Source organism: Exiguobacterium sp. UBA5002 (assembly GCF_002396765.1).
GTDB lineage: Bacteria > Bacillota > Bacilli > Exiguobacteriales > Exiguobacteriaceae > Exiguobacterium_A.
Window position 1 is genome coordinate 1 of record NZ_DGYQ01000028.1, and the last position, 56,959, is coordinate 56,959.

64 protein-coding genes and 2 tRNA genes (1 of these 66 cut by a window edge) are annotated in these 56,959 nt (G+C 46.7%); 56 read left to right on the top strand and 10 right to left on the bottom strand.

The features are described 5' to 3' along the window. Nucleotides 1–21: 21 nt before the first annotated feature. The 3 genes from B4C70_RS08815 to B4C70_RS08825 form a co-directional block, all read right to left on the bottom strand. Entirely contained in the window at nt 22–591 is a 570-nt protein-coding gene (locus B4C70_RS08815) for a 5' nucleotidase, NT5C type (protein ID WP_251137900.1), read from the bottom strand. 98 nt (nt 592–689) lie between these two features. Further along, nucleotides 690–1,799 (bottom strand): flavodoxin-dependent (E)-4-hydroxy-3-methylbut-2-enyl-diphosphate synthase, encoded by a 1,110-nt coding sequence (gene ispG, locus B4C70_RS08820; RefSeq protein ID WP_035409173.1) that lies wholly within the window; start codon nt 1,797–1,799, stop codon nt 690–692. A 167-nt stretch (nt 1,800–1,966) separates the two neighbouring features. Next, complete coding sequence (locus B4C70_RS08825) at nt 1,967–2,452, bottom strand: hypothetical protein (protein ID WP_290778556.1); 486 nt, start codon at nt 2,450–2,452, stop codon at nt 1,967–1,969. 207 nt (nt 2,453–2,659) lie between these two features. Between B4C70_RS08825 and B4C70_RS08830 the strand changes: the two genes are divergently transcribed. The 22 genes from B4C70_RS08830 (at nt 2,660) to B4C70_RS08935 (ending at nt 24,869) form a co-directional block, all read left to right on the top strand. After that, nucleotides 2,660–4,303, top strand: coding sequence for a Na/Pi cotransporter family protein (locus B4C70_RS08830; RefSeq protein WP_290778559.1), 1,644 nt, complete (start codon nt 2,660–2,662; stop codon nt 4,301–4,303). A gap of 126 nt (nt 4,304–4,429) precedes the next feature. Continuing rightward, nucleotides 4,430–4,503, top strand: a tRNA-Met gene (locus B4C70_RS08835). Nucleotides 4,504–4,514: 11 nt separating this feature from the next. Further along, nucleotides 4,515–4,588 (top strand) — tRNA-Ile (locus B4C70_RS08840). Between the two features lie 115 nt (nt 4,589–4,703). Beyond that, nucleotides 4,704–6,164 carry an alpha-amylase gene (locus tag B4C70_RS08845; protein WP_290778562.1) on the top strand — a complete coding sequence of 487 codons (1,461 nt, stop codon included), beginning with the start codon at nt 4,704–4,706 and terminating at the stop codon, nt 6,162–6,164. Between the two features lie 93 nt (nt 6,165–6,257). After that, nucleotides 6,258–6,866, top strand: coding sequence for a superoxide dismutase (locus B4C70_RS08850; RefSeq protein ID WP_035409166.1), 609 nt, complete (start codon nt 6,258–6,260; stop codon nt 6,864–6,866). A 133-nt stretch (nt 6,867–6,999) separates the two neighbouring features. Then, the gene (locus B4C70_RS08855; protein WP_056060174.1) at nt 7,000–9,072 is read left to right on the top strand and encodes a peptidoglycan D,D-transpeptidase FtsI family protein; all 2,073 of its coding nucleotides are present in this window, start codon (nt 7,000–7,002) and stop codon (nt 9,070–9,072) included. 226 nt (nt 9,073–9,298) lie between these two features. Next, complete coding sequence (locus B4C70_RS08860; protein ID WP_290754778.1) at nt 9,299–10,243, top strand: PstS family phosphate ABC transporter substrate-binding protein; 945 nt, start codon at nt 9,299–9,301, stop codon at nt 10,241–10,243. 89 nt (nt 10,244–10,332) lie between these two features. Further along, a complete protein-coding gene (gene pstC, locus B4C70_RS08865; RefSeq protein WP_035409160.1) occupies nt 10,333–11,274 on the top strand; it encodes a phosphate ABC transporter permease subunit PstC in 942 nt (313 codons plus the stop codon). Nucleotide 11,275: 1 nt separating this feature from the next. After that, nucleotides 11,276–12,184, top strand: a complete 909-nt coding sequence (gene pstA / locus B4C70_RS08870) for a phosphate ABC transporter permease PstA (protein ID WP_035409158.1) — start codon at nt 11,276–11,278, stop codon at nt 12,182–12,184. A gap of 95 nt (nt 12,185–12,279) precedes the next feature. After that, nucleotides 12,280–13,056: a phosphate ABC transporter ATP-binding protein PstB gene (gene pstB, locus B4C70_RS08875; RefSeq protein WP_052019099.1), complete on the top strand. Its 777-nt coding sequence runs from the start codon at nt 12,280–12,282 to the stop codon at nt 13,054–13,056. A gap of 18 nt (nt 13,057–13,074) precedes the next feature. After that, on the top strand, nt 13,075–13,737 hold the full coding sequence (gene phoU, locus B4C70_RS08880; RefSeq protein WP_035409154.1) for a phosphate signaling complex protein PhoU: 663 nt from the start codon (nt 13,075–13,077) through the stop codon (nt 13,735–13,737). Between the two features lie 107 nt (nt 13,738–13,844). Next, nucleotides 13,845–14,576 carry a DUF4912 domain-containing protein gene (locus B4C70_RS08885; protein WP_290778564.1) on the top strand — a complete coding sequence of 244 codons (732 nt, stop codon included), beginning with the start codon at nt 13,845–13,847 and terminating at the stop codon, nt 14,574–14,576. 32 nt (nt 14,577–14,608) lie between these two features. Then, the gene (locus tag B4C70_RS08890) at nt 14,609–16,792 is read left to right on the top strand and encodes a 1,4-alpha-glucan branching protein domain-containing protein (protein WP_290778566.1); all 2,184 of its coding nucleotides are present in this window, start codon (nt 14,609–14,611) and stop codon (nt 16,790–16,792) included. Nucleotides 16,793–16,896: 104 nt separating this feature from the next. Then, nucleotides 16,897–17,046: a 50S ribosomal protein L33 gene (rpmG, locus tag B4C70_RS08895; protein WP_012369771.1), complete on the top strand. Its 150-nt coding sequence runs from the start codon at nt 16,897–16,899 to the stop codon at nt 17,044–17,046. Nucleotides 17,047–17,103: 57 nt separating this feature from the next. Further along, nucleotides 17,104–17,649 (top strand): 5-formyltetrahydrofolate cyclo-ligase, encoded by a 546-nt coding sequence (locus B4C70_RS08900; protein WP_029341067.1) that lies wholly within the window; start codon nt 17,104–17,106, stop codon nt 17,647–17,649. Next, a complete protein-coding gene (locus tag B4C70_RS08905; RefSeq protein ID WP_290778569.1) occupies nt 17,643–18,422 on the top strand; it encodes a DUF92 domain-containing protein in 780 nt (259 codons plus the stop codon). The genes B4C70_RS08900 and B4C70_RS08905 overlap by 7 nt, the downstream gene beginning before the upstream one ends. A 165-nt stretch (nt 18,423–18,587) precedes the next feature. Further along, nucleotides 18,588–19,544, top strand: a complete 957-nt coding sequence (locus B4C70_RS08910) for an L-lactate dehydrogenase (protein WP_029341069.1) — start codon at nt 18,588–18,590, stop codon at nt 19,542–19,544. Between the two features lie 255 nt (nt 19,545–19,799). Further along, nucleotides 19,800–20,309: a GNAT family N-acetyltransferase gene (locus B4C70_RS08915; RefSeq protein WP_023467548.1), complete on the top strand. Its 510-nt coding sequence runs from the start codon at nt 19,800–19,802 to the stop codon at nt 20,307–20,309. Between the two features lie 159 nt (nt 20,310–20,468). Continuing rightward, nucleotides 20,469–21,506: a M42 family metallopeptidase gene (locus B4C70_RS08920; RefSeq protein WP_029341070.1), complete on the top strand. Its 1,038-nt coding sequence runs from the start codon at nt 20,469–20,471 to the stop codon at nt 21,504–21,506. Beyond that, the gene (locus B4C70_RS08925; protein WP_238239173.1) at nt 21,490–21,693 is read left to right on the top strand and encodes a YqgQ family protein; all 204 of its coding nucleotides are present in this window, start codon (nt 21,490–21,492) and stop codon (nt 21,691–21,693) included. Before B4C70_RS08920 ends, B4C70_RS08925 begins: the two co-directional genes overlap by 17 nt. An 83-nt stretch (nt 21,694–21,776) precedes the next feature. After that, the gene (locus B4C70_RS08930; protein ID WP_290778578.1) at nt 21,777–22,727 is read left to right on the top strand and encodes an ROK family glucokinase; all 951 of its coding nucleotides are present in this window, start codon (nt 21,777–21,779) and stop codon (nt 22,725–22,727) included. 216 nt (nt 22,728–22,943) lie between these two features. After that, on the top strand, nt 22,944–24,869 hold the full coding sequence (locus B4C70_RS08935) for an LTA synthase family protein (RefSeq protein ID WP_290778581.1): 1,926 nt from the start codon (nt 22,944–22,946) through the stop codon (nt 24,867–24,869). A gap of 104 nt (nt 24,870–24,973) precedes the next feature. Here the strand turns inward: B4C70_RS08935 and B4C70_RS08940 are convergent, their stop codons facing one another. Beyond that, nucleotides 24,974–25,153: a DUF2759 domain-containing protein gene (locus tag B4C70_RS08940; protein WP_023467553.1), complete on the bottom strand. Its 180-nt coding sequence runs from the start codon at nt 25,151–25,153 to the stop codon at nt 24,974–24,976. A gap of 168 nt (nt 25,154–25,321) precedes the next feature. Between B4C70_RS08940 and B4C70_RS08945 the strand changes: the two genes are divergently transcribed. Then, nucleotides 25,322–25,939 (top strand): MBL fold metallo-hydrolase, encoded by a 618-nt coding sequence (locus B4C70_RS08945; RefSeq protein WP_290778584.1) that lies wholly within the window; start codon nt 25,322–25,324, stop codon nt 25,937–25,939. 41 nt (nt 25,940–25,980) lie between these two features. Here B4C70_RS08945 and B4C70_RS08950 read toward each other — a convergent pair whose 3' ends face one another. Further along, on the bottom strand, nt 25,981–26,244 hold the full coding sequence (locus B4C70_RS08950; RefSeq protein WP_023467555.1) for a DUF2626 family protein: 264 nt from the start codon (nt 26,242–26,244) through the stop codon (nt 25,981–25,983). Between the two features lie 224 nt (nt 26,245–26,468). Here B4C70_RS08950 and B4C70_RS08955 point away from each other — a divergent pair, with 224 nt between their 5' ends. From B4C70_RS08955 to gcvPB, 13 genes are all read left to right on the top strand, one after another. Continuing rightward, nucleotides 26,469–26,855 carry a Spx/MgsR family RNA polymerase-binding regulatory protein gene (locus tag B4C70_RS08955; RefSeq protein WP_023467556.1) on the top strand — a complete coding sequence of 129 codons (387 nt, stop codon included), beginning with the start codon at nt 26,469–26,471 and terminating at the stop codon, nt 26,853–26,855. 62 nt (nt 26,856–26,917) lie between these two features. Continuing rightward, complete coding sequence (locus B4C70_RS08960; RefSeq protein WP_149426967.1) at nt 26,918–27,760, top strand: ATPase, T2SS/T4P/T4SS family; 843 nt, start codon at nt 26,918–26,920, stop codon at nt 27,758–27,760. Nucleotides 27,761–27,774: 14 nt separating this feature from the next. Continuing rightward, on the top strand, nt 27,775–28,716 hold the full coding sequence (locus B4C70_RS08965) for a type II secretion system F family protein (RefSeq protein ID WP_290778589.1): 942 nt from the start codon (nt 27,775–27,777) through the stop codon (nt 28,714–28,716). A gap of 17 nt (nt 28,717–28,733) precedes the next feature. Beyond that, a complete protein-coding gene (locus B4C70_RS08970) occupies nt 28,734–29,045 on the top strand; it encodes a competence type IV pilus major pilin ComGC (RefSeq protein ID WP_023467559.1) in 312 nt (103 codons plus the stop codon). After that, complete coding sequence (locus tag B4C70_RS08975; RefSeq protein WP_035398319.1) at nt 29,014–29,475, top strand: prepilin-type N-terminal cleavage/methylation domain-containing protein; 462 nt, start codon at nt 29,014–29,016, stop codon at nt 29,473–29,475. The genes B4C70_RS08970 and B4C70_RS08975 overlap by 32 nt, the downstream gene beginning before the upstream one ends. Nucleotides 29,476–29,480: 5 nt before the next feature. After that, nucleotides 29,481–29,840 carry a type II secretion system protein gene (locus B4C70_RS08980; protein WP_051656225.1) on the top strand — a complete coding sequence of 120 codons (360 nt, stop codon included), beginning with the start codon at nt 29,481–29,483 and terminating at the stop codon, nt 29,838–29,840. After that, the gene (locus tag B4C70_RS08985) at nt 29,833–30,126 is read left to right on the top strand and encodes a hypothetical protein (RefSeq protein WP_029341079.1); all 294 of its coding nucleotides are present in this window, start codon (nt 29,833–29,835) and stop codon (nt 30,124–30,126) included. The genes B4C70_RS08980 and B4C70_RS08985 overlap by 8 nt, the downstream gene beginning before the upstream one ends. Further along, nucleotides 30,123–30,395 (top strand): hypothetical protein, encoded by a 273-nt coding sequence (locus B4C70_RS08990; RefSeq protein ID WP_231925701.1) that lies wholly within the window; start codon nt 30,123–30,125, stop codon nt 30,393–30,395. The genes B4C70_RS08985 and B4C70_RS08990 overlap by 4 nt, the downstream gene beginning before the upstream one ends. Then, nucleotides 30,388–30,873 carry a shikimate kinase gene (locus B4C70_RS08995; protein ID WP_290778599.1) on the top strand — a complete coding sequence of 162 codons (486 nt, stop codon included), beginning with the start codon at nt 30,388–30,390 and terminating at the stop codon, nt 30,871–30,873. Before B4C70_RS08990 ends, B4C70_RS08995 begins: the two co-directional genes overlap by 8 nt. Next, the gene (locus tag B4C70_RS09000; RefSeq protein ID WP_023467565.1) at nt 30,870–31,184 is read left to right on the top strand and encodes a hypothetical protein; all 315 of its coding nucleotides are present in this window, start codon (nt 30,870–30,872) and stop codon (nt 31,182–31,184) included. Before B4C70_RS08995 ends, B4C70_RS09000 begins: the two co-directional genes overlap by 4 nt. 184 nt (nt 31,185–31,368) lie before the next feature. Then, nucleotides 31,369–32,451, top strand: coding sequence for a glycine cleavage system aminomethyltransferase GcvT (gcvT, locus tag B4C70_RS09005; protein WP_290778602.1), 1,083 nt, complete (start codon nt 31,369–31,371; stop codon nt 32,449–32,451). Nucleotides 32,452–32,464: 13 nt separating this feature from the next. After that, on the top strand, nt 32,465–33,811 hold the full coding sequence (gene gcvPA, locus B4C70_RS09010; RefSeq protein WP_290778604.1) for an aminomethyl-transferring glycine dehydrogenase subunit GcvPA: 1,347 nt from the start codon (nt 32,465–32,467) through the stop codon (nt 33,809–33,811). Next, nucleotides 33,804–35,273 carry an aminomethyl-transferring glycine dehydrogenase subunit GcvPB gene (gene gcvPB, locus B4C70_RS09015; RefSeq protein WP_290778607.1) on the top strand — a complete coding sequence of 490 codons (1,470 nt, stop codon included), beginning with the start codon at nt 33,804–33,806 and terminating at the stop codon, nt 35,271–35,273. Before gcvPA ends, gcvPB begins: the two co-directional genes overlap by 8 nt. Before the next feature lie 66 nt (nt 35,274–35,339). On the opposite strand, the gene B4C70_RS09020 is transcribed toward gcvPB, so the two are convergent. Next, nucleotides 35,340–35,720, bottom strand: coding sequence for a rhodanese-like domain-containing protein (locus B4C70_RS09020; protein ID WP_023467569.1), 381 nt, complete (start codon nt 35,718–35,720; stop codon nt 35,340–35,342). Between the two features lie 138 nt (nt 35,721–35,858). Between B4C70_RS09020 and B4C70_RS09025 the strand changes: the two genes are divergently transcribed. The 3 genes from B4C70_RS09025 to hpt all read left to right on the top strand — a co-directional run bounded on the left by B4C70_RS09025 (nt 35,859) and on the right by hpt (nt 37,813). After that, a complete protein-coding gene (locus tag B4C70_RS09025; protein WP_074668436.1) occupies nt 35,859–36,689 on the top strand; it encodes a lipoate--protein ligase family protein in 831 nt (276 codons plus the stop codon). 24 nt (nt 36,690–36,713) lie between these two features. After that, nucleotides 36,714–37,136, top strand: coding sequence for a transcriptional regulator MntR (gene mntR, locus B4C70_RS09030; RefSeq protein ID WP_035398709.1), 423 nt, complete (start codon nt 36,714–36,716; stop codon nt 37,134–37,136). Nucleotides 37,137–37,285: 149 nt separating this feature from the next. Further along, the gene (hpt, locus tag B4C70_RS09035) at nt 37,286–37,813 is read left to right on the top strand and encodes a hypoxanthine phosphoribosyltransferase (RefSeq protein ID WP_029341088.1); all 528 of its coding nucleotides are present in this window, start codon (nt 37,286–37,288) and stop codon (nt 37,811–37,813) included. Between the two features lie 58 nt (nt 37,814–37,871). Here hpt and B4C70_RS09040 read toward each other — a convergent pair whose 3' ends face one another. Both B4C70_RS09040 and B4C70_RS09045 read right to left on the bottom strand, forming a co-directional pair. Then, nucleotides 37,872–38,273, bottom strand: a complete 402-nt coding sequence (locus B4C70_RS09040) for an SA1362 family protein (protein WP_069940386.1) — start codon at nt 38,271–38,273, stop codon at nt 37,872–37,874. 20 nt (nt 38,274–38,293) lie between these two features. Beyond that, a complete protein-coding gene (locus B4C70_RS09045) occupies nt 38,294–39,226 on the bottom strand; it encodes a DUF1385 domain-containing protein (RefSeq protein ID WP_290778615.1) in 933 nt (310 codons plus the stop codon). Nucleotides 39,227–39,354: 128 nt separating this feature from the next. Between B4C70_RS09045 and aroQ the strand changes: the two genes are divergently transcribed. The 15 genes from aroQ (at nt 39,355) to spo0A (ending at nt 53,184) form a co-directional block, all read left to right on the top strand. Then, nucleotides 39,355–39,831 carry a type II 3-dehydroquinate dehydratase gene (gene aroQ, locus B4C70_RS09050; protein WP_290778618.1) on the top strand — a complete coding sequence of 159 codons (477 nt, stop codon included), beginning with the start codon at nt 39,355–39,357 and terminating at the stop codon, nt 39,829–39,831. Continuing rightward, nucleotides 39,828–40,892, top strand: a complete 1,065-nt coding sequence (locus B4C70_RS09055) for a M24 family metallopeptidase (RefSeq protein ID WP_029341091.1) — start codon at nt 39,828–39,830, stop codon at nt 40,890–40,892. Before aroQ ends, B4C70_RS09055 begins: the two co-directional genes overlap by 4 nt. A gap of 35 nt (nt 40,893–40,927) precedes the next feature. Next, complete coding sequence (gene efp / locus B4C70_RS09060; RefSeq protein WP_023467577.1) at nt 40,928–41,494, top strand: elongation factor P; 567 nt, start codon at nt 40,928–40,930, stop codon at nt 41,492–41,494. Between the two features lie 169 nt (nt 41,495–41,663). Beyond that, nucleotides 41,664–42,113: an acetyl-CoA carboxylase biotin carboxyl carrier protein gene (gene accB, locus B4C70_RS09065; protein ID WP_290778621.1), complete on the top strand. Its 450-nt coding sequence runs from the start codon at nt 41,664–41,666 to the stop codon at nt 42,111–42,113. Between the two features lie 15 nt (nt 42,114–42,128). Next, nucleotides 42,129–43,481 (top strand): acetyl-CoA carboxylase biotin carboxylase subunit, encoded by a 1,353-nt coding sequence (gene accC, locus B4C70_RS09070; protein ID WP_035409099.1) that lies wholly within the window; start codon nt 42,129–42,131, stop codon nt 43,479–43,481. 120 nt (nt 43,482–43,601) lie between these two features. Continuing rightward, nucleotides 43,602–44,006 (top strand): transcription antitermination factor NusB, encoded by a 405-nt coding sequence (nusB, locus tag B4C70_RS09075; protein WP_023467580.1) that lies wholly within the window; start codon nt 43,602–43,604, stop codon nt 44,004–44,006. A gap of 69 nt (nt 44,007–44,075) precedes the next feature. Next, nucleotides 44,076–44,909 (top strand): bifunctional methylenetetrahydrofolate dehydrogenase/methenyltetrahydrofolate cyclohydrolase FolD, encoded by an 834-nt coding sequence (gene folD / locus B4C70_RS09080; RefSeq protein ID WP_290778624.1) that lies wholly within the window; start codon nt 44,076–44,078, stop codon nt 44,907–44,909. Beyond that, nucleotides 44,906–46,228, top strand: a complete 1,323-nt coding sequence (gene xseA / locus B4C70_RS09085) for an exodeoxyribonuclease VII large subunit (RefSeq protein WP_290778627.1) — start codon at nt 44,906–44,908, stop codon at nt 46,226–46,228. The genes folD and xseA overlap by 4 nt, the downstream gene beginning before the upstream one ends. A gap of 2 nt (nt 46,229–46,230) precedes the next feature. After that, the gene (gene xseB, locus B4C70_RS09090; RefSeq protein ID WP_023467583.1) at nt 46,231–46,452 is read left to right on the top strand and encodes an exodeoxyribonuclease VII small subunit; all 222 of its coding nucleotides are present in this window, start codon (nt 46,231–46,233) and stop codon (nt 46,450–46,452) included. Next, complete coding sequence (locus tag B4C70_RS09095) at nt 46,449–47,318, top strand: polyprenyl synthetase family protein (protein WP_064300285.1); 870 nt, start codon at nt 46,449–46,451, stop codon at nt 47,316–47,318. Before xseB ends, B4C70_RS09095 begins: the two co-directional genes overlap by 4 nt. Before the next feature lie 117 nt (nt 47,319–47,435). Then, nucleotides 47,436–49,322 (top strand): 1-deoxy-D-xylulose-5-phosphate synthase, encoded by a 1,887-nt coding sequence (dxs, locus tag B4C70_RS09100; protein ID WP_290778630.1) that lies wholly within the window; start codon nt 47,436–47,438, stop codon nt 49,320–49,322. A 6-nt stretch (nt 49,323–49,328) separates the two neighbouring features. Next, on the top strand, nt 49,329–50,135 hold the full coding sequence (locus B4C70_RS09105) for a TlyA family RNA methyltransferase (protein WP_290778633.1): 807 nt from the start codon (nt 49,329–49,331) through the stop codon (nt 50,133–50,135). 154 nt (nt 50,136–50,289) lie between these two features. Next, complete coding sequence (gene ahrC, locus B4C70_RS09110) at nt 50,290–50,739, top strand: transcriptional regulator AhrC/ArgR (RefSeq protein WP_023467586.1); 450 nt, start codon at nt 50,290–50,292, stop codon at nt 50,737–50,739. Between the two features lie 12 nt (nt 50,740–50,751). Next, nucleotides 50,752–52,458 carry a DNA repair protein RecN gene (gene recN, locus B4C70_RS09115; protein WP_064300282.1) on the top strand — a complete coding sequence of 569 codons (1,707 nt, stop codon included), beginning with the start codon at nt 50,752–50,754 and terminating at the stop codon, nt 52,456–52,458. A gap of 3 nt (nt 52,459–52,461) precedes the next feature. Beyond that, nucleotides 52,462–53,184, top strand: a complete 723-nt coding sequence (gene spo0A, locus B4C70_RS09120) for a sporulation transcription factor Spo0A (RefSeq protein WP_074668437.1) — start codon at nt 52,462–52,464, stop codon at nt 53,182–53,184. 36 nt (nt 53,185–53,220) lie between these two features. On the opposite strand, the gene B4C70_RS09125 is transcribed toward spo0A, so the two are convergent. Together B4C70_RS09125 and B4C70_RS09130 are read right to left on the bottom strand one after the other, a co-directional pair. Beyond that, entirely contained in the window at nt 53,221–53,799 is a 579-nt protein-coding gene (locus B4C70_RS09125) for a dihydrofolate reductase family protein (protein ID WP_290778638.1), read from the bottom strand. A gap of 675 nt (nt 53,800–54,474) precedes the next feature. Beyond that, complete coding sequence (locus B4C70_RS09130; RefSeq protein ID WP_290778641.1) at nt 54,475–54,729, bottom strand: DUF2627 family protein; 255 nt, start codon at nt 54,727–54,729, stop codon at nt 54,475–54,477. 122 nt (nt 54,730–54,851) lie between these two features. Here B4C70_RS09130 and B4C70_RS09135 point away from each other — a divergent pair, with 122 nt between their 5' ends. Together B4C70_RS09135 and yqiS are read left to right on the top strand one after the other, a co-directional pair. Next, entirely contained in the window at nt 54,852–56,507 is a 1,656-nt protein-coding gene (locus tag B4C70_RS09135; protein ID WP_058704307.1) for a sigma 54-interacting transcriptional regulator, read from the top strand. A 144-nt stretch (nt 56,508–56,651) separates the two neighbouring features. Further along, on the top strand, nt 56,652–56,959 hold the 5' portion of the coding sequence (gene yqiS, locus B4C70_RS09140; RefSeq protein ID WP_041255026.1) for a phosphate butyryltransferase. Its footprint extends 613 nt past the window's final position; the window shows 308 of its 921 coding nt (coding positions 1–308); the start codon lies at nt 56,652–56,654; its stop codon lies off the right edge, out of view.

The window sequence follows — 56,959 nt, forward strand, 5'->3', positions numbered from 1 at the left end:
ACTTTTTGGGGAGCATATCATTTAACGAATCGGTGCAAATTTTTGAATCTCTTGAACGGCCTCATTCCATGAAGCGACACGAATAACATTATTCGGTACGGCTTTACGGTTATAAGGTGCGTCGAACAAAATCACAGGGATGAATGTATCTTCTGCGATCTGCACAGCATTCTCTAATCGATCTTCCATAAACAAATCGAGTGATAAATCACGGACGACTTGTACTTTGTCGTGTGATCCCGTCATGATTAAGGAATCAAGAGGAAGTTCATGTTGTTTGATCCACTCTTCAGTTACAGGACGAACGAGTTCCGATCGTGCTGTCACGTAATGGAGATCATATTGCTTCCGCAAATTCCATAAGTGGTGGCGAACATGTTCTTGAGGGATGGACTCACGATAAATTCCTGTCTCGTGACCGGAGTTCACCATGTAGTCCCAAAATTCGATTTGATTCATATCCGTATACGTATGCAATTCATATTCAGACGCCTGATTGAAGTCAATCGACGTTCCGAGATGTTTATTCATATAAGTGAAGCAAGAGGATGGATGTGTGATCGTTCCATCGATGTCGATTCCAATTTTCATTTACAGTCACCCACGTTCTAAGAATTTTTCTTCACTTAGTATAACATAGTCGAAATCGAGATACGAAAAAAGACTCCTCATCAAAGAGGAGCCCTATCTTATACGTGATTTGCTTTTTCGGCTTCTTTTTCAGCCTGTTTTTCGAGGACGATGGCATCGATCTCTTTTTTCAATTCTTCGACCATTGTTGCTTCTGGTACTTTACGAATGATTTCTCCGTGACGGAACAACAATCCTTCGTTGCGAGCGCCGGCGATACCGATATCGGCTTCACGTGCTTCACCAGGACCGTTGACTGCACAACCAAGAACAGCAACTTTGATGTTCGCTTGGATATTTTCGATGTAGTCTTCGATTTCTGCAGCGATCGACATCAAATCGATTTCGATCCGACCACATGTTGGACATGAGATCAATGTCGCCGCGTTGGCTGCGAGACCAAATGATTTCAAGACTTCTTTTGCGACTTTTACTTCTTCGACAGGGTCTGCTGAAAGAGATACACGAACCGTGTTTCCGATTCCGCGTGAGAGGATCGCTCCAAGTCCTGCTGCTGATTTTAATGAACCAGAACGAAGTGGACCCGATTCCGTAATCCCGACGTGAAGTGGATAGTCAAACGATTCAGAAGCAAGTTGATATGCTTCAAGCGCCAACTGAACGTCTGATGCTTTCAATGAAACGATGATGTCATGGAAGTCGAGATCTTCAAGGATCTTGATGTGGTGCAAGGCACTCTCGACCATACCACGTGCTGTTGGATAACCGTATTTTTCGAGAATGTGCTTTTCGAGTGAACCAGCGTTTACCCCAATCCGGATTGGGATGTTTTTCGCTTTTGCTGCTGTCACGACGGCTTCGACTTTTTCGCGGCGACCGATATTACCTGGGTTGATCCGGATTTTATCGACGCCAGCTTCGATCGCCATGAGCGCGAGTTTATAGTTGAAATGGATGTCTACGACAAGCGGAATGTTGATTCGGCTTTTGATTTCTGCAAGTGCGAGCGCATCACGTTCTTCTGGACAAGCGACGCGGACGATTTGGCAACCAGCTTCTTCAAGACGTAGGATTTCAGCGACTGTCGCTTCGACGTCGTGTGTTTTAGTTGTCGTCATACTTTGGATGATGACTTCATTATTTCCACCAATGACAAGGTCCCCTACACGAACGGGACGAGTCTTAGAGCGATGGACCATTTTCGGCATATCGAAAATCTCCTTTTGTGGCATACCGCCATATTGTTTATGTTTACCTTTTCTATCATATCGAACTATTCCCTAAAAATCGAGAAACAAGAACGAAAATCGAACATTTACAATTGTTTAATGAAAGTAAGGCGTCCGTCAATCCGTCGGACGCCTGATTTTGATACTCATCGAGATTTACGTGACGCGCGAGGTTTCGGGGAACGGGCGATCCATAATGGCGCCAACGTGTAAACGAAGTGCCCGAGGATAAGTAAAGCGACTCCTATTTGATGATGCCCCAATTGGTAAAGAAGCATGCCAAGGGGGAAGGTCCATAGATTCGTTGCAACTGTGTAAGGGAACGTCTGACGATATGCCCATGGGCGGGGGAGTAACAGACGAACGAATCCTTTCGTCAGATATGCCATCAAGAGCAAATACAGTAAGACCGCAATAGCGATGAAGATGAAGTGGAGAACGAACCAAATCACGATTGGAATATCTTTTTGTAAAAAGAAGGAATCGATAATCGTCGTCCATAGTGAAATCCAAGCCAATCCACAGAAATACAAAGAAACATCTGATAGACGAAGTCGTAAAAACGAGCGGTTTGGAATTAATGAAGTTTGTAAGTAATTAATGAGTTGACGTAAAAAAGACAAGAGTATCACTCTTTTCATTGTTTTATAACAGAATTTTAAATTTTATTAAATGCTTAAAAATAAAGGTTTTTTTGTAATAGTACAGATTAATAAAACCTTAACAATCGGATGTCGTAAAAACTATTTACAAGTTCATTAGACCTTTACATAATAGGGGAGTCGAAAAAATAAACTTTACAAACACATCAATCCACATCAAATAAAGGAGCTGGCAAGATGAACTATGATTTGCAGGAAATGATTTTCACCTTCATCGGTGGACTTGGGATTTTCCTTTTCGGTATTAAGTATATGGGAGATGGTCTCCAAAAAACAGCGGGAGACCGATTACGTTATATCCTCGATAAGTATACGACGAATCCACTATTAGGTATCTTAGCAGGTATCGTAGTCACGATACTGATTCAGTCGTCCTCCGGGACGACCGTTATCGTCGTTGGACTCGTTAGTGCGGGTCTGATGAATTTACGACAAGCGATCGGTGTCGTCATGGGAGCGAACATCGGTACGACGATCACGGCCTTCATCATTGGCTTCAATGTTAAAGAAGCGGCACTTCCCGCTATCGCCATTGGTGCTTTTTTGATCTTTTTCTTCAATAAAGAACGTGTTCAGTATATCGGACAGGTTTTCTTTGGTTTCGGTGCGTTGTTCTACGGTCTCACATTGATGGGGGACGGGATGGCTCCACTTGAATCAAGTGCTTGGTTCCGTGAATTGACTGTCTCGATGTCGGATAATCCATTACTTGGTGTCTTCGTCGGAACGATCTTTACTGTTCTTGTCCAGTCGTCGTCAGCAACGATTGGTATCTTACAGGAGTTGTACGCTGGTGGCATGATCGATATCAAAGCGGCACTACCGGTCTTGTTCGGGGATAACATTGGAACGACGATTACGGCAGTACTTGCAGCACTTGGTGCGTCGATTGCAGCTAAACGGACAGCAGCGGCACACGTCATCTTCAACATTATCGGGACGATTTTGTTCTTGATCGCATTACCAGTGTTCTCTAGCTTCATTGCGTGGATCACAGGTGCGCTTGGTTTAGAACCAAAAATGCAAATCGCCTTTGCACATGGAACGTTCAATGTCGTCAATACGTTGATTCAATGTTGGTTCATCGCGCAAATCGCATGGTTTGTACAAAAAATCGTACCGGGTACGGATACGACGATCGATTCAAAACCGCGTCATCTCGATCAAAACATCTTGAACCAATCTTCGGCACTCGCATTAAATCAAGCAAAGCTCGAAGTATTGCGAATGGGAGAATTCTCGAAAGACGCACTTGCGAAAGCGCACCGTTACACGCAATCGCATGATAAGAAGGATGTATCGGAATCAGAGCAGATTGAATACGCGATCAACCACTTAAATACAGAAGTCACGAGTTATCTTGTCAAAGTAGCCGCACATGATTTATCAGAGCGTGAATCAAATGATCATTCGCTACTGATGCATGCTGTCAATGACTTCGAGCGGATCGGTGATCATGTCGAGAATATCGTTGAATTAATCGACTTCCAGATCGTCAACCGGATTCAGTTCACCACATCTGCGAAGCGAGAGCTTGATGAGATGTATGTCCTGACACAAGAAATCGTCGCTTGTGCGATTCGCGCCGTCGAAGAAGACGATGTCACACGGGCTCGAAAAGTTCTTGAACTTGAAGGGAAACTTGATGCACTCGAACGTTCATTCCGTAAGCATCATGTACTTCGCGTGAATGCTGGTGAATGTACAGGACAAGCGGGAATGATCTTCGTCGACTTACTTTCAAACCTTGAACGAATCGGCGATCACGCTGTGAACATCACGGATCTCGTCCTTGAACAGCGGACAGCATTAATGAACTAAGCGTAGACTTATTTTAAAACAGCTGATTTCGAAAAAAATGAAATCAGCTGTTTATTTTTTTGAAATAGCATATTGACAAGTTTCGTCACATCTCGTAATCTAATAAGAGTAAGAAACATACATCATGGCGGTGTAGCTCAGCTGGCTAGAGCGTACGGTTCATACCCGTGAGGTCGTGGGTTCGACTCCCTCCGCCGCTACTATTACTTAAGGACCCTTAGCTCAGCTGGTTAGAGCTGACGGCTCATAACCGTCCGGTCGCAGGTTCGAGTCCTGCAGGGTCCATTTGGTTGAACGCTTCTCGTTGCAAACGGGAAGCGTTTATTTTTGTTCGCTCGGGGAATAGTAAAGGTATTGTAATAATATTCATACTATAGTAACTAAGGGAGAGCGAAGAGAGATGGAACGTAACCATACGATGATGCAGTTTTTCGAGTGGCATGTAGAGAATGATGGAAAGCACTGGCAACGTTTGAAAGAACGAGCGCCTGAATTGCGTGCTGCTGGCATCACGTCCGTGTGGATTCCACCAGCATCGAAAGGTCAGTCGGATGAAGATACAGGATACGGCATCTATGATGTCTATGACTTAGGCGAGTTCGATCAAAAAGGAACGGTCCGGACGAAATATGGCACAAAGGATGAGCTAGTCGAAGCAATCGAAGTTGCTCATGAAAACGATATCGCTGTTTATGCGGATGTTGTCATGAACCATAAAGCTGCAGCAGACGAACTCGAGACGATTAAAGTAGTGGAAGTCAATCCAGAAGATCGATCGAAAGAAATTTCAGAAGAGTTTGAAATCGATGCGTGGACGAAGTTTACTTTCCCGGGTCGTAATGGAAAGTATTCGGATTTTGTCTGGACGCACGAATTCTTCAATGGAACGGATTTTGACGCACGCGAAGAAAAAACAGGGATCTTTAAGATTTCCGGAAAAAATAAGGATTGGAACAACCAAGTAGATGATGAGTTCGGCAATTATGACTATCTCATGTTTGCAAACATCGACTACAATCATCCGACGGTACGGGAAGAAATGATTCGTTGGGGACACTGGTTCAAGGACACGATCGATTGCCAAGGTTTCCGTCTTGATGCGATCAAGCATATCAACTATGAGTTTGTCCGTGAATTCGCGAAATCGATGATGGAAAGCAGCGAAGGCGATTTTTACATGGTCGGCGAGTTTTGGAAGTCAGATCTCGACGATTGCCGTCATTTCCTGGACAGTGTCGACTACACGATCGATTTGTTTGATGTTCCGCTTCATTATAAGTTCCATGAAGCTTCTAAGCAGGGAGAAAAATTTGATTTAACGACATTGTTTGCGGATACGCTCGTCGAGTCGCATCCGACGAATGCCGTGACGTTCGTCGACAATCACGATTCACAGCCTGGCGAGTCGCTAGAATCATGGGTGGATGACTGGTTCAAGCAACATGCCTATGCAGCGATCTTGTTACGTAAGGACGGATATCCATGTGTCTTTTACGGGGATTACTATGGCGTCCAAGGACCGACCCCTGTCGAAGGAAAAAAAGAGATGATCAATGCCCTGCTCTATACGCGCTATCATAAAGCATACGGAGAACAACAAGATTATCTTGATGACCCGCACTGTGTAGGCTGGGTTCGTCTTGGTGTCGATGAAATCGAGAACTCAGGTTGTGCCGTGTTGCTTTCGAACGCCGACATGTGCGAGAAACGCATGTTCGTCGGTGAAGAGCGAGCGGGTCAAGAATGGTTCGACTATACAAACCATCAAGATCATCCAGTCGTGATCGACGAAGAAGGATTTGGTGTCTTCCCGGTACCGGGCGGAGGCGTCTCTGTTTTTGCTCCGCGAGAAGTCGAGTAAATCCGAGGGTCTTGACTTGCGTCAACACAGGTACTTTTGCTAGTCTTAAAGGGTATTGAAGTTTTCGAAAATAGCACAAAGGGGGACATGAACATGTCAAAATTTGAATTACCAGAACTCGGCTACGCTTATGATGCGCTTGAGCCACATATCGATGCTCGTACGATGGAGATTCACCACACGAAACACCACAACACGTATGTCACGAACGTGAATACGGCGCTTGAGGGTACAGAACATGAAGGAAAGTCACTTGAAGAACTTCTTCAAAACTTGGATGCTCTCCCAGCAAACATTCAAACTGCAGTCCGTAACAACGGTGGCGGTCACTGGAACCACTCATTCTTCTGGAAATTGCTGAAGAAGAACGATGGCGCAGCTCCGACAGGAGAACTCGCAACAGCAATCGACGAAGCATTCGGATCATTTGATGCATTCAAAGATGCGTTCGCAAAAGCAGCAACAACTCGTTTCGGTTCTGGTTGGGCTTGGTTGATCGTTGACGGTGGGAAATTGGCAGTCGTTTCGACTCCAAACCAAGATACACCAGTCATGGAAGGCAAAACGCCAATCCTTGGTCTTGATGTTTGGGAACATGCATACTATCTCAACTATCAAAACCGTCGTCCGGATTACATCAATGCATTCTTCAACGTCGTTGATTGGGACCACGTAGCGAAGCTTTACGCTGACGCGAAGTAATGGAAAGAAGCGTATCGTTCAATTGTGAACGATACGCTTTTTTTAATGCGGAAAATCATGGGATAGGTTGTTATGGAAAGTTTCCTTCTATATAATGAAACAAGATGACTTTTGAACGATAGGGGAGTACGCCATGGCTAAACGAATCACCGTACGAGGAAGACGGCGTAATCATCTGCCGCTTCGTCTGAATTTAATGTTCTTCGTCGTTTTTTTATTGTTTGCGATTTTGATTTTCCGTCTAGGAGTCGTTCAAATCGTCAATGGTGAAAAAATTTCGCGGGAAGTCCAAAAAACGGAGATGACTGCATCAAAGTATGAAGTACCACGTGGTAAGATTTATGACCGGGATGGTCGTCTACTTGTCGATACAATTTCTAAATACTCCATTGTATATCGTCGCGCACAATCGACGAAAGTAGATGAACGTATTGAAATCGCGCAGCGTCTCGCAGCAATCATTGATCTACCTAAAAAAGACTGGAAAGTCACGGAACGTGACATCAAGGATTTTTGGGTCGCGACGAACACGGAAGAATCGGATCGTCGTTACCAAGCAGCAGTGAAAAAGAAGTATCCTTCGACGGAAGCGCAAAGTAAGCTTTCGATTGCGGAACAAGATCAAATCCGCCTGGATGCGATCACGAAAAAAGATATCGATTATGATGACAAGACAATGGAAGTCATTGCGATCAAACATAACATGGAAGTCGGTTATGCACTTGATCCACAACTCGTCAAGCTCGGTGCGTCTGCAAAAGAGATGGCAATCATCGATGAAAATTTAGAAGATTTGAAAGGTGTATCGGTTGAACCGTTTTACGAACGCTCTTATCCGTATGAAGGAACACTTCGCAATATCTTCGGAAAGTACTCGAAGATTCCGGCAGAACAACAAGCGGAGTTCAAAGCAAAAGGATATAGTTTGAATGATCGTGTCGGGACTTCGTTCCTTGAGCAACAGTACGAAGATCTTCTGCGCGGGAAACCGGCATACGATGTGTACGAAACGTTTAATGGAGAACCGGTCGGTGATCCAAAACGTGAAGAAGGCGAGTCCGGGAAGGACCTCGTTCTAACCGTTGATGCGGAATACAATAAAAAAGTAGATCAAATCATGCAACAAGCGATCAAAATGGGTCGTGGCATGGGTAGTCGTTATTTAAAAGAAGGATATGCCGTCGTCATGAATCCACAAACTGGTGAGATTTTAGCGATGTCAGGTCAAAAGCTTGATCCTTCGACTGGGAAGTTCACGGATGTAGCGATTAATAATGTCTTGACGTCTCTTCAAATCGGTTCAACGATCAAGGGTGCGACAGTTGCGATGGGACTACAGGAAGGTGTCATTCGTCAAAACGAAGTCATCAACGATGCGCCGATCACAATCGGAGGTACAAAAAAAGGATCATATGTTAACATGGGACCGATTACGGATTTAACGGCGCTTGAGCGCTCGTCGAACGTCTATATGTTTAACATTGCGATGCGGATGGCGAAATATCCGAGCAATGGGATTGCTGGTGCGAGCGTGGATGGAGCAGCTGCCATCATGCAGAATTACTATAGTCAGTTCGGTCTTGGGGTGACGACAGGTGTTGATTTGCCTTACGAAGCAAAAGGTGTTCAAGGGACGCCAGACCGTGTCACGTTGTTGATGGACCGAGTCATTGGTCAGTACGATGCCTTTACGCCGCTTCAAGTCGCGCAGTACATTTCAACACTTGCGAACGGTGGTTATCGAGTTCAGCCTCACTTCTTAAAAGAAGTATTGGCGTCGAACTCGATTGAAAAGGGTACGAAAAAAGTCGATTACAGCTTTAAAACGAATTATCTGAACCGGATTGAAGTCAGTCAAGATAATATTGATCATGTCCGGGAAGGGTTGCACCGTGTTGTAAAAGGTGAGCGTGGTACAGCCAAAGTCATCGCACAAACTGGAATCGATGCTGCAGCAAAAACAGGTACTGCACAGGTCAGCGTCTATGGGGATGACGGAATCGCCTTACGTGACGGAAGCGGGCAACCGGTTCGTTCGTTGAACTCGAATCTTGTCGGTTGGGCACCGTATGACAATCCAGAGATGGCTTGGGCCGTGTTCCTTCCTTACATGGAGCAAGAGACTGTTAACTCGAAAATCGGTCATGATCTTGTCAAAGCGTACTTCAACGTTAAGGACGTACCGTGGCAAACTAAACCAAATTAACTAGAAACTAAGCGAGAGTGAGCAATCACTCTCGTTTTTTTTGTTTGTATTGACCTTTTTTTGTAATGGATTTCGAATTGTAAACACTAAAAAACACGCCTTTACAATTCTTTTACGTTGGATTCATTTCGTTTTAATAGTTCATCCGTAGTATAAGTCTTGTAAGGAAAACGGATAAAAAGTCGTAGCATCGTCAGCGACATACTTTCGAGGAGGAAAATTAATCATGTCTTGGATGAAAAAAACAGCACTCATTACAACGGTAGCATCAATCGCAGTAGTGGGGGCAGCATGTGGTAACGATAAAGGCGGTTCTGCTAGTTCATCTGATTTAAAAGGGAAAATCGCAATCGACGGTTCTTCTACAGTCTTCCCGATCATGGAAGCTGTCGGTGAAGAATATTCAACGGAACAACCTGACGTAAATGTCACAGTCGGTGTCTCTGGTACGGGTGGCGGATTCAAACGCTTCGTCGTCGGTGAAACGGATCTCTCGAACGCATCGCGTGAAATTAAAGAAGAAGAAGCAGCTGAAGCTAAGAAAAACAACATCGAATATACAAAACTTTCACTTGCATATGATGGTCTAACTGTTGCAGTCAGCAAAGATAATACATGGGTAAAAGAACTCTCGCTTGATCAACTCGAAAAGATTTGGCTCGACCCAAACGTTAAGACTTGGAAAGATGTTGATTCTTCTTATCCGGCTGAACCACTGAAGTTCTTCAGCCCAGGGAAAGATTCAGGAACATTCGACTTCTTCTCTGAGAAAGTACTTGAGAAGAAAGACATGCGTAAAGACGTTCAACTGTCTGAGGACGATAACGTACTCGTCAAAGGGGTTGAAGGAACGAAAGGTGCGATCGGTTACTTCGGTTATGCCTACTACGCTGAAAATAAAGATAAGTTAAAAGAAGTACCACTTTCAGCTGAAGGAAAAGATGCTGTCGATCCAACACCAGAAACAATCAAAGATCTATCTTACCCGTTGTCACGTGAAATCTACACGTACGTCAACAACAAATCACTGAACGATAAAAAACAGGTGGCAGACTTCGTGAAATTCGCGAACGAAAACGCTGGAGATTTAGCTGAAGAAGTCGGTTATATCAAAATGCCACAAGATCGTTACGATGAAAACACAAAAGCAATCGAAGATGCAATGAAATAATCATCGAGTCATGAGGATGGCCCAACCGGGGAAGTCTGTACCGGTTGGGTCCCGTTCTCATGTCAAGAAGGAGTAGGGAGCGAAGAAGGATGAATTCAACACCCAATAAATCGGTTCGCGAGCTGATTCAACAGAACCGACAGCAAAAATTCAGTGTGAAAAACGTCATGGAACGCATCATGCCGATCGTTTTATTTCTGTGTGCGTTCGTCTCGGTCGTTACGACCATCGGCATCATTCTCACGTTAGTCATTGAAACCGAGCATTTCTTTGAAGTCGTTCCGTTCAAGGAATTTTTCGGCAGTACGAGCTGGTATCCACTGAACTCTCAACCAGAGTATGGGATTTGGCCGCTTGTCGTCGGTACACTTGAGATTACCGTGATTGCGATGCTAGTGGCCGTGCCGATCGGCCTCACGTCTGCGATTTATTTAAGTGAGTATGCGTCAGACCGTGCACGCCGCATCTTAAAACCGATTTTAGAAGTCTTAGCTGGTGTTCCGACGATCGTTTTCGGATTCTTCGCGTTGACGTTCGTCACACCACTACTCGTTAAATTAATTCCAGGCATTCAAATCTACAATGCGCTCAGTCCGGGGATCGTCGTCGGGATCATGATCATTCCAATGATCGCCTCGATTTCTGAGGATGCGATGAGCTCTGTCCCGAAAAAAATTCGTGACGGTGCGCTCGCTCTTGGTTCGACACGTCTTGAAGTCGCATTAAAAGTCGTTGTTCCCGCTGCCTTGTCCGGAATCATTGCTTCAATCGTACTCGGAATGTCTCGGGCAATTGGTGAGACGATGATCGTGACGATCGCTGGTGGTTCGAATCCGACAGCTGCTGTTAATCCACTCGAGCCGGTCCAGACGATGACTGCGTATATCGTTCAGGTCGCTTTAGGCGATGCTGGATTTGGAACAGTTGAATATTACAGTATCTATGCGGTTGGTACGCTCTTGTTCGTCTTTACGTTATTGATGAACTTACTCGCGAACTGGATCACACGCCGCTTCAGAGAGGAGTATTAAGATGGCCTTACCAGAAAAGCAACCTGTCACAAAAAAATTCATCGACCCGGTCGCAGTTAAGAAATCCATTAGCCAACGCCTCGTCGTCAACAATGTAACGAAAGTCATTTTCCTCGTCGGTCTGTTTTTCGGTCTCGTCGTCTTAGGTATTCTCCTATTCGGCGTCATCCGTGACGGTGCTTCGTGGTTATCACTTGAATTTCTACAAAACGCACCATCTCGTCGTGCGGAACGTGCCGGAATCTATCCAGCGTTAATGGGATCGATCTTCTTGATGCTCCTGATCATCCCGATGATTTTCATCATTGGTGTTGGAGCAGCAATTTATTTAGAAGAATATGCAAAAAAGAGTCGGATGACATCGTTCATCGAGGTCAATATCTCGAACCTCGCAGGTGTTCCGTCGATCGTCTTCGGATTACTCGGATTAACGTTCTTCGTCCGTAATATGGGCTTTGGTTCGACGTTGATTGCTGGAGCTTTGACACTCGCATTGATGAGTCTTCCGGTCGTCATCGTTTCTTCTCAAGAAGCAATTCGCGCCGTGCCACAAGCGATGCGCCATGCATCACTCGCACTCGGTGCATCGAAATGGCAAACGACGTTCAAAGTCGTTCTTCCGGCATCACTTCCGGGAGTCATTACAGGAATCATCTTAGCTGTATCCCGAGCAATCGGTGAGACAGCACCGTTGATCATGGTCGGAGCTGCCATTTTCATCGCCCGTGCGCCAGAAGGGATCTTCTCAGAGTTCACGGCATTACCGATTCAAATCTACAACTGGACAAGTCGTCCACAAGCGGACTTCCAAGGTCTTGCAGCAGCAGGAATCATCATCTTGATGGTCATTCTCTTGACGATGAACTCGCTTGCGATCTGGATCCGGAACCGATTTTCTAAACGCTATTAATCGAACGAGATAGAAGGGATTTCTTTTAAGGAGGAAGACAGATGATGGATACGAAGCTGAATACGAAATCAGTCGTCACAGAAGGGGCAGAGCGTATGAACCAACCAGTAGTAGCACGCGAGAGCGTCTATAACGTTAAAAATTTAAATTTATGGTACGGTGACGATCACGCGCTTAAAGATGTCAATCTTGATATCAAAAAAAATGAAGTTACGGCAATTATTGGACCGTCAGGATGCGGTAAATCGACATTCATCAAAACATTGAACCGGATGGTCGAACTCGTTCCGATCGTGCGGACGAATGGTGTCATTGAGTATCACGGACGTAATATCTTTGAAAAAGAGTATGGTGTTGAAGAATTACGGACGTCTGTCGGAATGGTCTTTCAGCAACCGAATCCATTCCCAAAATCAATTTACGATAACATCGCATATGGTCCACGTGTCCATGGCGTTAAAAACAAAAAAATCCTTGATGAGATCGTGGAACGTAGTTTACGCCGAGCAGCGATTTGGGATGAAGTCAAAGATCGCTTAAATGAAAATGCCTATGGTCTTTCGGGTGGTCAACAACAACGTCTCTGTATCGCGCGTTGCCTCGCGATCGAGCCGGATGTCATTTTGATGGATGAGCCGACATCGGCACTGGACCCGATTTCTACATTAAAAGTAGAAGAACTCGTCCAAGAGTTGAAATCGGACTACTCAATTATCATCGTCACGCACAACATGCAGCAAGCTGCACGTGTATCTGACAAAACAGCATTCTTCTTGAATGGTGAAGTCGTCGAGTTCGATCAAACAGACCGGATCTTTGGAAATCCGACCGACAAACGGACGGAAGATTACATTTCAGGACGATTCGGATAAGAAGGGGAGACGAGACGAATGGCAGCGAACCGTACAATTTTTGGAGAAAACCTTGCAATACTCGATCAAAAAGTCTTTTTACTAGCACGAAAAACGATGCAACAAATCGCAACGACAGCAGAGGCGCTCGAAAAATATGATCAAGATATCGCTCGTGGTGTCATTGCGAACGACAATGAACTCGATGATCTTGAACTCGAAATCAACGATGATGCGATCCTCTTAATCGCGAAGCAACAACCAGTTGCGACGGATTTACGACGGATCATCACGGCGATGAAGATTTCATCGGATCTTGAACGGATTGCAGATTATGCGGGGAATATTTCAAAAGCGGTTCTACGTGTCGAAACATTCCCGTATGTCATCGATATCTCGTTGTTGAAGGAAGCGTTCGAGACATTACTGGATATGACGGAAACTGCAATCGTCGCCTATCGTGATGGAGATGTCGAAAAAGCAAAAGCACTGTCTGATCTCGATAACGTCATTGATGAGACGACATATAAGGCACTTCGCCAGTACATGCGTCATATGTCACTTCAGCCGATCGTCGTCGATGAAGTCATGCAATTCACGAATATTTGCCGCTACATCGAGCGGATGGGTGATCATTTGACGAACGTCGGAGAGCATCTGATCTATCTCGAAAAAGGAAAACATTATGATTTAAACGGATGAATCAAGTAGGCAGGAGGAATTTCCTCTGCCTACTTTTTTTGTAAAGGGATTCGAAACACGTTTGTAGAATAGGAAAGAAGTGAATAATGACAGAGAGGTGATTGGGAATGGGAATGCTTGAGCAAATCATTAAAATGAAGGAACAAGGGCTGACAACAAAACAAATCGCAGCTCAATTGGATACGACTGAAGGAAAAATCAAATATGCTTGGACCAAATATCGTAAATCGTTAACAGAACAACCTTCTGTAGCAGCGCCGAAAGTAAAATCAAAAACGGTCAAGCAGACGAAAAAGTCGACTGCACCGGTATTAGACGTCGTACCGTCTGTGCAAGTGGTACCTTCGCTCGAACGCGACGCGTTTGGAATGGCGACACATTACGAGGATGATATCCTCCATGTCATCGTTCAGTCACCGACAGCGTTATACGTCTACTGGGAATTATCTGAACTGTCGAAACAGTTGCTAGAGACGCACTATCACACGACGTTTGATTCGTTTCGTAAAGAATTACGCATCATTGATGTCACGCTTGTTGAATACGAACAAGGACAGGCAAATCGGACGTATCAATTCGAGCTACCGGAAATGACGAATGCTTGGTTCGTTCGACCAGTCGCCCCGAATACTACATACATCATTGAATGGGGCATTCAAACGATCGACGGGGACTTTGTTCCAGTACTGCGTTCAAAACCAGTCGAGACGCCACGCGACGAACCGGTCACGGATGGACGGTTCGCGGAAGTCGTGCATCATTGGCAATACGGAGAGGTCGAACAACCGGAATGGGTCGAGGTATTACGTCCTTATTCCTATTTCGATCGCGTCCGGTAATGGAATTAGAGAGAGGGAAAGGAAGAGATGCTATGCGAAAAGGATATTTTTCACTCGTCTTACATGCACATTTACCATATATCCGTCATGAAGAGGCGCATCGTCTAGAAGAACGGTGGATGTATGAAGCGATTTCAGAAACCTACATCCCATTATTGTGGGAGGTCGATCGCTTGTCACGTCCGCTCGGCTGGACGGTCAGCATTTCGCCACCCGTCATCGAGATGCTTGCCGATCCATTGATTCAAGAGCGGTATATCGAGCATATCGAGGATACGTTACGTTTGATTCGCCAGGAACTAAAACGAGAGCTTGCTCAAAAGGAACGAGATGCGCTTCTTTTCTATCAAGACCGTTATCAAGACTTATTGAATACGTTCCTTCACTGGGAAAAAGATTTGAACCGCGCATTCCGTCATTACAAGGAGCAAGGTTATCTTGATTTGATTACCTGTACGGCGACGCACGGATTCAGTCCGCACATGTTGTCCGAACAAGCGGCACGTTCTGAAATTCAGACAGGATTGAACTGTTTTGAACGTCATTACGGATTCCGTCCAACTGGTCTTTGGATGCCAGAGTGTGGGTATACGCCAGGACTTGACCGTATTTTGTACGAAGAGGGCATTCGTTATACATTCGTTGACGAACATTCAATCTTAAACGCGGATCCGTCACCGAAACACGGAATCGGAGCACCCGTCTATTCGCCGCACGGTGTGGCACTTTTCCCGCGTGATCAAATCATTTCCGGAAAAATCTGGAGCTCTGTCATCGGATACCCGGGTCATCCGGATTACCGCGAGTTTTATCGTGACCTTGCGTACGATCGAGAGTGGGATCAAATCGCTGAGTTCATGCACCCAGAGGGACTACGTTATGATACAGGGTTGAAATTACATCGCGTAACAGGAGAAACGGATCAAAAAGACTATTACGTCCGTGATTGGGCATGGCAACGGACAAGTGAGCACGCAGCAGACTTCGCACAAGCACTCGGTGAACATTTAGATGCGCATCAAGGACAAAACTTCCCACCATTCCTTGTCACAGCACCATTTGATGCCGAATTGTTCGGTCACTGGTGGTTTGAAGGTCCCGACTTCCTCGGTAAAGCGATGGAACGTTTAGAAGATCAAGGAATTGAGTCGATTTCACCGGCGATCTTCCTCGAACGTCACTTCCAAGACATCGACACGGCACATGTCGCGATGGGAACGTGGGGACGAAAAGGCTACGCGGAAGTCTGGATCAATGAACGGAATGACTGGATGATTCGTCATCTCCATCAACTTGAGAAGAGACTAGCAGGTGTCGTAGCCCGAAATCGTCATCAAGATGCGTTGACTGTCAAAGCAAAGCGTCAACTCATTCGAGAATACCTCCTCGCTGTCTCGAGCGACTGGCCGTTCATCCTCGATGGACAGACGACAGCTCAATATGCTGCGAATCGTTTCCGGGAGCACATCCTACGTTTTGAAGAAACGGAGCGTCGCCTGGATGCTGAGGAGCTGACGGTGGAATGGTTGGATGATCGATATCGCGAATATCCTTTCCTTCAAGATTCAGATATTGAACCGGATGTCTTCTTGACAGCACATGATTACTACGTGGCAGTGAAGCGTGAGAAATCTTGGAATACAGACGCCATCTTATTGTTCGTCCGACAATATGATGCGTCAGACCGACCAGCCTCGGAGCTCGCTCGACGGCTCGCTGCTGCTGGTGAGAATGTCTATGTCGTCACGGAACATCCAGAGGCGTATCGATTTGAAGAGGGCGTTCATGTTTACGGAGTGCAAGTGACGGGTCTACCGCTCGTTCAGACTTATAACCAATTGGCGGCTCTAAACTTAGCCTTCTTACGTCAAGCGCAAGCCTTGAGTAAGATCGTTGATTTCGCAGTCATCCACAATTTCAACATGGAGACCGCATCAGCTGCCCAAGCCATCGCTAAGATCAAAGAGTTGCCACTCGTCAGTAACGTCTACGATGTCGAAAGTGAGCGTTCGCCTGATCGTTCAGGCGGTCTAGTCGTTGCTTTAAAACGACTTGAAGGAGACGCGTTGCGCCAATCAGCAATCGTTTATCTAGAACGAGAAGAGTCACGTCACGGGGTGGAACAAGAGTATCACGTCGAAAAGAAGCCGTTGCGTTTTGAAGAGAACCTTGAAAAACCATATCAACACGTGACGAATCCGAAAAAGAACGGATGAACAGTTGCAATTCCTTTTCTTTCTTGGTACGATACTTGAGTATGCTTAACCTTATGTAAAGCAAAATCACTTGATACATCGAGAGCTAGATAGGAGGGAATCCCATGCGCGTTAAAATCACATTAGCTTGCACTGAAACTGGTGACCGTACTTATATCACTAAAAAGAACAAGCGTAACAACCCAGAGCGTCTTGAGTTGAAGAAATACAACCCACGTCTCCGTAAGCACACACTTCACCGTGAAGTGAAATAATTGAGATGGAAGCCGTCACTTCGTGTGATGGCTTTTTTTGTAGAAAGGAAGACAACTATGAACAAACAAGAAGTACGCCGTCTGATCAAAGAACGACTAGATGTGATGGAGAACCGTGCGGAAAAGGAACGATTGATTCACGAACATGTCTTGTTACTACCTGAATGGCAACAAGCGACCTGTGTCGCGATCACGTTAGCTTTTCGAAATGAATGTGATACAAGAATGCTGATTGAACAAGCGTGGCAAGAGGGCAAGACGGTCTTGATACCAAAAGTAGTCGGAGACGAGATGGTCTTTTATGAACATGGACCAGAAGATCAACTGCAAGCAAATCAGATGGGGATTGCTGAACCGATCGCTTCAGCACGTCGCGCCTCACTTGATCAAGCAGAGCTTTGCCTCGTTCCGGGTCGCGCCTATCGTCGGGACGGCTATCGTTTAGGATGGGGAGGAGGCTATTACGATCGTGCACTCGTGCCATATACAGGATGTAAAGTATCGATTGCCTTTTCTGAACAACTTCTTCCAGATTTCGAAGTGGAAGCCTTTGATATCCCCGTTGACTTGATCGTCACTGAATTAGAGGTCATCCGATGTTGAGCGCGACCATTTTGTTTTGTCTATTGCTTGCTTGGACCGGACGATCTTTTCGTTTATTGACGACAAGTGGTGCTATCATGACCCTGCTCGTCGGTAGTGGTGTCTCATTCGGATTCGGTTGGCAAGGATTAGTAGTACTCTTACTCTTCTTTGGTAGCTCGAGTCTGTTATCGAAGGTCGGACGATCTAGAAAACAATCGGTCGACTCCATCGTTGAGAAAGACGGCGCGCGTGACGGATGGCAAGTCCTTGCGAATGGAGGGGTAGCGTTCGTTGCTGCCTTAGCGTATGCCATGACGATGGATTTTGCGTATCTCTTGTTATTTCTATTCGTCATCGCAGCATCGAATGCTGATACGTGGGCATCTGAAATCGGACCGCTCTCAAGACGTGATCCGTGGTCTCTCAAAACGTTACGACGGGTACCAGCAGGAACGAGTGGAGCGATGTCGCTGATTGGAACGATCGGTACGATCGCAGGAGCTGCGTTCATCGCTGTAGCAGCGCATTGGATATTTTCTCTTTCTTTAAGACACGTCTTACTCGTAACAAGCATCGGTGTACTCGGGAGCCTACTGGATACACTATTTGGAGCGGTAGGGCAACGCGTTTACCGATGTACGGTTTGTGGGGAATACACGGAAAAGCGAGAGCACCATGGTCAACCGACAGCTTACGTTTCAGGCATTCGATTTTTAGGGAATGATGTTGTCAATGTCTTAACGAGTGGTTTGGCAAGCGGAATCGGGTTTATCATCGTTCGATTTTGGTAACTGGAAAGTATGTGAGCATGTAATTCCTTATGTTAGGATATCAATGACACAAAATGGACAAATGTGATTAATTTCACATGATACAAATAATGTGAAAGATGTTACAATTTACTTGTGAGATAGTTAACAAACTTTTAGGACGAATGGAAGGGTGGACATAACGATATGGAATTACATGCGAAAGTGACACGAGTAGCCCTCATTGGAGCTGGTGCAGTCGGTTCAAGCTTTGCCTATCAGATGTCAACAGCTGGACTTTGTGAAGAACTTGTCATCATTGATGTCAACAAAGCCAAAGCAGAGGGCGAGGCAATGGACTTAAACCACGGAACACCATTTAGCTCTTCACCGATGCGAATATGGGCTGGAGACTACGCGGACTGCCGCGAAGCGGAAGTCGTCGTCATCACGGCAGGCGCTCCACAAAAACCAGGTGAGACAAGACTCGATCTCGTTGCAAAGAATGCGTTGATCATGAAAGAAATGATTCGTCAAATCATGGATTCCGGTTTTGATGGTATCATCGTCGTGGCTTCTAATCCGGTTGATATCATGGCGCATCTTGCCTGGAAATATTCTGGTCTTCCGAAATCCCGCGTATTTGGATCAGGAACGGTGCTTGATACAGCGCGCCTGCGTCAAATGCTCGGAGAATACTTTCACATTGATTCCCGAAATGCCCATGCCTATATTCTTGGCGAACATGGTGATACGGAATTCGCTGCCTGGAGTAACAGCCGCATTTATGGAAAAACGATTGATGAACTACTTGCTGAAGACGATCGTTATTCTCAAGCAGATCTTGATCAAATCTACATCAACGTCCGAGATGCTGCTTATCATATTATCGAGCGCAAAGGGGCAACCTATTATGCGATTGGGCTTGGGCTCGTTCGGATCGTTCGTGCCATCCTCGGAAATGAGAACTGTCTGTTGACGGTCGGTGCGCATGTCGATGGTCAGTATGGAATTTCCGGTATCCATATTGGAGTTCCTGCCATCATCAATCGTCAAGGTGTGCGTGAAATCATTGAAGTCTCATTGACGGATGAAGAGTTGAAGAAATTCCATCATTCTGCTGATGTATTGCGTCAGACGCTTGAACCCGTCTTACAAGGATAATCGTACGAATCATGATGAAGGTGTTACGAAATAAAGTAGCAAAAAACTCAAGTGTCGGACCTGCTTCATATTGTCCACACTTGAGTTTTTTTGATGTGGAGAACAAACACGTTAATAATTACATCTATTCGTCCGGTAGTAAAAAGAGAAAAATCTAGGTTTTATTTTACTAGAAAAGGGTTAAGTAAGAGATAGAAGGGTTTTTACGTCATTTTTTGTACGTCATGATACCCAAAAAGGAGAGAACCGACAGTCATGTATACTTTTCGAAAACTAACTAAAGAGGATGCAGAACAATACTGGAATCTACGCCTTGAGGGATTAAAAAATCATCCAGATGCATTCGGTCATTCGTTTGATGATGAACAGCAAACCCCGCTCCGCGAAGTACAAGAAGGACTTGAGGGAGAACCCGACTCCGATGAGGTTTGGCTTGGTATGTTCGACGGTGATACATTGTTTGGGTTTGGTCAGGTCAAACCATATGAATTGTCACGTGAATCGCATAAAGCGATGATTTCCGGAGTATACGTATCACCTGAATATCGTGGGGGTACTGGTCGCGCTCTGATGGAAGCCTTAATCGAGGAAGCGAAGAAGTTACCGGACGTCGAGCAAGTCATTCTTGCCGTTTTATCAGGGAACGAAGCCGCACAAAATCTTTATGAGTCGCTCGGTTTTGAAGTATATGCCGAAGATCCAGATTCCGTAAAATTAGAAGACGGCACATATCGTGATGATATTTGGATGAAGAAGTACGTCTAAGTTCTTGAGATGGTGTGGAAAGAAGCTGTAGCAAAAAAGCGCTACAGCTTTTTCGCATGGTATCCGTAGGATATCAGTATCGGCAAAGAATGAATATTTGTTATCATGAGAACAAAGCGGATGTCACGTCGTAGTCCGATTGAAAGGGAGCGAATGAACATGAAAGAAGTCATACGTACGATTGAAGAGCTTGTCTCGATTCCGAGTCCAACAGGTTCGACAAAAGAAGCTATTACATATGTAGAAAAACGATTGGTAGCAGAAGGGATCACGTATCGAAAGCTTGAAAAAGGAGCGATTTTAGCGACACTACCTGGTGCTTCAACGCGCACGCGGTTACTGACGGCACACGTCGACACACTAGGAGCGATGGTGAAAGAAATTTTACCAACAGGACGACTTCGTTTATCACAACTGGGGGGATATGCTTGGACAGCGATCGAAGGTGAGAACTGTCTCATTCACAAGATGGACGGTCAAACGATTTCAGGTACGATCGTGTTCCACCATTCGAGTGTTCATACGTCGCGCGAGACGAACAAAACGGAACGATCCGCTGATAATATCGAAGTACGGCTCGATATCCGTTCGACGACAGCAGAAGAGACGCGCGTCGCGGGGATTGAAGTAGGAGACATCGTAACGTTTGATCCGCGATTCCTCTATACGGAAACAGGATTCGTGAAGTCGCGCCATCTCGATGATAAAGCATCTGTTGCTTTGTTGCTTGAATTGATCAAGGAATGGAAAACAATCGAGCTACCACACACGGTCCAAATCCTGATTTCAAATTACGAAGAAGTCGGATTCGGTGGAAATGCTGGATTCACGGAAGAAGTCGCAGAATACATCGCGGTCGACATGGGAGCACTAGGAGAGGGGCAACACTCCGATGAATTCACAGTCTCTATTTGTGCCAAAGATGGTTCTGGTCCGTATGACTTAGCTTTACGCCACCAGTTAACACGCTTAGCACAACGTAATAGCATTCCATATAAAGTTGATATCTATCCGTTCTATAGCTCGGATGCCTCGGCAGCAGTAAGTGCGGGCCACGACGTCCGGCACGGATTGTTCGGTCCGGGAATCGAATCGAGTCATTCGTACGAACGTACGCATGAGACGTCGTTACAAGCGACGTATGATTTGCTACATGCCTATGTAAAGGAGCCGATGGTCGATGAAGACACTGTATGACGTACAGCAGTTACTCAAGACATACGGGACATTCATCTATCTTGGGGATCGAGCGTCCGATATCGCGATGATGATGCTTGAACTCGATGAACTACAAGAAGCAGGCGTTTTGGAACAACGACAGTACGATTCAGCAAAACTAATCTTGCGACATGAATTAAAGCGTTCACAATCCGATGACATTTAAGATTGTGCAACCCTTTGCGCAAACGGGTTATGTCCGGTAAAATGAGGAAGCAGACATTATATGAGTATAGGGGAGACGAAGCAATGAAATGGTTACTCGGCATTGATATCGGCGGAACGACAGTCAAGATGGCAATTTTGGATTTGCAAGGGATCATCGTAGAAAAGTGGGAAATCGAGACGGTCATTTTGAATGATGGCGTACAAATTCCTGGAGATATCGCAAAATCCTTCTTTGAGAAGTGTCAAGAGAGCAATAAACGACCAGAAGATTTCGTCGGAGCGGGCATCGGTGCGCCGGGATTCATTGATTTCAATACAGGTGTCGTTGAGAAAGCGGTCAATATCGGTTGGAATAACTTTGAACTCATCGGTGAATTCGAACGTTTGACGGGTTTACCGGCTGTTATTGAAAATGATGCGAACGCAGCGGCAATCGGTGAGATGTGGAAAGGTGCCGGTAGTGGGGCAACCGAACTCCTTGCGGTCACGCTCGGTACGGGTGTCGGTGGTGGTCTGATCACGAACGGACAAATCGTGCATGGTACAGTCGGAATGGCTGGAGAAATCGGTCATATCACGATGTTGCCTGAAGGTGGCGTCCTATGTGGATGTGGTCGCAAAGGATGTCTTGAGACGATCGCGTCAGCAACAGGGATTGCCCGTCTTGGTCTTGAGAAGCGCAAAGGGAAGGAAACATTACTCAACGACATCAAGGCAGTGACGGCGAAAGACGTATTCGAAGCGTATGAGAAAGGAGACCGGATCGCCACGGAAGTCGTAGAAGAAGTGACGTTCTACCTCGGTCTTGCCATCTCCAACTTAGCAAACAGTATCAACCCGGAAATCATCGTCATCGGTGGTGGTGTCTCAAAAGCGGGCGAGACATTGCTTGCACCACTCCGTCAACAGTTCGAACGCTTCGCTTTACCACGGGTTTTCGGATCGACGACGTTCAAGATTGCCGAGCTTGGAAACGATGCCGGAGTCATCGGCTGTGCATGGCTTGCGAAGCAGATGTTTCTCAAAAAATAATAATATTCAATTTCAGTAAAAGGTTCGCTTCGGCGAATCTTTTTTTTGTTTACAAACGTACAGTAATTATGTGATTGTTAAGTATCTTCCGGATTCCAGTTGCATTTTTGTAAAACTAAGCGTAAAATTTTCACGTGATATGGGTATATGTAAATTATGATGTAAGTTGTGTGAACTGAAAGCAGAAAGCACATGTAAATTAGGAGGCAGGTTTTTATGCAGCAAGACGCAAACATCTGGTCGCGAATGCGCCTAAAGATGGGTCAAGGCGTTCGCAGCACCTATAAAGAGCACAAGCTCTTTTGGATTGCGACCTTATTGATTTGGTTAAAAACGTATTTAGCGTATACACTTTTCTTCAACGTTCCCGTAACAAACTCTGCGCAAGCATTCATTCTACTAATTAACCCAATTAGTTCAGCGCTCTTCATGTTTGGGTTTAGCTTCTTCTTCCGAGGAAATGTTCAAAAATGGTTCATCTACGGCACATTGTTCGTCGCGACACTTATTTTATATGCGGACATCATTTTCTTCCGCTTCTTTAATGACTACCTGACGTTGCCGGTATTGTTCCAAACATCAAATGCAGAGACCATTTCTGCATCGCTCGGTTCACTTTTAAACTGGTCCGATTTATTGATCGTCGGTGACTTGATCATCTTACCGTTCTTCTTACGGAAAATGGACATGTCAAAAAATGTTGCGTCACGTGGACGCGCGATTCTCGCATTCGTTGCAGCAGTTGTCGTTTTCCTTGGAAACTTGACGCTGGCTGAAACAGAACGTCCAGAATTGCTCACACGTGCCTTTGACCGAGAATTGCTTGTTAAAAACATCGGAACATTTAACTTCCATATGTATGACGCACTCATTCAGTCGAAGACATCTGCGCAAAAAGCACTCGCGGACAGTTCTGAACTGTCGGAAGTTCAAAGCTTCATTGATTCAAAACATGCTGAACCGAACCCAGCTATGTTTGGAAAGTACAAAGGAAAAAACGTCATCGTCGTTTCCTTTGAGTCGGCACAATCCTTTGCAGTTGGATTAAAGGCACCAAACGGACAAGAGATTACACCGAACCTGAATAAGTTGATTAAGGAATCGCATTCATGGGATAACTTCTATCACAATACAGGACAAGGGAAAACGGCAGATGCTGAGTTCATTCTTGAGAACTCGATCTATCCACTTGGACGCGGTGCAGCATTCTTTACGAACGGAGAAAACGAATTCCGGGCAACTCCTGAAATGTTGAAAGAAGATGGCTATTATTCAGCTGTTTTCCATGCGAACAACAAATCGTTCTGGAACCGAGACATCGTCTACAATAGCTTTGGCGTCGATCGTTTCTTCTCAGAGACGGATTATGACTTAGGGGATCCAGCAGATTTGACGGAGTGGGGCTTGCTCGATGATAAATTCTTTGAACAGTCATTGCCGATGTTGAAAGATTTACCACGTCCGTTCTATTCGAAGTTCATCACATTGACGAACCACTATCCATTTGAGATGCCAAAACCAGAAGATGAACTTGTACCACCGCTTGAGACAAGTTCTACAACGCTGAACCACTACGTTCAGGCACTAGCGTATCAAGATATGGCACTCGGTAAATTCATCGAGGGTCTGAAAAAAGATGGTACGTGGGATGACACGATCTTCATGGTCTATGGCGACCACTATGGTATCTCGACGAACCATAATGCCGCGATGGCAGAACTTATGAACAAAGATGAGTTGACGCCGTATGATGTCGCACAATTGCAACGTGTGCCGTTCGTAATCCATTTACCGGGTCAAACGAAAGGTGTCAAACATGAAGACGTCGCGAGTCAAATCGACATTAAACCGACATTGCTTCATCTGTTAGGACAAGATTTCAAGAATGAAGTGTTGTTCGGTACCGATCTCTTCTCGAAGCAGCACAAGGATTATGCGCTGTTCCGCGATGGCTCTGTTGTAACAGATAAGACGGTCTATACGCAGGAAACATGTTATGATCGTCAGACTGGTGAAGAAGTGAAAGACGGTGAGCTAGCGGAGATGTGTAAACAATCTACGAAGCAATCTGAGAAAGAATTAGGTCTTTCAGATAAAGTCATCTATGGTGACTTGCTCCGTTTCCTTCAAACTTCAAAATAAGATGAGGAAAACGAATCTACTTTCGAGTGGATTCGTTTTTTTTTTGTAGAAAGACAACTAAAAAGAGAGATGCACGAGGCCTCTCTCTTTTTAGCGTATCTTGATTACGATGGAATACCGCCGTAAATCAATGTCGCAATCCCGAACCAGCCGAATAAGACGACAGTCAGACCTGCGAATACGAGTGGAAACATTTGGCGTTTCTTAAGTGAACGAACGACGGCCCAAACGCCGACGAGTGCGACGAAGAAGAAAAGCCAACCGATTGGTTGATCCAAATGCATGACGTACTCCCCCTTAAACAATCACGTTATGAATTTCACGAAGATTTCACTTAAATCTCACTTTTTAGTTTATCCGACTCGCGGGATAAAGTCGAGAGGACGTTGCAGGAACTTTCGACAATTTCGTGTATAGTAGGGAAAGAGTCTATTGCAAAGGGGTTTTATAGAATGGAAATCGTAATGATCACTTCTGGTATGGCATCTGAGAATGGTTATTTGTTATTTAAGGACAAAGAATGTCTCGTCATTGATCCGGGAACGGAGGATATGCGTTTTTTCGATGAAATTGAAAGTCGAGGAGCTACCTTAAAAGGAATTCTCCTGACGCATGCCCATTTTGACCACATCGGAGGTGTCGATATGTTACGGCGCTTCACGGAAGCACCGGTGTATGTCCATACGGAAGAAGCAGGTTGGCTCGGTAATCCGGAATGGAATGGTTCAGCAAAATTCGGTATGCCGCCGATGCGGATGAAACCAGCAGATCATCTGTTGCAACCAGGACGATTGACGATCGGTAGCTTTTCGATGCATGTTCTTGAGACGCCAGGGCACTCACCAGGAAGTGTGACGTTCTACTTTAAAGGAGAGCGAATCGCGTTCGGTGGAGATCTTTTGTTCCAGAAAGGCGTCGGACGAACGGATCTCTATGGTGGGGATCAAGACGTGCTGATGCGTTCGCTCGATCGAATCATCGCGGAATTACCAGCAGATACGACGGTCTATCCAGGGCACGGTCCGAGTACAACGATTCGTCAAGAGATGAAATCGAATCCATTCCTCTGACAAAAAAACTCGCCATCCGAAAGGATGACGAGTTTTTTTCATTACATCTGGAAGTTTGACCAGTACGTAAAGACGATGAAAAATACAGTTAAGTAAGCTCCAAAGATATAGACATACGTTTTTTCAGTTAAGCGCAAGTAACCAAGCGCTGCAAAAAAGACAGTTTGTGCTAAGAAGACGAAGCCCATGACTAAAAATGAATCCGTATGCTCACTTGAGCTTGCATCGCCACCCAATGCGCCGATAAATGCCATGACTGCGATAATACCAGTCCAGAAACCGAGTACGCGGTACATTCTCCCCATTCCTATAACCCCCTAAATCCGACAGATAGTCAATATACGTACTTATTTTACCAAGCAAACAATCATTCGTCTATCCTGTTCTAGTGATTGTTAAGTAATAACTGTGAACAAAAGATGAAGTTTCAAAAAAAGTTGTACAATAGTTGTACAAAAGATGTACAAGGTCAAAATGGCATGCTATAGTAACTGTAATGAAACCCCACACTTTGAGAGGAGGAGCAAAAATGACGAATGAACTAGTCTTTTTCACATATCCAAGTTGTACATCATGTCGTAAAACGAAATCATGGTTAAAAGAGGAACATGTTGATGTAGAGGAACGTCATCTGTTCAGAAATGCTCCAACAGTTGATGAACTCATGGAACTGTTGAAATTATCGACGGATGGGATTGAAAGTTTGCTCGCAACACGCAGTCAAGCCTTCAAAGATCTCGGCATTGATATTGAAGACATGAAACTCAGTGAGTTATTACGCCTCATGAGTGACAATCCGAAATTATTACGCCGTCCAATCATCACTGATGGAAAACAACTTGTTATCGGATACGATAAACCAGGTCTTGAGACATTGGCGAAGCGTAAACATCGGACAATTGCACACGTATCGTAAAGAAGCCGGTTTGGTCGGCTTCTTTTTTTTGTGTATTGTTTGCGGTAAGGAGGTGAAGAGAAATGAAGGAATGGACGACACAACTCATGGAACGATTCGAATCACTTGGTGCAACAGATGTTCATTTCGTGCCGAATGAAGCTTGCGTCCGAATCGTTTGTCGAACAGGTGACGGTTTGTGTGAACAAGAAGAGGTAGAACTCACGCGTTACCGGACACTTGTCAGTCATGTCCGCTATGAGGCGAACTTAAAGGAACAGAACGAGCGGATTCCGCAAAGTGGTTTGTATCCGCACGGGAAAAAGGGCATGCGCGTCTCGTTGTTACCGAGTCGACAAGGAGATGCAATGTCGTGGCGATTTTATCGTTCGACGGTCTCTCAAGAAACGGCTTTACGAACGTTACACGATCAATTGGACTTCGCTTGGTTAGCTGAACAACGACACGGGTGTATCGTCATTTCTGGATCGACAGGCGCAGGAAAGACGACGATGTTATATTCCTTGATGAGTGCGATGGAAGAAAAACGAATCATCTCGATTGAAGATCCGGTGGAGTGTACGGTACCAAACGTCTTGCAACTGGAACTAAATGAAAAAGCAGGGTTCACTGCTACGCGATGTTTTGAAGAAATATTGCGAGCGGATCCGGATTGGATTGCTTTTGGTGAGGTGCGGACGAGAGAGGCAGCACGTTTGACGATGAATGCCGCACTTAGTGGTCACGTCGTGTTGTTTACGTTACACGCTGGAAGTATTGATGAGGCGCGATTGCGATTGCGCAGTTTAGGTATCGAAGAGTCAGAACTGGCTGTCTGTCAACGCATCATTCATCTCGAGCGAAAAGGAGAGGATGTCCGCTGTACCGTCAGAAACTTACAAGCCGCGATCAAAGTCGGTTCTTAAAACGATATCATCGCTTGTTATCAAAAGGCATTTCCGCGAAAGAGACGTTACTCATTTTAAAACGATTCGAGCGTCAGCCGTTCGCGGAAGTAGTCGGAGAAATGGAACGCTGTCTTGAAAAAGGAGACTCCTTTTCAGCATCGCTTGAACCGCTTGCGTTAACGAATACTTTAAAACGACTTCTTTTTGTTGGAGAAAGGACAGAACGACCGTTGCTCGTCCTTCGCCAAATCGTGAAACTGCTCGACCTCGAAACAGAAATGCGATCGAAGTTTTGGAAGATGATCCGGTATCCGCTTGTTCTAGCGACTAGTCTATTCCTCCTGTTCTTCTTTTACGCCCTCTACGTATTTCCGTCTCTCCTTGAGATGTCGGACCCGAAGACTCTCCCCTCATTTCTGCATCTCCTTCTTCACCCCTCTGCGAAATATCTGCTCGCAAGTATTCCCGTTATTTTGTTAACCTCCGGTTACCTCTTTTTTCGCTTCTTTCCGTTAAACCGTATTTTACGACTGAAACCGTTACAGCGTTTGATTCGTCTCTACTACAGCTATTTATTCACGATCGAAGTAGGATCGTTCATCGATGCTGGCTTCTCGCTTGAAGAGACCTTTCGTCACCTCGAGCAAGGACAAGCGAATAAAAAAGGACATTTGTACGCTCGTCTACATGCTAAACAACAGGCAGGGGAACCACTTGCAGAAGCGCTTGGCGAAGATGAAATCATCGAAGCCGAGACGATTGGGATCGTCCATTTGGCGCGGGAAAGTGGCGATCTTGGTCCGTTGTTGCTTGAACAAGCGACACTCTTGCATGAGTCGATGGAAGAGGAACTAGAGAAAAAGTTGTTATGGATCGAGCCGATTTTGTACGGTGGATTGACGATCATGACGGGAACGTTGTTTCTCATCTTGTATTATCCGATTCAGCTAGCGATACAGCAGCTTCCATTCTAAACAGAGGAGACGATACGATGAAACAATTCTTAAAACGACAAGACGGATTCACCTTACTTGAGATGGCAGCCGTCTTATTGATCATTTCATTGTTACTACTCGTTTTGATTCCAACGATGACAAGTGGAAAGGACCAGGCGAAAGGTGTCAGTTGTGAGGCGAACATTCGCGTCATTCGCTCGGAGGTTAATTTGTATTATGCGAAAGAAAAGAAGTATCCGGAATCGCTCCAGACGATCAACCGCGGAACAGCTGATAAACCGAATGCCCTCGTCTGTGATCAGGAGACGTATACGTATGATCCGAAGACTGGCGAACTTACGAAGTGAACAAGGTTTTACCTTATTTGAGATGACGGCGGTGCTGACAATCATTGCTTGTTTACTTGTTTTTTTGTTGCCGGCACTGTTTGAAAAACGACCGGACTGGATTCCGCTTGAACAAGAGGTTCGTCTGATGGAACAAGATATTCAGACACTTCGACTCATGCAGTACTCAAAGCAAGATCAAGCATTGATGCAGTTTCGATTTCGAGGAGACGGTACAGGATACCTTGTCCTTGCGGATGACCGGTTGTTATGGCAACGGACATTCCAAAATGGTCATACGTGTACCGTTCCGCCCTCGAATCGCATCATCTATTTTAAAAGCTATCACTCGATCTATGCAGCGACCTGGTCTTGCCGTTCGGCAACAGCCGAATATGAAATCAAATTCTTACTTGGGAATTATCAAATGGCAATCCGTAAAGTGAGGTGAGAAGTATGCAGAACGAACGCCAAGCGGGCTTCTCTTTGCTTGAAGTAATGCTTTCTATCGTTGCAATCGGTATCTTCATGATGTTAGCGATTGATCCTTATCTCGATTTACGGACGAAACAAATGAAATGGGAACAAGAGACGGAACAGCTTGAGCAGATGGCTACGGATCAAGTTGAAAACCGAACAGCGTCCTATGTCCTGAAACAAGGAGCGTGGTGCAATGAAACGATGTGTCTTGCGAGCGGAATCCGGAATGACCCTTCTCGAACTGTCATTCGTCCTATGGCTGAGCCCACTTCTTCTGCTGGCAATCTTGACACTGACCCCACTCGTTCGTCCGCCGGAAGTCAACCGAATGAATGAAGAATTGTTCTTTCATACCGTGGAACGACTGATGTGGCGCAGTACGATGTGTGAGCGCCTCGGAGACGAGATTCGTGGAATGGACGTCAATCCGGGAGAGACAGCTGAAAAGTGGCGTCTCGTCCGTGTGCAAGATCAACTACGTCTCAAGAAAGAACAGGGAGGTGAACTGACATACGCCCGCGATGTCAAACAATATACCGTGACAGGGGATGCCGAGATTCTCTCGATTCAGTTGAACGACAGCAGACGTTCCTTCCGATGCGTCAGGAAGGATTCATCTTGATTCAAACGTTACTGTTACTTCTAGGAATGGGAGTCGTACTCTTGATTTCTTGTCAGCAAATTGACGAAGAGATGCGGCATCATCAGTTAGAGCAAGAAGCCCTTCAACTCGAGTCTCTCATTCGAGCGGCGAAAGCAGATTGTACGAAGGACGAGACCCTCCGCTACCCAATCGGACAAGTCAGCTGTACAGCGACCGATAAAGGCTTTAAAATGGAAGCGAGATTAGAGAATGGTCAAAGAATCGAGGCGGTCGTCACACATGAGTAAGGTTTATTTGATTGGGTTTATGGGAACTGGTAAAACAGCTGTCGGACATCGATTGGGTTCACAATACGAGGTCGACGAACTGGATGAACGGTTCAAACAGGAACATGGACAAACGATTACCGCTTTTTTCGCTGAGCATGGCGAAGCAGGGTTTCGTACACATGAAAGCGAATTGTTGAAGAGTAGCAATGCGGAAGTGGTTGTCACGGGTGGCGGGATCGTCGAACGGGAAGAGAACCGACTGTACATGCAGGAGTCCGGAACAGTCGTCTGGATCGATACACCCTTTGATTTGATTTGGGAACGTATCGCCGCTGATCCGAATCGTCCACTCGTGACAGAACGGGAACAAGTGAGACGATTGTTTGAACGTCGCTATTCCTTATATGCTGGAGTAGCTACTGTCCGACTTGAAGGAACGGCATCAATCGAAGAATTAACGCGTGCGATTGAAACTGTATTGGAGGAGAAGTCATGATTTGGATTACGTTAGGTATTATTTTATTGGCTATCATAGGACTCGTGTTGTTCGGATTCAGTCTTTACAAAAAGAAGCTGTCTCAGGATATTCGGCAGTTAAAACAACTGATGGAGCGCTTTACGATTCGTCAGCAAACCTTGCAGACGAACATTGATCATACGACGCAGCGAATCGATCAAATCAAAGGGAATATCAATCGAATCACTGAAGAAGGAAATCGTGTGAAGCAAGGAGCGAGCCAATTGGTGACGGAAGGTCGTCGACTCCAGGAGGAAATCAAACGAACTGCCGGAATCAAACAATTTTGAAATGGCTTTCATGGGAAGAATATGAAACAATAGGAGAGAAGGGACAGGGTCCTTTCTCTCTTTTTCGTATGTTCCTTTTTCCGAATAATACTAGATAATTATGATTTTAATTGGTAAGATGGATTTGAAAATGGAACATTAAAGAGAAGAGAGAGCGAAAACGTTCGTAAATAGGGGGATTTGTATGAGTCAAACGACATTGAAAAGAACACCGTTATTCGAGACGGTTTCGCAAACCGGTAAGATGGTGGATTTTGCGGGATTTGAAATGCCAGTTTTGTTTTCCTCGATTAAAGAAGAACACGTTGCAGTAAGGGAGAACGTCGGCATGTTCGATGTCTCGCACATGGGAGAACTGTTCGTCAGCGGACCGGATGCTCTGACGTTTTTACAAGCTACATTATCGAACGATATTTCGAAGATTGCGGTGGGGCAAGCGCAATATAACGTCTTATGCCAAGAAGACGGTGGGACAGTGGATGATTTACTCGTCTATCGTTTGGCAGAAACGGACTATCTTCTCGTCGTCAATGCTTCGAACATTGAAAAAGACGAACAACATTTACGTCACTATCTAACAGGAGACGTCACGCTTGAGAATCAATCGGAACAATATGGTCAAATTGCGGTCCAAGGACCACGTGCGGAAGCCATCCTTTCCGGCATGACACCACTTGTCTTATCAGAGATCGGATTTTTCAAGTTCCAACGTGGGACGGTTGCAGGAGTGGAAATGATCGTCTCACGCAGTGGGTACACAGGGGAAGATGGGTTCGAACTCTACATGGCAGCTGGTGACGCACCTGCTGTCTGGCAAGCACTGCTTGAGCAAGGTGTCGTACCATGCGGGCTCGGGGCACGTGACACATTACGTTTTGAGGCATGTCTTCCACTTTATGGACATGAATTATCAGCAACGATTTCACCAATCGAAGCGGGAATGGGCTTTGCGGTCAAACCACAAGTCAAACCGTTCGTCGGTTCGGAAGTCTTGTTGCAACAGAAAGAACAAGGAGCACCGCGACGCTTGATCGGTCTTGAATTACTCGATAAAGGGATTGCGCGTCAAGATGCACCGGTTTGGCACGACGGGGAAGTCGTTGGTGTGGTGACGACAGGTACGTTGCCGCCGACAGTCGGAAAAGCGATTGCTTGGGCACTCGTTCCTGCAGAAGTAGCGGAACAAGAGCAATTTGAAGTGGAAGTACGCGGAAAACGTTTAGCAACGAAACGAACAGCGACACCGTTTTATCGTCGCACGAAATAAGGGGGATATTTCTATGGATTTTCGTTATTTACCAATGACAGCAGAAGATGAGCAGGCGATGTTACAGACGATCGGTGCAGCATCGATCGAAGATTTACTCGCTGATATCCCGGCATCCGTCCGTGATAACGGTACATTGGAAGAAGTCGGTGTGCCACTTCCGGAAACGGACTTGATTCGGACGCTATCGAAGCTTGCCGACCAAAACATGAATACGAAACAATATTCATCGTTCCTTGGCGCAGGCATCTATGATCACTATGCACCTGCTGTCGTCAATCATATGTTACTGCGCTCAGAGTTTTACACTGCCTATACACCGTATCAGCCAGAGATTTCGCAAGGTGAACTACAAGCGATTTTTGAATTCCAATCGATGATTTGTGAATTGACAGGGATGGATGTCGCGAACTCGTCGATGTATGACGGTATCACGGCGTTAGCGGAAGCGGCTATGCTTGCTTGTGCCCATACGAAGAAAAAGACGATCGTTCTTTCAGACGGCGTTCACCCGGAGGCACACGATGTCGTTCGGACGTATGCGAACGGTCCAGGACTAAACGTCGAGACGTTGGCGCTTGAGCAAGGTGTCACACGGATCGATCAACTCGATGCCATCGAAGACGTCGCCTGTGTCATCGTGCAGTATCCGAACTTCTACGGTCGTGTCGAAGAACTACAAGCATTGGCCGATGCGACTCATGCTCGTGGTGCGCTGTTCATCGTCTCTGCGAATCCACTGGCACTCGGTATCTTAGAAGCACCAGGTAAACTTGGCGCTGACATAACGATCGGAGACTGCCAACCGTTCGGAATTCCACAAAGTTTTGGTGGACCGACGTGTGGTTATTTCACGACGACAAAAGCGTTGATGCGTAAGATTCCGGGACGTCTCGTTGGGCAGACCGTCGATGAGAATGGGAAACGCGGTTTCGTTCTGACGTTACAAGCACGTGAACAACACATTCGCCGTGACAAGGCGACATCTAACATTTGTTCGAACCAAGCGTTGAATGCACTCGCTGCTTCGATCGCGATGAGTGCACTCGGAAAACGGGGTATCCGGGAACTCGCGACACGCAACTTGCAAACGGCACATGCCTTAAAACAAAAGCTGAAACAGGCTGGCTTTACGATCGTTGACGATGGACCGAGCTTCAATGAATTCGTCGTTACGCTACCGATCGATGCAACACGTGCGAGTCAACAATTGCTCGATCACGGGATCATCGGCGGTTTGCCGTTAGGATCGTATGACGCGGCACGTCAAAATGAAATGCTTGTTTGTGCAACGGAATTACGGACGAATGAAGAGTTGGATCAATTCGTGACAGCGTTAGGGGGACTCACACATGAATGAGCAAACATTGATCTTTGAAATTTCTAAACCGGGTCGTATCGCCTTTAGCTTACCGTTACCGACTGTCGATGAGGTGGCAGTAGAAGAATTGTTACCGGCTTCGATGTTACGGAAGGAAGACGTGGCGCTACCGGAAGTATCTGAACTGGATCTCGTCCGTCACTACACGGCACTCTCGAACCGTAACCATGGTGTGGATTCTGGATTCTATCCACTCGGGTCATGTACGATGAAATACAACCCGAAAATTAATGAAGATATGGCACGCCTCCCTGGGTTTGCACACATTCACCCGCTTCAACCAGTCGAAAGTGTCCAAGGGGCACTCGGTTTAATGTATGATCTGCAAGAAAAACTCGCAGTCATCACAGGAATGGATGAAGTGACGCTCCAGCCGGCGGCGGGAGCACACGGTGAATGGACAGGCTTGATGCTGATTAAGGCCTACCATCATGCACGCGGTGACTTTAAACGGACGAAAGTCCTCGTACCGGACTCCGCGCACGGAACAAACCCGGCATCGGCATCAGTCGCTGGATTTGATACCGTGACGGTCTTATCGGATGAACGTGGTCTCGTTGATCTAGCAGACTTAAAGAAAAAAGTCGGTGACGATACAGCGGCACTCATGTTGACGAATCCAAACACGCTCGGTCTGTTTGAGTCGGATATCGTCGAAATCGCAAAAGCGGTTCACGAAGCAGGTGGAAAACTCTATTATGATGGTGCGAACTCGAATGCGATCATGGGCATTGCTCGTCCAGGGGACATGGGCTTTGATGTCGTTCACTTGAACTTGCATAAGACGTTCACAGGACCGCACGGTGGCGGCGGACCAGGGTCGGGTCCAGTAGGGGTCAAACAAGATTTGATTCCGTATTTACCGAAACCAATCGTCCGCAAAGAAGAAGAGCGTTATGTCCTCGATTACGATCGTCCGGAAGCAATCGGTCGCGTCAAACCATTCTACGGTAACTTCGGCATCAACGTTCGTGCCTATAGCTATATTCGGACGATGGGTGGGGCAGGTCTCGCTCGCGTCTCGAAAGAAGCGGTCTTGAATGCGAACTATATGTTGGCTCGTCTCAAAGGTGCGTATGACGCGCCATACGACGTCTATTGCAAGCACGAATTCGTCTTGTCGGGTAAACGTCAAAAAGCACTAGGTGTCCGGACGCTTGATATCGCTAAACGTCTGCTTGACTTTGGATACCATCCACCAACGATCTACTTCCCGTTGAACGTCGAGGAGTGTATCATGATCGAACCGACGGAAACAGAGTCAAAAGAAACACTCGATGCCTTTTGTGATGCGATGCTCCAGATTGCAAAAGAGGTCGAAGAGACACCAGATGTCGTCTTAAATGCACCACACACGACGGTCGTCAAACGGATGGACGAGACACTTGCTGCTCGAAAACCGGTCTTACGCTACGAACCAAAACAAGAAGTACACGCATAAGCTACTTCATAAAAAAGAGGACCTCTCCGACGAAGGAGAGATCCTCTTTTTGCGATGAACGAAGCATTAGCTCCGTTTGATTTTTCCTGACCACTGCTTGAATCCGCCTTTTAACTGATAAAGATTCGTATAACCAGCTTTTTTCAAGACTTTTGCAGCCTGTGAAGAACGCATGCTACCTTGACAATACAAATAAATCGGCATGTCTTTTCGTAATTCCTTCGAGCGCATCTTCATTTGGCTGACCGGGATGTTACGGGCACCGACGATGTGTCCACCTTTGAATTCCTGTGTCTCGCGAACATCGACGATTTGTGCTTTACGGTAGTTCGCACGGAATTCTTCTTGCGACAATTTCGTGATGCCTTTGACCGGCATGAAACGCCAAGCGATGTAGGCGATCAGCGCGACCCATAATACGATCGTAATGATAGTTCCAGTTTCCATATTCGACTTCCAACCCCTTCGTTCGTTTAACCTCTGTTTCATTATAGTCAACGAAATCGATTTCGGCAATCGACTCGTGATTGCGCGACCGAGAATGGGTTTGATACACTAAGACGGAAACGTTTTGGGGGTGCTCAAGTGAACAGAGAGTGGCAAGTGTTGACGACGCCGGCAATGGAGCCGGCAATGAACATGGCAATTGATGAAGCATTGATTCAGTTCGTCGGGCGTGGTGAAATCGCACCGACGCTGCGTTTTTACTCATGGGAACCACGTGGATTAAGCGTTGGTCATTTTCAACGGGCAACCCGTGATATCGATCGAAAGCGGATCGCGGAGCTCGGGATTCCGATCGTGCGTCGGATGACAGGAGGGCGCGCTGTCTTGCACGCAGACGAGTTGACATACAGTGTCGTCATCCCAGAAGATACAGAAGGTTTACCACGCACGGTCATCGAAAGTTATCGGATGTTGACGGAAGGAATTCGCAAAGGATACCATCACCTCGGCATTCCGGTCGAATTTTCCGTTCCGTTGACGGAAGAGGAAAAGGAAGAATTACGGAAGCCGAAATCAGCCGTTTGTTTTGATGCAGCGTCGTATTATGAACTCGCTGTTGGAAAACGGAAAGTCGCCGGAAGTGCACAAGTTCGCCATCAAGGCGTTGTTCTGCAGCACGGTTCGGTCCCACTCTCTGTCGATGAAGGTGAATTGTTTGATTGTTTCTTGTATGATGATGAGTCGACGCGCGAACGGATGAAAGCGCGTTTTTCAGGAAAAGCTGTCGCTTTGAATGAGCTAGCAGGTCGCGCAGTCGCATTTGACGAGGTACGAGAAGCGTTCACGAAAGGCTTCGAAGAGGCGCTTGATTTGTCGTTCGTTCCATTAACGTTCACTAGCGAGCAGTGGCAGGAGATTGAACGTCTTGCCGAGAAATACCGTAGTGATGAGTGGAACTGGAAACGCTAATGAATGAAATGGGAAGGTGATGTCGTGCCAACTCCGAGTATGGAAGATTATTTGGAACAAATTTATAAACTGATTGAAGATAAGGGGTATGCCCGCGTATCGGATATAGCGGAGTCGTTAGGAGTTCACCCGTCCTCGGTAACGAAGATGGTTCAAAAGCTCGACCGGGAGACGTATCTCGTTTATGAAAAGTATCGGGGTCTCATGCTGACGCCTAAAGGACGCAAAATCGGAAAGCGTCTCGTGGAACGACACGCCTTACTTGAAGATTTTCTTCGTCTCGTTGGTGTGGATGAAGAACTGATCTATAAGGATGTCGAAGGAATCGAACATCATATTAGTATCGAAGCATTGGATAAGATCAACGGAATGATTCAGTTCTTCGCAGAACGTCCTGGTTTGAAAGAGGAACTGCATCGCTATCAACAAGCCCATCCAGAGGATTGAGGCTTGTTTTTTTATACTTTTTTTCTAAGAGATCATCTTAAACACGAACATTCCATTACAATTTAATGATAAAGTGCGCATTTAAAAGGTGTTATGTTATACTGAGCCTGAAAATGGACGAAGGGGGTGACGGGTGTTCGCACCTGGTCATGGAAATTACGATTAAAGAAAAGTTAGTGTCTGAGTCACAACTAAAAGAAAAAGTCCGTGAATTAGCACAACAGATTGAAGCAGATGCTGCCGGACGTCAAATCGTTCTTGTCGTCGTGTTGAAAGGGTCGATGGTCTTTGCTGCGGATTTGATGCGCGAAATCAAAGGAAGCGTTCAAATTGATACAGTCGCGTGCTCTTCTTACGGAACAAAGACCGTCTCTTCAGGGCGTGTCCAGTTGAAGAAAGATCTCGATCTCGATGTGCAAGGGAAATATGTCGTCGTCATCGAAGATATTATCGACACAGGACGAACGCTCCATTTCTTATGTGATCACATGAAGTTGCATCAACCTGGAGTTCTAAAGGTGTGTACATTGCTTGATAAACCGGCACGTCGTGAAGTAGAACTCGACGCAGACTATGTCGGTTTTGAGATTCCGGATTACTTCGTTGTTGGGTACGGAATCGATTGTGCTGAGGAATACCGCAATTTACCGTATATCGGTTGGGTCGAAACGGATTGAACACGAAAAAAGGAGATTCGTCGCGTGACGAATCTCCTTTTTAATGTACTTTTGAAATTTAGAAAGCACGTTTTTTCTTTTTACCTTTTTTTCCTTCGATGACTGTCAGGTGAGGCGCTTTTGAACGATCCCGCAACGGTCTGACTTTATTCGATGCCGGCGCTTTTGAAGACTTGACCGGTTTTTTCTTAAAGTCTGTCCGGCGAACAGAATTCGAAGAGCCGTGCATTTTTTTTGATTGAGCGACGGATTTTCGGTACTGAGCGTTCGCACCATTTCCGACGCTTCGATTACGAGTCAGGAACTTAAAGAGTAAGAAGATAATCCCGGCGGTAATCCCGAAGAACAGCAATTGTGAAAACAGACTACTTGGATTGTTGACGAGTTTATATCCGAAGCCGACAAAAGCGAACAGTAACACGACGAGTGCAAATGTAGAACCAATGCGTTGTCTGATCATAATATCACCCCTGTTATCGATTAACCCAGTGCATTCTCATGTAGGTTATGTTCCTGTTTTTCTAATGCTTCAAACGCATAAATCGCAACCTCGATCTGTGAATCATCCGGTTCCTTCGTCGTCAAGTACTGCAACCATAGGCCAGGCAAGGCGATGACGCGAAGTCCTTTAATGTGCTGTGCTTTATTCGTCAGCTGTAACACTTCAAACGAGAGACCGATGACGACCGGTAATAAAGCGATTCGGCAGACGAGACGCAACCAAAGCGGATCCGTTGGCACGATCAGATAGACGAAAAATCCGACGATGACGGTGAAGATCAAGAAACTCGAGCCGCACCGGTAATGAAGCCGACTGCTGACGCGAACGTTCTCGACCGTAAGTGGACGTCCTGACTCGACGCAATTAATGACTTTATGCTCAGCACCATGATATTGGAAAAGTCGTTTGACAAGCGGGGTCAACGAAATCACGTAGAGATAACTGAACAAAAGCGTTAATTTAATTGTTGCTTCAATGACGTTTTGAATGACATGTCCAGACAAGGCTGGAAATACATCGAATAGCGATGCAAGGAAAGCAGGTAGTAACGTAAAGAGTAATTTACCGAAAAAAAATGATAGGATCCCGACGACAGCTACGCCGAGCCATTTCGTCAAAGGACTGGCAGTCGTCTCTTCCGGTTCTTCTTCACCCGGTTTGACACCGTAGCGATCACTTGCGAAGTTCATATGACTTGCGCCATTCGCTGAGGACTCCATCAAAGCAAAGAGACCACGCAAAAGTGGAATTCGTTTTCCTTTGGCGATTCGTGGTCGAACCGGTTTTTGCTGGGCAAACGTCTCGATCGAATCATCATTTCGACGAATCGCGGAGACTGCATGGGTCGCATTTTGGAACATGACGCCTTCGACGATGGCTTGACCACCGACTGGCGGATTAGTCGTTTTCATAATTGAACGCATCCCGTCTTCATTAAAATTAGGTGTATCGTCAGTGTACTTGATTTACGCTAAAAAAACTATGTTCGACTCGTCAAAACGAGGTAATCTTTAGGAGTCGGAAATCGGGTTATGATACAATGAAAAGGAATTCTAGGAGGTGTTTTTTTTTGCGTGTCTTGATATTAAACGGACCAAACTTGAATTTACTCGGAACACGCGAACCGGATACATATGGAACGGCGACATTAGCCGACTTAGAACACGACCTTCGCGCTTATTTTCCGAACATTCAGTTTCGGTTTGAACAATCGAATCATGAAGGACGACTGATTGATGTTCTTCACGAGGAACGGGGAGCGGACGGCATCGTCTTCAATGCGGCTGCCTATACGCATACGAGTATCGCGTTACGTGACGCGATCGCTGCGATCGAAGCACCCGTCATCGAGGTCCATCTATCGAATGTCCATGCACGTGAATCCTTCCGTCATCATTCGATGATCGCATCCGTCTGTCAAGGCGTCATTGCTGGACTTGGCATGACGGGATATCGTCTGGCAACGGAAGCACTTCAAGCTTTACAACAATCGGAACAAGGGGGAAATCAATCATGAAACAACGGATCGAGGCGTTACAAGCAGCTTTAAAGGAACGGGACCTTCCAGGATTACTCGTCACGAAAGCAGAGAACATTCGTTACATTTCCGGCTTCACGGGTTCAAGTGGTGCATGTCTCGTAACAGAAGAGCAAGCGTACTTCGTGACGGATTTCCGTTACACGGAGCAAGCGGCAGACCAAGTTAAAGGAATGGAGATCGTCCAAATCGAACGGTCGATTCCAGAGACGATGGGCGAATTGATGGCAGGAGCGCGTGTTCGCGCGGTTGGTGTCGAAAAGGATGCGATGACACTCGGTGCTTTTGAAGCGTACGATCAAGCTTCGGCAATCGAGCTTGTTCCGACGACAGGAATCATTGAAAACCTACGCTTGATTAAGGATTCGTCAGAGATTAAGATGATTAAGGAAGCGGTGGAGCTCGCAGACGCGACCTTCCAACACATCTTGACGTATATTCAACCAGGACGAACAGAACTTGAAGTATCAAACGAACTAGAATTCTTCATGCGCAAGCATGGAGCGACGTCTTCTTCTTTCGATACGATCGTGGCGTCAGGCCATCGTTCTGCCTTGCCGCACGGTGTTGCTAGCTCGAAAGTCATTGCGACGGGTGAGCTCGTGACGCTTGATTTCGGAGCGCTCTTGAACGGTTATGTTTCAGATATCACACGGACTGTCGCAGTCGGTCCGATCAATGCCGAATTGCAGAAGATCTACGATACAGTCTTACAAGCGCAACTAGCGGGTGTCGATGGCTTAAAACCAGGTATCACTGGAATCGAAGCGGACGCGTTGACACGTGATATCATTAAAGAAGCAGGTTACGGTGAGTACTTCGGTCACTCGACGGGACACGGTATTGGTCTAGAAGTACATGAAGGACCTGGCTTGTCGTTCCGCTCTGAGACGAAACTTGAACCGGGCATGATCGTTACGGTCGAACCAGGTATCTACGTGCCGCAAGTTGGCGGATGCCGGATTGAAGATGACGTCTTGATTACGGAAACAGGTCGAGAAATTCTTTCGTCTTCACCAAAAGAACTGATCACTCTCTAATTCAGAGTGACGGGACATTTTAGGAGGAACCATTTATGGTATCAGTAAACGATTTAAAAACAGGATTAACGATTAAAACTTCAGACGGTATGATTTGGCAAGTACTTGAATTCCAACATGTTAAACCAGGTAAAGGGGCAGCTTTCGTTCGGACGAAAATGCGTAACATCCGTAACGGAAACATCCAAGAGATGACATTCCGTGGTGGTGAGCGTGTCGAGCGTGCACACATCGAGCGTAACAAGATGCAATACCTTTACCCAATGGGTGAGACTTATGTCTTCATGGACACAGAATCGTATGAGCAATTGGAATTGACGACGGCACAAGTCGAAGCAGCTCTTCCATACTTGCTTGAAAACATGGAAGTTCAAATCGCGGTTTACAACGGCGAAATCCTCGGTCTTGAATTACCGAACACAGTCGTCATGACGATCGTCGAAGCAGAGCCTGGCGTTAAGGGTGATACAGCTTCGAACGTCAAGAAAAACGCGACAGTGGAGACGGGTCACATCATTCAAGTACCACTCTTCATCGAAGCAGGCGAAAAAGTAACGGTTGATACACGTACAGGTGATTTCACAGGTCGTTACAACGGATAATATTGAAACGACAAGACGTCTCTCACCTTCTATCAGGTCGAGAGACGTCTTTTTTTCATCCAGCTTGACTTGCATCCAATGGTATGACCAGTTAATATAAGTATTTGAGTAGGCATTAGCACCTGGTATAATAATTGTGAATACAGCATAGATGGGGGAAGAATGACAGATGAAAATCGATCAGTTGAAACAAGTACTCGAAATGCTCGATCAGTCGAGTGTAAATGAACTCTCACTCGAGACGGATACGTATAAATTGAAGTTGAAGAAACAAGGAGAAACAGTGACGGTCTCGCACCAAGCACCTGCTGCTCCAGTAGCGGCTCCTGCTCCAGCGAAGCAAGCAGCGGCTCCAGTCGAGGAAGAGGCGACTGCCGATGATACGATCACGATCAATGCCTTGATGGTCGGAACGTTCTATTCGCGTCCGAATCCGGATAAACCGGCATACGTCAAAGTCGGTGATCAGATTGAAGTAGGTCAGATCGTTTGTGTCCTTGAAGCAATGAAGCTCTTCAATAACTTAAACTCGGAAGTATCTGGAACGATCGTCGAGATTCTTGTCGCCGATGGAGATCTCGTTGAATTTGGTCAACCACTCTTCCGGATCCGTCCGTAAACGGGGGTGAACAGCATGGAAAAATTATTGATTGCCAACCGTGGAGAAATCGCCGTCCGCATCATTCGAGCGGCAAAGGAACTTGGAATACAGACCGTTGCTGTCTACTCGACGGCAGATAAGGAAGCCTTACACGTTCGTTTAGCTGATGAGGCGTACTGCATCGGTGAGGCGAGTTCTGCTTCATCCTACTTAAACGTTACGAATATCCTCGCAATCGCAACGAACCGTCAAGTAACGATGATCCACCCGGGTTACGGTTTCCTAGCCGAGAACGTTGATTTTGCTGAGATGTGTGAAGCGTGCGGGATCAAGTTCGTTGGTCCGACGTCGGATGCGATCCGTCAGATGGGGATCAAGGACGTTGCGAAGAAGACGATGATCGAGTGTGGCGTGCCCGTCGTGCCTGGTTCAGATGGAACGGTCACGGACGAAGAAGCGGTCGCACTGGCGCAAGAAATTGGTTATCCGGTCATCATCAAAGCAACAGCCGGTGGTGGAGGTAAAGGGATTCGGGTCGCTCGTTCGGAAGAAGAGCTGATCAACGGGCTAAGTGAGACACGCCGTGAAGCAAAACAAGCTTTCGGAAACGGCGATGTCTATTTAGAACGCTTCATCGAAGAATTCCGCCATGTCGAGGTACAGGTCCTCGCTGACCGTCACGGGAATGTCATTCACCTTGGTGAACGGGATTGTACCGTCCAGCGCCGGATGCAGAAACTGATCGAGGAAGCGCCATCACCTGCGGTCAGTGAAGCGACACGATTGAAGATGGGCGAGGCTGCCGTAAAAGCCGCAAAAGCGATTCAGTATACAGGAGCAGGGACGATCGAATTCATCTTCGTCGAAGAGACGGAAGAATTCTTCTTCATGGAGATGAACACGCGCATTCAAGTCGAACACCCGGTAACGGAGATGATCACTGGATTCGACCTCGTTCAAGCACAACTGCAAGTGGCGCTTGATCATCCGCTTGCCGTCAAACAAAAAGATATCAAGTTCCACGGTCATTCGATCGAGTGCCGAATCAATGCCGAGGATCCAGACCATGATTTCCGTCCGTCTGCTGGACGCGTCACACAATACGTGACACCAGGCGGAATGGGTGTGCGTATCGATAGTGCGGTCTATCCAGGGTACATGATTCCACCATACTATGACTCGATGGTCGCGAAGTTGATCGTCCATGCGGAAACACGGGAAGAAGCATGTGCGAAGATGGAACGTGCACTGGCTGAATTTTGGATTGAAGGTGTCAAAACGACGATCCCGTTCCATGAACGTGTTCTTAGTCACCCGGTATTCCGACGTGGTACGTTCACGACGAAATTCGCAGAGCGTGAGCTAAAAGGTACGATCGTTAACTGAATCAGGACGGGAGTTTGTGCGACGAACTCCCGTCTTTTTTTGGCGTTCTCTATGTTTTTTAAAAGAGGAATGTGCTAAACTAACTGATTGAGAACGACAAAAAAAGGAGCACGCAAAATCATGATGAAACGACACATGGCACGCGAACTCGCAGTCCAATCTTTGTTCCAAATGGAGCTTTCGGATCTGACTGCACAAGAGGCCATTGAATTCGCGGTAGAAGGTAAGGAATATGACACATTCGTCGAGCAATTGGTGAATGGCGTCGAAACGAACAAAGCAACGATTGATCAGCACATTCGTGAAGCACTCGTTAACTGGTCATTCGAACGACTCGGAAACATTGAGCGGACGATTCTTCGCTTAGCCGTCTACGAATTATTGTTCGAAACGAACATTCCTGTTCGAGTGACGATCAACGAAGCGATTGAATTGACGAAAGCGTTCGCAGATGAAGAAGCGACGAAAATCGTCAACGGTGTTCTTGGTAAAGTCGCACAAGGCGTCGTCAAAGAAAATTCATAAACCTGTAAAACCGAATAGAGACAAACAGACAGAAGAGTGAATCGAACTTTTTGGGGGAGTGGACAAATCATGGCAGTAGTAATCGATGGAAAACAGGTAGCCCATTCATATCGTATGAAGCTGAAAGAAGAAGTCGCACGTCTGAAAGAACAGCGGATTCAACCGCAATTGACTGTCATCCTGATTGGCGAAGATCCTGCTAGTCAGTCTTATGTACGTGGTAAAGAAAAGGCGGCGAAGGAAATCGGCATGAATTCGGAGTTGATCCGACTTCCGGCAGAAACAACGGAATCAGAGCTTCTTCACTTGATCGAACGTCTGAATGTTGATGCGAGTGTCCATGGGATTCTCGTCCAATTGCCGTTGCCTGACCATATTGATGAGAGCAAAGTCATTTTTGCGATTTCTCCTGAAAAGGACGTCGATGGTTTTCATCCTGTCTCTGTCGGGAAAATGATGATTGGTGAACCGACATTTTTACCGTGTACGCCAAACGGCATTCTTCATCTCGTCAAAGAGATGAACGTACCGATTGCCGGTCAACACGTCGTTGTCGTCGGTCGTAGCCAAATCGTCGGTAAACCTGTTGGTATGTTGTTCTTGAATGAATCGGCTACCGTTTCCTATTGTCATTCAAAAACGAAAGACCTCGGTGCGATGACGCGTCAAGCGGATATCTTGATCGTCGCAGTCGGCGTACCGAAGCTGATTACTGCGGATATGGTGAAACCGGATGCTGTCGTCATTGATGTTGGTGTCAACCGTGTTGATGGCAAACTCGTCGGTGATGTCGAGTTTGATACGGTACAAGATGTTGCATCGATGATCACACCTGTTCCAGGTGGCGTTGGTCCGATGACGATCACGATGCTACTGCATAACACGATCGAGGCTGCGCGATGAGCGAACCTCTTCACGTTTCCGATTTAGTCCACTATGTCAAACGTGAACTAGAAGGCGACGCCCTTCTGCAACAAGTCCAGGTGGTGGGAGAAGTGTCGAACTTTAAACGACACTCTTCCGGTCACCTTTATTTTACGTTGAAGGATGAGCAATCACGGATGAAAGCCGTCATGTTTGCCCGGGATGCCAGTCGCGTCAAAGCAGACGTTCGCGATGGGATGCGTGTTGTCGTTACGGCACGCTTATCCGTTTACGTCTCTTCTGGAGAGATGCAACTCTATGTCGAACGGATGACGGAAGACGGTGTAGGAGCGCTGTATGAGGCGTTCTCACGCTTGAAGGTAGATTTAGAAGAGCGTGGCTGGTTTGATCCGGCAATCAAACAGCCGTTGCCAGCTTTTCCGGAACGCATCGGGATCATTACGTCGCCAAAAGGAGCAGCGCTTCATGATATCGCAACGACACTCCGGCGCCGTTATCCGCAAGCGGCCATCGTCTTCGCCCCGGTCCTTGTACAAGGAGCGGATGCGGCACCACAAATCAGCCGTGCCATTCAGCTGATGAATGAGCATGCTGCCTGTGATGTGTTGATCATTGGTCGTGGTGGTGGTTCGATCGAGGAGCTGTGGGCATTCAATGAGATGTCTGTCGTGACAGCCGTATTTGAATCACGCATTCCGATCGTCTCTGCTGTCGGTCACGAAACGGATTTTACAATCAGTGATTTCGTTGCCGACGTTCGTGCTGCTACACCAACGGCAGCGGCGGAACTCGTCACTCCGGAAGCAGAGGCACTATCTCGACGGGTGCAGGATGTGGAGCGTCGTTTAGAACGAACGTATGCACAACTCCTCAAAAGTAAGCAGGAGCAAGTGACACGGCTTGCTGCGAGCTACGGTCTGAAATCACCACGCGTCCTACTCGGACTGAAGCAGGAACAATTGGACCGAGCAGAGATGTCACTCCAAAAGGAGATCAAGCAAGTAGTAGCGCAACACCAGCAACAGGTGGAGCGTCTTGACACACGCTTAATGCGTGTGCCGATGCGGGATCGCTTCGCGCAACAACGGGCGACGATTGAACAATCACGACGTCGACTCGAAATCGTTCGTCGACTTTTACAATCGAAGCAACAACAGGTGCGTCATGTGCTCGCGCGACTCGACTCCGTCAGTCCGACGCATGTTCTGATGCGCGGCTATACGTATGTCGAACAGGATGGACAAATCGTCCGTTCCGCGAAGGAATTGACAGCGTCTTCGTTCGATATCCGATTCCATGATGGAACGATTCGTGCTAAACGAGAGGATGGGGAGTAAGAATGGAGACGGAACAATCTTTTGAAGAAGCACTGGAACGATTAGAAGAAATCGTCACGTTACTCGAAGAGGGCGAAGCTCCTCTTGAACAGGCGATGGCTCTATATGAAGAAGGCGTCAAACTGACGGCTCTTTGCCAAGGGAAGTTATCCGTTGCTGAGAAAAAACTCGATCAAATCCTGGAGCAAGATGGTACGCTCCGGGAAAAAGGAGGAGCGCAATGATTGCTTTGAATGAGTGGAAGACACAAGTCGAAAACAAAATGGAAGAGTTCATGGAGCGACTCGACGCACCGGATCGTTTACGCGATTCGATGCGGTATTCACTCGATGCGGGTGGGAAACGAATTCGCCCAGCCTTGATTTATGCGGTACTCGATGCTTTTTCCATCGATCGTTCAAAAGGTGACGCGACTGCTGCGGCACTTGAGATGATTCATACATACTCACTGATTCACGATGATCTTCCCGCAATGGACGATGATGATTTGCGTCGAGGGCGTCCGACGAATCATATCGCTTTTGATGAAGCGACAGCGATTTTAGCAGGAGATGCCTTGCTCACGAACGCCTTCAGCTGTCTTCTTGAGACACCAGCTTCGTCAGAAGTGAAGCTTGCACTTGTCGAACGGTTAGCAGCAGCGGCTGGTGCTACGGGTATGGTCGGTGGTCAGCTCGACGATATGCTCGGTGAGCGTGGCGGCATCAATGACGTAGCGGAGCTTGAGTCGATTCACCGTCGGAAAACAGGAGCACTCCTCGTCTTTGCAGTCGAAGCAGGTGGTTTGCTTGCCTCGGTCAGCTCGACGGATCTTGAGCACTTGAAGCAATACGGTCGCCATCTCGGAATCGCATTCCAAATCCAAGATGACATCTTGGACGTGACGGGAGATGCTGAAAAAATCGGCAAACCGGTTGGTAGCGACGAAGGGAACGAAAAAGCAACGTATCCAAAATTACTGGGTCTTGAAGGAGCGAAACGCGCACTGACAGCTCAGGTGGAAGCAGCGGAACAAGCGATTGATGCATTATCAGTCGAAGCGACGACACTTAAGGAACTGCTCGACTTCGTGGTCAAGCGCGACCATTAAGCAGGACGACGCATCTGCGTCGTCTTTTTCTATGCTGACAATGGCGCTCGATAGATTGTTCTAGTACAATGTAGGGTACAAACCCTATAAGATTGTAAGGAAAAGAGGCGGTAAGGTATGAAATTGACAGAAATACAGGATCCGTCATTTTTAAAGCGTATGTCGGTCTCCGAACTCGAAGTGCTCGCAGGCGATATTCGACGCTTTTTGATTGAAGAATTAGCGACGACAGGTGGACACTTGGCACCGAACCTCGGTGTCGTCGAGTTGACGCTTGCGTTGCATCGTGAATTCGACAGTCCGAATGACAAGTTCGTCTGGGATGTCGGGCACCAAGCATACGTGCATAAGATTTTGACAGGACGAGCGAGCCAGTTTGATACGCTCCGTCAGCACAAAGGACTCTGTGGGTTCCCGAAACGCAATGAGAGTGTGCATGACGTCTGGGAGACAGGACACAGCTCGACGTCCTTGTCAGCAGCAATGGGGATTGCTGTCTCGAATGAACTGAGCGGTAAGAGTGATCGTGCAGTCGCAATCATCGGTGATGGTGCGTTGACAGGTGGGATGGCACTCGAAGCATTGAATCATATTGGAGCAGAACAACAAAACGTCATCGTCATCTTGAACGATAACGAGATGTCGATTGCACCAAACGTTGGGGCGATGCATCAAATGCTTGGAAGAATTCGTTCGTCACGTAAAGTGCGTTTTGCCCAAGACGAGCTTGAAACGTTGATCAAAAAGATTCCGGTCATTGGCGGATGCCTTGAAAAAGGAAGCGAGAAGTTGAAGGAAGCCGTTAAAGGCGCACTTGTTCCTGGCATGTTCTTCGAAGAGCTCGGCTTCAACTATTACGGTCCGGTCGATGGGCACGATCTTGATGATTTGATCGAACAGCTCAATTACGTGAAAAAAGAAGAAGGTCCTGTCCTACTTCATGTCATCACGAAAAAAGGGAAAGGCTATCGTCCGGCAGAGTTCGATGGCGTCGGCACGTGGCATGGTCTTGGACCATATAAGATGGAGTCTGGCGAAGTCATCAAAGGGAAATCAAAAGCACCTAGTTACTCCTTTACGGTAGCGGATACTTTGACGAAGATGGCACGCGAGGATGAAAAGCTGACGTTGATCACGCCAGCAATGAGCGTTGGTTCAAAACTCGATTGTTTTGAAAAAGAATTCCCAGAGCGGATGTTTGACGTCGGGATTGCAGAACAACATGCTGTGACGTTCGCAGCTGGTCAAGCGACGCAAGGCATGAAACCTGTCGTATCGATCTACTCGACCTTCTTCCAACGTGCATACGATCAGCTCGTTCACGACGTGGCGCGTCAAAATCTAGATGTGACGTTTACGATTGACCGATCAGGTCTCGTTGGCGCAGATGGTGAAACACACCAAGGCGTTTTCGATATTGCCTTCATGCGTCACGTACCGAACATCCGGATCGTCATGGCGAAGGATGAGAACGAACTGCAACACTTGCTCTATTCGGCCGTCAAATATGAAGGACCAATCGCCGTTCGTTTCCCACGTGGAGAAGGTATCGGTGTACCAATGGACGAGACACTGCATGAAATTTCGCTTGATACATGGGAAGTCGAACGTGAAGGAACGGACGTCGCGATCCTTGCGTTTGGACCACAAGTACAAGATGCGCTCAAAATCGCGGATCTCCTAGCAGACGAACTGTCGGTTCGTGTCATCAATGCCCGGACGATCAAACCGCTTGATGAGAAGATGCTGAATGCCCTTTACGCAGAAGGCATTCCACTCGTGACGCTCGAAGAAGCCGTCTTAAAAGGTGGATTCGGATCAGCTGTCCTTGAGCATGCGAACGAGCAGGAAGCATTCCCACGCGTCAAACGCTTTGGTATTCCAGATTGGTATATCGAGCATGGCGGTGTGAACGAATTACTGGAAGAAATCGGATTATTACCTGGACAAATCGCAGAAGAAGTACGCGCTTTCGTCAATCAAGGAAAGAAACAGAGTGTGTGACGATTCATGGAAAATGTAAAAAAAATCCGCCTCGACGTTCTTCTCGTCGAGCGCGGTTTGTTTGAAACGCGTGAAAAAGCGAAGCGATCGATCATGGCTGGACTGGTCTTTAGTGGTACGGAACGATTAGAGAAGGCCGGTGAGAAGGTCAAATCGGACATCGATCTGCACGTCAAAGGTCAGTTGATGCCTTATGTCGGTCGTGGAGGCTTTAAGATGGAAAAGGCACTTCAAGTATTCGATTTCGATGTCACGGGTAAAACAGGTCTCGATATTGGATCGTCAACGGGTGGCTTTACCGACTGCTCCTTACAAAATGGAGCAGCACATATGTATGCGCTCGATGTCGGTTCCAATCAGCTGGACTGGAAGCTTCGCTCGGATGACCGTGTGACGGTGATGGAGAAAACGAACTTCCGGCATGCGACACCAAACATGTTCCCTGTTGCGCCGCAGTTTGCGACGATCGATGTCTCATTCATCTCGTTACGGTTGATGCTTCCGCCGCTGAAGACGATCCTCGTCGAAGGAGGAGATGTCATGGCGCTCGTCAAGCCGCAATTCGAAGCGGGGCGTGATGATATCGGTAAAAAAGGCATCGTGCGGGATGAACGGATTCATGTCCGTGTCCTCGAGGAGATGGTCGAATTTTTCATTCAACAAGGATTCTATGTGAAACAGCTCGACTATTCGCCGATTACTGGTGGAGAGGGGAACATCGAGTTCTTATTGCATGCGCGCCTTGGTCAACCAGGACTTGATCCATCTGTCCATGCAACGGAGACAGTCAAGCAAGCACATGCTAGTCTTTAAACGAACAGATGAAAACGAGGACGGATCCGGTTCATGGGTCCGTCTTCTTTGTTGTTCGGAGCGACGAAAACCGTATAATAAAATGGCAAACGTGGACTTTTAATGATTTATTGGATTACAATAGTAACATCGAAGAATACTGTGAGGTGCAGGGATGACAAAGGGGCAACGGTTGATTAAGATTCGGGAGATCATCACCCAGTCGGAAGTAGAAACCCAAGATGAATTGGTAGAGGAATTACGGAATGCAGGATATAAGGTGACACAGGCAACGGTATCACGAGATATCAAGGAACTTCACCTCGTTAAGGTCCCGTTGAATGATGGTCGTTATAAATACAGCTTACCTGCCGACCAACGCTTCAACCCACTCGGGAAATTGCGGCGTCTGCTCGGGGACAGCTTCATCTCGATTGATTCTGCTCAAAATCTGATTGTCATGCATGTCCTGCCGGGAAATGCGAATGCAGTCGCTGTCTTACTGGACCATTTGAGCTGGAACGAACTGCTTGGCACGGTGTGTGGGGACGATACGATCCTATTGATCGCACGAAGTGAGGAACAAGCGAAAGAAGTGACGGAACGAATTTTAGAAATGCTGTAAGGAGTTGACAGGATGCTAGCTGAATTATCGATCAAACAATTTGCGATCATTGACGAGCTACAGATCGACTTTAAAAAAGGAATGACCGTCTTGACTGGGGAAACAGGTGCCGGTAAATCGATCGTTCTCGACGCAATCGGATTATTGATTGGTGGACGTGGATCCGCGGAATTCGTTCGATACGGGGAAGATCGAGCGGAGCTAGAAGGATTGTTTCTGATTGAAGACGACCATCTCGTCTATGATCTCGCAGAAGAGTATGGTATCGATATCGAAGATGGATTGATCATCTTACGACGTGATCTGTTCGCGACCGGGAAAAGTGTCTGTCGCGTCAACAATAAGCTGGTCACATTGACGATCTTACGGGAGTTCGGACGTGTCCTCGTCGACATGCACGGGCAACATGAACATCAGCATTTAATGGACAGTACGTATCATCAAGCGATTCTCGATGACTTCGCGCAAGAGACGATTGCACCGCTCCTTCAAGCCTATCAATCCGGTTATCAAGCGTATGAAGAAAAACGGATGGCGCTGCAATCGCTCGCGCAAAGTGAGCAAGAACTCGCTCAACGGATTGATTTACTATCGTTCCAGACGGAAGAGATTGAAGGCGCAAAACTTCGAGCACATGAGGAAGACGAGTTGCTCGTCGAACGAAATCGTCTCGCGAATTTCGAGAAGCTATATGCGTCGTTAAAGACAGCGTACGATGCTTTGCATGATGAGATGCGCGGCATCGACTCTGTCGGAGACGCGATGCGTGAACTACAACAAGCATCAAGCATCGACGAACAGTTTTCGCAGCAGAGTGACGCGATCGCAAGCGCTTTTTATGGACTCGAAGAAGTCGGGTATGCGATTCGAGATCAACTTGAAACACTTGAGTTTGATTCCAATCGACTCGATGAGATCGAACAACGTTTATCCGTCTTTCAACAACTTAAACGAAAATACGGGGCGACGATCGAGGAAGTCATTGCGTATGGGGAAAAAATTCGAGTTGAACTTGATACGATGACGAATCGAGATGAACGGATTGAGCGCTTAAAAGCCGAAGTCGAACAGCTCGAAGGCGAATTGTTTGAGATAGGTGGGCGTCTGTCGCAACAGCGTCGAAAAGCGGCCGTTCAATTAAGCGAAGCGATTCATCTGGAGTTACGTGAGCTCTACATGGAAAAAGCGCGGTTTGAAATTCGTTTTCTTCAAGACGGGAAGACACCGATGCTACGCAAGAACGGGATCGACCAAGTGGAGTTCTTCATCATGACGAATGCGGGAGAGCCATTCAAGTCGCTCGGAAAAGTTGCATCGGGCGGGGAGTTATCTCGTATCATGCTCGGACTGAAGTCAATCTTCTCGCGCTCGGTCGGAGTTGCTTCGATCATTTTCGATGAAGTCGATACAGGAGTATCGGGTCGTGTCGCACAAGCGATGGCTGAAAAAATCTACCGATTATCGGTAGACGGACAAGTGCTTTGTATTACGCACTTACCGCAAGTCGCTTCGATGGCCGATCAACATCTCTATATTCGGAAAATCGAGGAGACGGATCGTACGACGACACAGGTCAACGTCTTGTCTCAGTCAGATCGAGGAAACGAACTAGGACGGATGATTTCCGGTGCGCATATGACGGATTTGACGTTACGCCATGCCGAGGAATTGATGGATCAGGCGAAGACGATGAAAGAATCGCTTAAAAATGGGGTGTAAGGATTGATTAAAGTCGGGATAGCAGATGATAATCGCGAAATGGTCGAACTGATTCGCCAGCATATCTCTGCGCAAGAAGACATGGAAGTCGTTTGCGTCGCCTACAATGGCGAGAGTTGTCTCGAACGTATGAAAGAACATGAAGTGGATGTATTGCTTCTCGACATCATCATGCCTCATTTAGATGGGCTTGGTGTTCTCGAGGAGCTGATGAAGAAAAAGAAGAATCCTGCTGTCATCATGTTAAGTGCTTTCGGTAAGGATGAGGTCTCACAACAGGCGGTCACTCTCGGAGCATCGTACTTCTTACTTAAACCGTTCAGCATGGATCAGCTCGTTCAAAAAATTCGTCTCGTGACGCATCAAGGACAAGCACCGATCGTCGAAACGATTGACTTAAGAGTCGGTACGACACTGCGAGAAGTGGGGATTGCTCCGCATATCAAAGGCTTCACGTATTTAAAGGACGCTGTCTTAATGGTGCTTGAACGGGAAGATTTACTTGGATTGATCACAAAGGAACTCTATCCGACGATTGCGAAAAAACATCAAACGACGGCATCTCGCGTTGAACGAGCGATGCGTCACGCCATCAAGTCCGCTTGGAACGAAGGGATGCAACAGCACGAGCTCTTCAATGGTCGGATCGAACAAGAGAAAAGTCCGAAGAACTCAGAATTCATCTCGTATGTTTCGAGTCATATGAATCAAGAACAATCTGGTTAAAGGAAACACACCGTCTGATGGTTAGACGGTGTGTTTTTAGTTCCGATCCCGTTCATAGTAAGCGATCAACACACCGTTATCAAACGTGTGTCGTTTCGTGACGTTCCAAGTAAGAGGCGTCATTCCATTGTCGGGAAATAGACGTTTACCAGAACCAACGATGACCGGATAGTGGATCAATCGAAGTTCATCGATCAGATCAGCTTGATAAAGCGTATGAACAAGTTGACTACTACCCCAGACGTGAAGCGGTGGTCCGTCTTGTTGTTTCAAGCGTGTTAGTTCTGAAGTCGGTTGATTCAAATATGTCGTCGGCTGCCAACGAATAGGTGGTGTATGTCGCGTAGCAACATACTTCATGGCACGATCGGCAACTGGCCAGATATCTGCATGGAGTGGCCAGTAACTCGACCATTGCTCGTAAGTCGCGTGACCGAGTAACAGGGCGCAATCCTCTTGCATCCATCCACGGATGACCTGACCGATCTCAGGATGCTGAAATGGAGCAGTCCATCCCCCCTGTTCGAAGTCATTGCTCATGTCCTCATTCTTTCCGCTCGGTGCTTGAACGACACCGTCTAACGATAGATGTTCGAAAACGATGATTTTTCGCATGAAAGAGCTCCTTTCGATTACGTTCTGCTTATAGCATACCGTAAAGCTAAAAATATATAAAAGCGCTTGCAAATAAATATTGCATAAACTGAAATGTTTGTTATAATAAAAGTACCAAATGATTTGGCAAGACGTCAGATGAACGTCGAGTCGACAAGGACTCCGGAAATCCTGTTGATGAACATCATCTCAGAACGCCAACTGTAAATGGCTCAAGAATGCCGGACGACATTCTCTTGGTAGAAGTCGTACCAAGGTATCTTGTTCATTCTAGATGGGAAATCTCGAATGAATGGGAGCTTCCATGATTTCGAAGCTAGGGAAAAGTGGAAGGTAACGGATCGTCTAAAATGAAAAGTACAGTTCGTGAAAAGGAGTGTTGTCTAGCAGTGATTGTTAGCAACCGAATGTTTGACTGCTTCAAGCGGATGACATTACGCTCCACCTAGGTCCCGAGTACAGTCAGATGATGGAACTGAAACACCATTCTATCGTTAGCCCGATAGCCAGATCTGATTTCTTTCTACCTCTTCATTAAGAGGAACACCTAAGGTTTTGGAGTACACGAATAGTTCTAACTATGAGAGGAGTTCATCCGTAAGTGAAACCAATTTTATACGAGTAAAAGGTCCCGCGCTTGAAATGAGTTCAAGAGATGGGGACCTTTTTCTGTGTTCATTTTTTTTGATAGCGGTCGGAGACTTTTCCACGTTTTCGATCGCGATAAAAGACATATCCTGCGACAAATCCAATGCCACCCATCGCAAGAACTAAACCAACGAGACCTTGCAGTACATATACGCAAGCCGCATCGCCTAAGTATTTAAACGGCACTTGCGCAATTAGAAAAACACTATCACGCATGAGCTTAATACCAATCGCGCCGATGATGCCGGGGATTAATAATGAGAGCAAACCAATGATACGCATAGGACGCCACTCCTTTCCAAGCGTATTGTATCAAAAAATCGATCGTTCTGCGAATCGGGTTTGCTTCCCTATTTTATTCCGAGTACGATAGAAATGTAAGCAGTTTCAAAGGGGGAATTCATATGCATCATCTACTCGTCGTCGGGGCTGGTCAAGGGGGAACAGAAGTCCTGCATGCGTTTCAACGTTCACCATTATTAACGGTCATCGGTCTCGTCGATCCAAACATGGAGGCGCCTGGGGTGGCGCTTGCACGGCGTGCGGACATTCGGATCGAAACGAATTGGTCAGCTTTTGAAGGAGCTGATGTCGATTTCATCATTGACGCTACAGGAGAAACTGGCGTACTTGAGCAATTGATTCATGATTTTCCGGGAGCAGCGGTCTTACCGGGTGAATTCGTCAGAGTGTTGCTTGAGCGATTGACTGAAAAAGAGAAAATGCTCGAAGCAATCATTCATTGTACGAGCGAGGCGATTTCCGTCGCCGATCAAGACGGACAGACGATGCTGATCAATCCAGCATATACGCGTATGACTGGTTTCACGGAGCGAGACGTTGTCGGAAAACCGGCAAGTGCCGATATCGGAATGCAGGAATCCGTTCATTTGAAAGTCTTGAATACGGGCGAGAACGTGCGGGATGTTCGCATGAAGATCGGGCAAGATCAACGTGATATCATCGTCAATGCGGCACCCGTCATCGTCGATGGACAAGTCCGCGGTTCCGTTGGGGTCATTCGGGATATTTCAGAAATGAAGGCACTCGCCAAAGAATTGAAGGCAGCGCGACAAAAAATCCGGACGCTCGAAGCCAAATATACTTTTGACGATATCATCGCTGAGAGTGAAGCGATGCGCTTCGTCGTCGATCAAGCAAAGCTTGCGGCAACGATGCCCGTCAACGTCTTGATTCGCGGTGAATCCGGAACCGGCAAGGAACTGTTTGCACATGCGATCCATGCAGCGAGCGAACGTAAATATGAACAATTCGTCCGGGTCAACTGTGCGGCAATCGCACCGACGTTACTCGAAAGTGAACTATTCGGCTACGAGGAAGGCGCGTTCTCAGGAGCGCGACGTGGTGGGAAGCGGGGGTATTTCGAAGAAGCACATGGAGGTTCGCTATTCTTAGATGAGATTGGCGAACTACCACTCGACGTCCAGGCCAAACTATTACGGGTGTTACAGGAAAATGAAGTCGTTCGCGTCGGTGGGACGAAGGCGATTCCAGTCGATGTCCGGATTATCGCGGCGACGAATGCGAATCTAGAGCAAAAGATCATCATGAATGAGTTCCGAGAAGATCTCTACTACCGGATCAATCGTTTACCGATTCACATACCGGCACTACGTGAGCGACCGGATGATATCGCACCATTGACCTTGCACTTACTCCGTAAATTGAATCAAAGTTATGGACGATCGGTCGGACGGATCTCAGATGATGTACTTGAAGCAATGAAGAAGCAACCGTGGAAAGGAAATGTCCGCGAGCTTGAAAATGTCATCGGTCGCGCGTTGATTTTTACGGATAAAACAGAAACCGTCTTGCGAAAAGGTCATCTTCAGCTTGTCGTGCCACAAACAACGAAAGTCACGACGAGACAGAAAAAGGAAATCAAGCATCTATCGGACGAGATGTCACACGTCGAAGAACGGTTGATTCGGGAAGCGCTTACTGCCTTTAATGGCAACAAAACAGAAGCGGCGAAACAACTAGGAATTTCTCTTCGGGCACTTTATTACAAAGTGGAACGATTTAACATCTATTCGTGAAGCGCAAATTTTTGCGTGCAATATATTGCAAAAAATGCAAAAGCGTGCAAAATTAAAGACGTTCTTGCTTAACCTACCGTCTCTTTTGAATTGGCACGAAAATTGCTATTACTATTTATGTATGACAGGTGAGGGGGGAATACGGTGAGATTCAGTGAAATGGTCGAGCAGGCAGCTCGACTCGAAGATTCCGTCGTTGCGATTGCAGCTGCGGATGACGAAGAAGTGATGGATGCTGTCGCATTAGCAATTGAGAACGATTTAGCGCGTTTTCATTTGTTCGGGGATGCGACACGGATTCAGCAGATGATTCAAAAGCGAGCATTACGAGAGTCACAGTTCGTGATCACTCATACTTCTACATCGCAAGAAGCGGCAGAACGTGCCGCTCATGCCGTTCGCAAAGGGGATGCGAGCGTCTTGATGAAAGGTCTTGTTCCGACAGCAACGTT

Coding starts and splice junctions, on each gene's coding strand:
- B4C70_RS08815 (WP_251137900.1), bottom strand. CDS start 591: ATGAAAATTGGAATCGACATCGATGGAACGATCACACATCCATCCTCT.
- ispG (WP_035409173.1), bottom strand. CDS start 1,799: ATGCCGAAAATGGTCCATCGCTCTAAGACTCGTCCCGTTCGTGTAGGG.
- B4C70_RS08830 (WP_290778559.1), top strand. CDS start 2,660: ATGAACTATGATTTGCAGGAAATGATTTTCACCTTCATCGGTGGACTT.
- B4C70_RS08845 (WP_290778562.1), top strand. CDS start 4,704: ATGGAACGTAACCATACGATGATGCAGTTTTTCGAGTGGCATGTAGAG.
- B4C70_RS08850 (WP_035409166.1), top strand. CDS start 6,258: ATGTCAAAATTTGAATTACCAGAACTCGGCTACGCTTATGATGCGCTT.
- B4C70_RS08855 (WP_056060174.1), top strand. CDS start 7,000: ATGGCTAAACGAATCACCGTACGAGGAAGACGGCGTAATCATCTGCCG.
- B4C70_RS08860 (WP_290754778.1), top strand. CDS start 9,299: ATGTCTTGGATGAAAAAAACAGCACTCATTACAACGGTAGCATCAATC.
- pstC (WP_035409160.1), top strand. CDS start 10,333: ATGAATTCAACACCCAATAAATCGGTTCGCGAGCTGATTCAACAGAAC.
- pstA (WP_035409158.1), top strand. CDS start 11,276: ATGGCCTTACCAGAAAAGCAACCTGTCACAAAAAAATTCATCGACCCG.
- pstB (WP_052019099.1), top strand. CDS start 12,280: ATGAACCAACCAGTAGTAGCACGCGAGAGCGTCTATAACGTTAAAAAT.
- phoU (WP_035409154.1), top strand. CDS start 13,075: ATGGCAGCGAACCGTACAATTTTTGGAGAAAACCTTGCAATACTCGAT.
- B4C70_RS08885 (WP_290778564.1), top strand. CDS start 13,845: ATGGGAATGCTTGAGCAAATCATTAAAATGAAGGAACAAGGGCTGACA.
- B4C70_RS08890 (WP_290778566.1), top strand. CDS start 14,609: ATGCGAAAAGGATATTTTTCACTCGTCTTACATGCACATTTACCATAT.
- rpmG (WP_012369771.1), top strand. CDS start 16,897: ATGCGCGTTAAAATCACATTAGCTTGCACTGAAACTGGTGACCGTACT.
- B4C70_RS08900 (WP_029341067.1), top strand. CDS start 17,104: ATGAACAAACAAGAAGTACGCCGTCTGATCAAAGAACGACTAGATGTG.
- B4C70_RS08905 (WP_290778569.1), top strand. CDS start 17,643: ATGTTGAGCGCGACCATTTTGTTTTGTCTATTGCTTGCTTGGACCGGA.
- B4C70_RS08910 (WP_029341069.1), top strand. CDS start 18,588: ATGGAATTACATGCGAAAGTGACACGAGTAGCCCTCATTGGAGCTGGT.
- B4C70_RS08915 (WP_023467548.1), top strand. CDS start 19,800: ATGTATACTTTTCGAAAACTAACTAAAGAGGATGCAGAACAATACTGG.
- B4C70_RS08920 (WP_029341070.1), top strand. CDS start 20,469: ATGAAAGAAGTCATACGTACGATTGAAGAGCTTGTCTCGATTCCGAGT.
- B4C70_RS08925 (WP_238239173.1), top strand. CDS start 21,490: ATGAAGACACTGTATGACGTACAGCAGTTACTCAAGACATACGGGACA.
- B4C70_RS08930 (WP_290778578.1), top strand. CDS start 21,777: ATGAAATGGTTACTCGGCATTGATATCGGCGGAACGACAGTCAAGATG.
- B4C70_RS08935 (WP_290778581.1), top strand. CDS start 22,944: ATGCAGCAAGACGCAAACATCTGGTCGCGAATGCGCCTAAAGATGGGT.
- B4C70_RS08940 (WP_023467553.1), bottom strand. CDS start 25,153: ATGCATTTGGATCAACCAATCGGTTGGCTTTTCTTCTTCGTCGCACTC.
- B4C70_RS08945 (WP_290778584.1), top strand. CDS start 25,322: ATGGAAATCGTAATGATCACTTCTGGTATGGCATCTGAGAATGGTTAT.
- B4C70_RS08950 (WP_023467555.1), bottom strand. CDS start 26,244: ATGGGGAGAATGTACCGCGTACTCGGTTTCTGGACTGGTATTATCGCA.
- B4C70_RS08955 (WP_023467556.1), top strand. CDS start 26,469: ATGACGAATGAACTAGTCTTTTTCACATATCCAAGTTGTACATCATGT.
- B4C70_RS08960 (WP_149426967.1), top strand. CDS start 26,918: ATGAAGGAATGGACGACACAACTCATGGAACGATTCGAATCACTTGGT.
- B4C70_RS08970 (WP_023467559.1), top strand. CDS start 28,734: ATGAAACAATTCTTAAAACGACAAGACGGATTCACCTTACTTGAGATG.
- B4C70_RS08975 (WP_035398319.1), top strand. CDS start 29,014: ATGATCCGAAGACTGGCGAACTTACGAAGTGAACAAGGTTTTACCTTA.
- B4C70_RS08980 (WP_051656225.1), top strand. CDS start 29,481: ATGCAGAACGAACGCCAAGCGGGCTTCTCTTTGCTTGAAGTAATGCTT.
- B4C70_RS08985 (WP_029341079.1), top strand. CDS start 29,833: ATGAATGAAGAATTGTTCTTTCATACCGTGGAACGACTGATGTGGCGC.
- B4C70_RS08995 (WP_290778599.1), top strand. CDS start 30,388: ATGAGTAAGGTTTATTTGATTGGGTTTATGGGAACTGGTAAAACAGCT.
- B4C70_RS09000 (WP_023467565.1), top strand. CDS start 30,870: ATGATTTGGATTACGTTAGGTATTATTTTATTGGCTATCATAGGACTC.
- gcvT (WP_290778602.1), top strand. CDS start 31,369: ATGAGTCAAACGACATTGAAAAGAACACCGTTATTCGAGACGGTTTCG.
- gcvPA (WP_290778604.1), top strand. CDS start 32,465: ATGGATTTTCGTTATTTACCAATGACAGCAGAAGATGAGCAGGCGATG.
- gcvPB (WP_290778607.1), top strand. CDS start 33,804: ATGAATGAGCAAACATTGATCTTTGAAATTTCTAAACCGGGTCGTATC.
- B4C70_RS09020 (WP_023467569.1), bottom strand. CDS start 35,720: ATGGAAACTGGAACTATCATTACGATCGTATTATGGGTCGCGCTGATC.
- hpt (WP_029341088.1), top strand. CDS start 37,286: ATGGAAATTACGATTAAAGAAAAGTTAGTGTCTGAGTCACAACTAAAA.
- B4C70_RS09040 (WP_069940386.1), bottom strand. CDS start 38,273: ATGATCAGACAACGCATTGGTTCTACATTTGCACTCGTCGTGTTACTG.
- B4C70_RS09045 (WP_290778615.1), bottom strand. CDS start 39,226: ATGAAAACGACTAATCCGCCAGTCGGTGGTCAAGCCATCGTCGAAGGC.
- aroQ (WP_290778618.1), top strand. CDS start 39,355: ATGAAAAGGAATTCTAGGAGGTGTTTTTTTTTGCGTGTCTTGATATTA.
- B4C70_RS09055 (WP_029341091.1), top strand. CDS start 39,828: ATGAAACAACGGATCGAGGCGTTACAAGCAGCTTTAAAGGAACGGGAC.
- efp (WP_023467577.1), top strand. CDS start 40,928: ATGGTATCAGTAAACGATTTAAAAACAGGATTAACGATTAAAACTTCA.
- accB (WP_290778621.1), top strand. CDS start 41,664: ATGAAAATCGATCAGTTGAAACAAGTACTCGAAATGCTCGATCAGTCG.
- accC (WP_035409099.1), top strand. CDS start 42,129: ATGGAAAAATTATTGATTGCCAACCGTGGAGAAATCGCCGTCCGCATC.
- nusB (WP_023467580.1), top strand. CDS start 43,602: ATGATGAAACGACACATGGCACGCGAACTCGCAGTCCAATCTTTGTTC.
- folD (WP_290778624.1), top strand. CDS start 44,076: ATGGCAGTAGTAATCGATGGAAAACAGGTAGCCCATTCATATCGTATG.
- xseA (WP_290778627.1), top strand. CDS start 44,906: ATGAGCGAACCTCTTCACGTTTCCGATTTAGTCCACTATGTCAAACGT.
- xseB (WP_023467583.1), top strand. CDS start 46,231: ATGGAGACGGAACAATCTTTTGAAGAAGCACTGGAACGATTAGAAGAA.
- B4C70_RS09095 (WP_064300285.1), top strand. CDS start 46,449: ATGATTGCTTTGAATGAGTGGAAGACACAAGTCGAAAACAAAATGGAA.
- dxs (WP_290778630.1), top strand. CDS start 47,436: ATGAAATTGACAGAAATACAGGATCCGTCATTTTTAAAGCGTATGTCG.
- B4C70_RS09105 (WP_290778633.1), top strand. CDS start 49,329: ATGGAAAATGTAAAAAAAATCCGCCTCGACGTTCTTCTCGTCGAGCGC.
- ahrC (WP_023467586.1), top strand. CDS start 50,290: ATGACAAAGGGGCAACGGTTGATTAAGATTCGGGAGATCATCACCCAG.
- recN (WP_064300282.1), top strand. CDS start 50,752: ATGCTAGCTGAATTATCGATCAAACAATTTGCGATCATTGACGAGCTA.
- B4C70_RS09125 (WP_290778638.1), bottom strand. CDS start 53,799: ATGCGAAAAATCATCGTTTTCGAACATCTATCGTTAGACGGTGTCGTT.
- B4C70_RS09130 (WP_290778641.1), bottom strand. CDS start 54,729: ATGCGTATCATTGGTTTGCTCTCATTATTAATCCCCGGCATCATCGGC.
- B4C70_RS09135 (WP_058704307.1), top strand. CDS start 54,852: ATGCATCATCTACTCGTCGTCGGGGCTGGTCAAGGGGGAACAGAAGTC.